Source organism: Massilimicrobiota sp. An105, from assembly GCF_002161155.1.
Classification (GTDB): domain Bacteria; phylum Bacillota_I; class Bacilli_A; order Erysipelotrichales; family Coprobacillaceae; genus Allocoprobacillus; species Allocoprobacillus merdigallinarum.
On record NZ_NFLY01000021.1, the window covers coordinates 1 to 41,916 of the forward strand.

Sequence of the window (41,916 nt, forward strand, 5' to 3'; positions counted from 1 at the left end):
TGAGGGTTCAAGTCCTTTAGCCGGCACCATATACGGGGAGGTAGCGAAGTGGCTAAACGCGGCTGACTGTAACTCAGTTCCTTTCGGTTCGGTGGTTCGAATCCGCCCCTCCCCACCATCTTTTGACCCGCTAGCTCAGTAGGTAGAGCATCTGACTTTTAATCAGAGGGTCAGGCGTTCGAGTCGCCTGCGGGTCACCATTAAAAGCACATATGCCCAGGTGGCGAAATTGGTAGACGCACAGGACTTAAAATCCTGCGGACCTTAAAATCCGTGCCGGTTCGACTCCGGCCCTGGGCACCATTCTTTTGCGGGTGTAGTTCAATGGTAGAACTTCAGCCTTCCAAGCTGACTACGTGGGTTCGATTCCCATCACCCGCTCCATACGCTTGAATAGCTCAGTTGGTAGAGCAATCGGCTGTTAACCGATCGGTCGTAGGTTCGAGTCCTACTTCAAGCGCCATTTTTATGGCCTGTTGGAGAAACGGTTAACTCACATGCCTTTCACGCATGCATTCACGGGTTCGAATCCCGTACAGGTCACCATTTTTCAAGTAAACGATCTTATGATCGTTTTTTTATTTATATAAGCACATAATTTGTGATATATCTGATACATGTTATAATATGAAACAGAAAAGGAGTAAGATATATGATACTTGATACACTTAAACAATTTAAACCCTATTCAATCTCACCAGGATATCATAGTGACATGATTCTATATGGGACTGAAAGCACAGATGAGCTCATCCCTCACACAACATATCCTTATCAACATGATACCGCTAAAGCTATACAAGGTATTGTTCATAGTCACTATCAACATGATTTTGTTTTTGTTTTTATCCATGAGCATTCTCTTTTATTTCAAATCACTCATCAAAATAAAATAGAAGCTTATTTAGAATATTCTTTTCATGAGCATCGTTTTATTATGGCAATTATCAATGAAGAAAGCGATAGTCTATATCGTTTACTTTTAACAGCTATTAATTACTTATATAATCAATATCAGATTGAAGAATTTGCTGATATTTATGAAAATTGGCGTCATATTGATATGTCACAACATGAGCATGGTCAACAATGGGATGCCAATGAATATAAATATGTTTTACATATAGCAAATAGGCTCATTGAACTTGTAAAAGAAATGATGAATCAACCTGACTGTTTCTTATCTTTACATTATGATTCTGTTGAAGAATTTATGCAACATCAACATATTACATTTAATACACAATCATTATGTGAAACCTTTCTGTTTCAAAAAGATCCTCAAAATCTCTTACTTGATTTACAATCTCAAGAAAAAATTTATGAGTCTTTATCCACAGCTTCTTATACTATTTTAGATATCAATCCTCTTTATAGTGATCAGGAAAAACAAAAGCTTCCATTATTTTTACAGGAATCTATTAAAGATAATGAACGTTTATATATGCAAAATCGTCATTTTTTAGATCAAAATGATTTTGATTTAATCAAATCGTTTCAAAGAGGAAAAACTTGGTCTTGTTTATACTATGGTCCTTCAGGAACTGGTAAAACAACCAAATTACTTTGTGTTGCTGGGGCATTAGGTTTACCATCACTGAAAATGGTTGGAAGTCGTTCTATTGATGAATCAACATTATTTGGAAAATATGTTTTAAGAAATGGTGAAACTGTTTTTGAATATGGTCCTTTAAGTTTAATGATGAAATATGGTGGAATGTTTATTTTTGATGAAATTAATATGGTTGATAGTGATATTATTTCTTCATTAAATGATGTTCTCGATGGTACAAAGCAAAAAATATTAGATAATGGTGAAATTATTCATGCACATCCTTTGTTTAGATTTGCTGAAAGTATGAATATTGGTTATGCTGGAACGAATGAAATGAACCTTTCTCATAAATCACGTATTCAAAATAAAATAAAAATCAGTCAATTACCTATTGATAAAATGGCACAAATTATTGTCAAGGAAACAGATATCGACTTAAAAACAGCAACTCAAATGGCATCATTACTCGATGCTTTCAATAATGTTATTATAAACGAAGGAAATGAAACAACACAAAGAATTGACTTGAGAACCTTATTAAACTGGGCTAATAAAACAGTTGACTTAGATGGTGATGTATTACGTGCCAGTCTAGTCACTATTATTTCTGAATTAGCTGAGGAAGATGATGAAATTCTTAATTTGGAAGATGTTCGTCAAATTTTATCAACAAACGGTGCTGCTTCTTCAGTGATGTTATTAATCGTTCATGAATTTGTTGAACAGGAAGCATAAAGGTATAAAATATGTTATCACAAGATGAAAAAAGAAAACTTAAAAAAAATGCTGCTCTCTATGCCAGAATGCCTGTTCAATTACAAATAGATACAAGCAATCAGCATTATTCACAAATCCAAAATCAAAAAGCACTCATTATTTTAGGCGAACAAGCCCCTTATCGTTATCTTGCAAACTTTCATCCTCAAGGTTATGCCATGTTTATGGAGGGTCTGGAATTACACGAACTGGCTTCTTTGTTATATACTGATTTTCAAGTGCTATCCCATGTCTATCAAAAAGCCACTGAAGCTTTAGATATGGCCAATCAAAGTGCCAAAGCATATTTAAATAAAGAAATCAAATATCGTGATTTGAAAGATATTCTTTTCCATTATGTCTATCAAACCAATCTTCCATTAGTCTTAAAAGCCATTGAAGAAGGTGCTGTTGAAAATGCTATGGGAATAGAATATCCTGAAACATGGAATGCTTTAATGTATGCCAGACAAGCCATCATACTGGCTTTTATGAAAGAAAACCATAATCATCATGACACCTCATTTCTTATGGATAAAATCATTAAAGAAATAATGGCTATCTGCACTTATGGTTATCGCTTTAAATTAAATGATAGCATTGTTTATCTGCCACGCTATTTGCATCAGCATTTTACTGAAATAAGAAAACTTGCTATTAAGGGACGTTTACAAACCCATAATACAACTGAGCGTTTAGAAATAGCTCAAATGATTTTACAGCTCTGTTCACCTATTATGGAAGAAACTGTCAAAGAAATCATTGATACTATTCAAAACGGCTCTAAAATATCTGGCATCTCTAACAGTCTTTTTTCTCAAATGTCCAGTGAAATTGCTGTTCAATTTCAAAATAACACTTCTAATGATACTCAGCCACAAGAAACACCAACAAAATACAAAATGAATCTTTCTGATGAAGAATTTCAACGTATTGAATCTCTAGAAAATGAAGCAGAAAAAACAAATAATCATCAAATTTTACAAGATATTCATAGACGTGAAGAAAAACAAAGAAAACAATCAGAAAAAAGGCTTCAAACCCAAACATATCAATCAACTATTGAACAATCTATTGTTTTATCTCCTTTAGAAAGAACAACACCAACTCAATATGGTATTATTGCTTTAAGAAGTCAACATGAAAGTATAGTTCGAAGTAATAAACTGGCAAGACTGTTTAAACGTGAAAGAATGTATGCTTCTAAAAGTCGTACAAAACATAGATTAGAATATGGTAGACATTTAGATCAGCAAAATCTTTACCGTGCTACTTTAGATGGTCGTGTTTTTAAGGAACATAAACAAGGCCAAAAGAAAGATTTATGCGTTTATATTCTTGTCGATACAAGTGAATCAATGAGCGGAGAAAAAATAATCAATACTATGAAAGGCTGTTTTGAACTGGCAAGAGTATTACAAACTTTAAAAATCCCCTTTTGCATCTCATCTCATAAAGCTTTAGGACAAACCAAAGTACAACTCTCTGAAATTATATCTTTTCAAGACTGTCAAAAAAGATATATGTTAGATCGTATCTTTGCAATGCATACATCTGGTGGAACACATGAGGATATAGCTTTAGAATATGTATTAAAAAAACTTGCTGAATATAAAAGACAAAGAAAAGGTTTTGTTTTTGTATTATCTGATGGTGATACTCATGGTGTTGAACATATTCATGAATTAACACATCTTTATAAAAAAGATAAGAATATAGATGTCATTGGAATTGGTATTCAAACTGCCCCATTAATTACAAAAACATATCCTAACAGTTTATTTATAGAAGATATACAAACTTTACCTGATATGCTCATTAATAAATTAAAAGAAATTGCAATATAAAAACATCTCATTTGAGATGTTTTTATATTGTATATCCAATAACGAATAATGACATCATCACAACCAACAGCATTCTGATGGCTAACCAAATTGTTGGATAGCGACGAAATAAACGAAAATAAGTATATTCTACATTTGCAATACGACTTCCTCTTGCCCAAAAAGCATTGCATAATATGGAAAATATCCATATGATAATGACTAAATTCTGATGCGCTCCATGAAGCAATAAAAATATACCTGCTATCAAAATAATAAACCATTGTATCTTTATAAATAATTGATCTATTTTCCTATTCATTTTCCATAAACTCCTACATAAGAAATCTTTCCATTATTTTCCTGCATTCTTAAAATAACTTCTCCCTGTTTTTGGTTTTGATCTTTGAATTTAACTGTCAAAACTTGACTATCACCTTCTTGAATAGAAACAGATTGAATTGTGACAGGTAATGAATACGATGATAACTCATTCATGATAAATGTCACAATTTTTATTTGGACATCTTTAAGTGTATCTTCTTCCATGACATCTTGAAATTCAGCTTCCATATCCTGATAGATTTGTTCTTGCGATGCAATATCACTGGGATCTTCTTCTGCCTTTTGCATGACTTCTTGTGAATAACTGACTCATTTTTCTGCCACCTCTACCATATCAACCTGATTGTCATTGACTTGACATCCACTCATAGCAAAAGCTAAAACTGCACTCAATACAAACATTCCTATTCTTTTCATACCTTTTTCACCTACCTTATCTTTATAATATATTATTTGATATGAAAATAATTTAAATATTTAAAATAATATCTCTTCTCACTATCAGTATAACATATTCATTTTTATAGTAAAGCTATTTTATATTTTCAAAAAAAGTATTTAAAAAACGGAGTCATCACTCCGTTATTTTTGTAAATATGACATCAGTGGCTGTTTAACACCATTAACAACATAATTACTTCCACCACGACCTTTGACATCTTCTACCATTGTTGTAATGACAATTGGTTTTGATGAATCAGTAGAAGCAACAGATAACCATCCAAGCTCTGTTCCTGTTGTATCATCTTGTGAATCCTTAATCTCTGCTGTTCCTGTTTTTGCAGCTAACTGATATTGACTGTTATTTAAAGCATGTGCTGTTCCATTATTGTCTTCAACAACTTGAATCAAATCAGATTTGATTTCATCCGTTGTTTCTTTAGAAAATGGTTCTGCCCAAACTGATGTTTCTGTTGATTTCACAACATGTGGTGTCATCATTTTACCATCATTCATAAAAGAACTATAAATAGATGTCATTTGAACTGGATTCATAAGAATCTGGCCTTGTCCATATCCACTATCTGCAATTAGTATTTCATCATCAAATGAATCACTTGTATATTGTGATTTTGTAAGAGCCAATTCAAAAGGAATATTTTCTCCAATCATTAAAGATTTATATCCTTTTTCAAGATTATCTTTTCCAATTTCTAATGCTGCTTTCGCAAAATAAACATTATCAGAATAAATTAAAGCATTTCTTAAATTATTTGGATTTGGTGCATGTAAAGTTGTGACAAAATAATCTCCCCAACTAGAATCTTTTTGCCATTTCATTTCAGCTCCAAAATCTTTAGATGCATATAAAGAATCAGTTTCCAATCCAATGGCTGCTGTTATAGCCTTCATTGTTGAACCAGGCACCCAAGTCGCTCTAAAACGATTTGTTAATGGTTGATCTTCATCATTGTTTAAATCATCCCATTCTTCCGTTGAAAAACCATAAATAAAATCATTGCTGTCAAAAGATGGTGTGCTGACTAAAGCCAAAACTTCACCATTTGTTGGATTCATCGCAACTGATGCACTTTGATCTTCATCAAATGCATTATATAAATCTCTTTGTAAATCAATATCAATCGTTAATGTAATATCCTGTCCATCCTGTTTTTCCTGCGTAGCAACTGTACTCTTTGTACTTCCATTCTCATCAACAATTGAAATTGTTGCCCCATTCGTTCCTTTTAACTGTTTTTCATATGCTGCTTCAATACCGCTTCTTCCAATCATTGATGTTTCTGTATAACCTTCACCTTGATGTTTTTCTAAATCTTCAGCAGTCACCTGTTGCATATATCCAGTTAAATGTGATGTCACTTCACCATATGGATAAGTACGAACTTCAACTGTATTGAGCTGTACTCCTGGAATTTGTAGTAATTGGTTTTCTAACTGTGTATCTGTTGATGGAATTGTTGTTAATGGAACAAAAGAATCATCTTGAATCCATGATGCACTCATTGTTTTTTGAATGCTTTCTTTTGTTAAACCTAACAACTCAGCCAGTTGGTCGTAATCATTTTCGCCATTCAGTTTACCTCTTACTAAACCAACAGAATAAGCTTCTCCTTGTCCTGCCAACATTTTTCCATTACGATCTAAAATTTGTCCTCTGATTGCTTCATCTTCTGAAACTCTCACTCTATCATTTTGCGTTAAATCTGGAAAAATAAATGAATCATCCCACACAATTTTTCCATCTTTAATCGTTGTTTTATTTTCAAAAGTAACTTCTCCAGCAATCGTATTCATTTTCACATTATATGTTAATTCATTATCAGTTTCATCTGTAACTTCAATTTGAAAATTACTTGCTTCAATACCTTCATAAATATTCTGATTTCTTTCCACAAATGTTTGCTGATCATAAGATTTCTGTGATTCTCTACTTAGACTATTGTACATATCTTCATATTTCTTTTCAGATATTTGTGCATAAAAATTCTTTAATGTGGATTCATTATTATTCCCTGATAATAAAAAGAATAACACTACTGCCACAATCAAAACAATCGCTACAAGACCTCCAATAGCAATATATTTCTTTCGATTACGATTCGTATATACGACTCCCATATCTTCTCCTCCTTTGTAAGCTTAGTATATCACTTTTCAAAAACAAAGAAAATATTTAGTCGATATTTCTAAAAGAATACAAAAATGACTAACAAAACTGTTAGCCATTGGTCTGTGGAGTATTCAAATTCGTAATAATTGCTAAAACTGTTAAAATATGTCCAAGCTTTGTATCAGAAATAGCTCTCACTGTTTCTCTAAACTCATTGTTACTTTGATTGTATGTGAGTTTACGATATTCAAGATAAGAACTGATTTCAAGTTTCAATATTTCATTTAATACTGCCCTGTATCCTCCCTGTAAATTAATCTCTGGGACCATTGGATCAAAGTTAACACCATATTCTAACTTATAAAAATAATTCAAGTAATTGGCATTTGTTTCAGCATTTTGAGCAAAAGCCAATAATGCATTTTTTTCTTCCTGTGATGAAGCTAAAGCTGCTGCTCGACGATAAAGTTGAGCTAAAAATTTTTCTGTATAAATATAAGATTGAAGTTGTTCACGCATGTTTTACACCTCAATTTAACATATGTCAATAATCCATAAATGTGAAAAAAGATTTGTTTATTTCAACAAATCTTTAACAACTTCACTGGCAATTAAAAGTCCCGCACTAGAAGGTACAAAAGCTGTACTTCCTGGAATAGTTCTTTTATGGGTTATTTCATCTGATGCAAAAGGTTTCATTGGTAATTCTTGAGAATAAACAACTTTTAAGTGTTTGACACGACGTTTCTTCAATTCTCTACGCATCACCTTAGCAAGTGGGCAAACAGATGTTTTATAAATATCACTGACTTGTAATAATGCTGGATTCATTTTATTTCCTGTTCCCATTGAACTGATCAAAGGTATCTTTTGGTCACAACGAACAGCTAATTCTATTTTAGAAGTGATTGTATCTATGGCATCAACCACATAATCATATTGTGATAAATCAATTTGATTAGCTGTTTCAGGCAAATAAAACATATCTAATGTTGTCACATCACACTCAGGATGAATTGATAATATTCTTTTTTTCATCACATCAACTTTCTTTTGACCAATGGTTTCCTGTGTTGCGATAATTTGACGATTTAAATTCGACAAAGAGATAACATCATTATCTACAATCGTGATATGTCCAATACCACTTCTCACTAACGCTTCAACAACATATCCACCAACACCACCAACGCCAAATACAATGACATGAGCCTGATTTAACTTTTGGATATTATCTTCTCCTACTAATAATTCAAATCTTGAAAACATTTTATTCTCCTTTATCATAATCATCTAAAAAATGATGTCTTCCTGATTCATCGCTATATGAAATAATGGTTGCCAAATTCACATTTTCTACACTTTTAAAAACATTCTTTTTCACATTAGGATTCATTGTTTCTAAATATTTTAATAAGTTTTTCATTTCTTCTCGTTTAGAAGTATGATGCACTTCTCCTAATTCTTCCATTTCTTCAGTAAAACGACAGGCACATTGAATAAAAGACAAATCATTATATTTACACCAATTGATAATATCTTTTTCTTCTATTAAATACATCGGTCTAATTAATTCCATTCCTTCAAAGTTTGTACTATGTAGTTTAGGCATCATTGTTTGTATTTGTGAACCATAAAACATTCCCATAAGAATTGTTTCAATGACATCATCAAAATGATGTCCTAATGCGATTTTATTGCATCCTAACTCTTTAGCTTTCGCATATAAAAAACCACGTCGCATTCTCGCACATAAATAACAAGGAGATTTCTCAATATTTGTGACAACCTTGAAAATATCTGATTCAAAAAACTGAACAGGTATTCCCATAATTTTTGCGTTCTCTTCAATTTTTTTACGATTTTTTTCATTATATCCTGGATCCATTGATAAGAAAACCAATCCAAAATCAAACTGTCCATGACGCTTAATTTCCTGTAATAACTTAGCCATTAACATAGAATCTTTTCCCCCAGAAATGCATACTGCAATATTATCACCTGGTTGAATAAGATCATATGTCTGAATAGCCTTCACAAATTTTCTCCATATTGGTTTTCGATATTTCTTTATAATACTTTGTTCAATCTGTTTTGTTCTATCCATGTATTTCTCCTTTAATTTCACACATCCAAACTATATCAAACATCTTATCATTTGACAATTTTTATTTATTTTTATTGTCACAAACTGGTAACGTTCCTTCTGGAAGCCAATCTTTATAAGAAGATTCATAAAGTGCATCAGATTTTTCCTTAGCCAAACGTTGTTCACTAGCAAAATCCAAGTCCATTGTATCACCAAAGAATTGAAGTGTCATAGCATAAAAATCATCAGGAGATATACGCGTTATAATCGCACCTATGCATCTTACATTTTGATATCCTGCATCTCTATATTTTTCTCTTGCGTCTTCTACATTCTTTTTATATATTGGTTGAATTTCACCAATCAACTGATGATCAACAGTTCAATCTTCTAATCCAAGTGTTTTAAATGGAATGTCTGCCTTTTTTAAATAGGGCGTTATCAGAGGAATTAATAAAATGGGTAAAAAATGTGTATAAACTGATTTTGTTTGTGTTATATTCTCAAATGTAATCATCGTTTCACCTCTTTATTCTTTATATATTATATTTTGAAAATAATCAAATAAAAATGATTAAAGCATACGCTCTAATCACTTTTATTCTTTTCCATCCCAACAATAAGTACATAACTTACAAGGTTCAATACCAATAGATTCAATCAAATCATCTAAACGATGATATCTTAAAGATGTGAATTTTAATCTCTTGCAGATTTCATCTAACATTTGTTGATATTTTTCACTATCAGGATTTGCATATTCAGCTAATATTTCATCAGTGACATCACCTTGTTCTAAATCTTTAATCACACGACGTGTAATTAAATCTAATTCTGAATTAGAACGTGAGAAATTCAAATATTTACATCCGTATAAGATAGGTGGACAGGCTGGTCTCACATGAACTTCTTTAGCTCCAGATTGATATAAAAACTCTGTTGTTTCTCTTAATTGTGTTCCTCTGACAATAGAGTCATCAATCAATAATAAACTTTTATTTTTAATTAATTCTTTTACAGGAATGAGTTTCATTTTTGCGATTAAATTTCTTTGACCTTGACTTTGCGGCATGAATGAACGTGGCCAAGTTGGTGTATATTTAATAAATGGTCTTGCAAATGGGATACCAGATTCATTAGCGTAACCAATCGCATGTGCCAATCCTGAATCAGGAACTCCAGCGACACTATCAGGCTCAACTGTTCCTTGATCACGTTTCGCTAACATACTTCCACAATCATAGCGCATCTTTTCAACATTGACTCCTTCATATGTTGAAGTTGGATATCCATAATAAACCCATAAGAATGAACAAATTTTCATTTGATCGTTTGGTTTGACTTTTTGTGTAAATCCATGAGGATAAATAAAACCAATTTCTCCTGATCCTAAATCTTTATAATGATGATAACCAAGATTTAAGAAAGCAGAACTTTCAAAAGTGACACAATAAGCATCATCTTTTCTTCCAATAATCACAGGTGTTCTTCCTAATTTATCTCTTGCACAATAAATCCCTTCATTCGTCATTACCAATATACTCATTGATCCTTTGACTAATTTTTGAGCATGTTGAATTCCTTCCACAATTGACTCTTTTTGATTAATTAATGCAGCCACCATTTCTGTTGGATTGATTTCTCCCCCGCTCATTTCCAAGAAATGTGTCTTTCCCTGTTCAAAGCATAACGTTCTTAATTCATCTAAATTATTAATTCTTCCAACTGTTGTAATCGCAAATGACCCTAAATGCGAATTCACCAACAATGGCTGTGCTTCACTATCAGAAATACATCCAATTCCAATATTTCCAGCAAATTCTTCAACATCTTTTTCAAACTTTGTTCTAAAAGGTGAATTTTCTATATTATGTATAGAACGTTGAAAACCATCCTTTCCATAAACGGCCATACCACCTCTTCTTGTTCCTAAATGTGAATGATAATCTACTCCAAAAAACAAATCCATGACACAATCATTTTGTGACGCTACCCCAAAAAAACCACTCATACTGTTCCTATCTCCTTTGTCTTCTAATTTACATCCCTATTCTAATCAATTTCATAAAAAAAGTCTACAAACTTTTTATTATTTTACGACTTTTTTATCGCAACTAAAAAATAGTCATTTTTTCATGACTATTTTGATAAAAAGATTCGACTACGTTTTTCTAATTCTTGAATAAACTCTTGCTTTTTAACTGGTGAAATCAAGACTTCACTATTTCCATTTCTCCCCTTTTGCGCTTTATATATGATATCAAGACGATCAAGTGATAAACCACAGGAACTCAGTGGATTATGCGTTTCTTTAAAAGAACGAATATCATGATATGGGATATCTTCATGAAAGAAATAACCACATCTCACTTCCAAATAATCATCATGAAACTCATAATATGTCCAAAAAGTACATATCACAAATAAAACATCAATAGGAATGAAAATGAGTAATGTTAACCACATACCCCAATCATCTAATCGCCATGTGACTGGCTTTAGTAACATATAATTGCACCAAACAATAACAGCGATAGCTATCATCCATATAACTCCAATCTTTGAATAATAACGCATATGTTATCCTCCTAGAAATAAGCATCTATTCCATCAGCAATACCTTGTGCACATTTTGTTTGAAAAGCATCATCATTTAAAAGTTGATCTTCTGTTGGATTCGTAATAAATCCCATTTCAATATAAATAGCTGGGACTTCACTCCAATTTAATCCAGACAAATCATTACGATAAGATACTCCACGACTTTTAATTCCTGTCTTGGCACAATAAGAGCTAATCACATTTTGAGCTAGTCTTGATGAAGCACTATAAATAGATGAACAATAAGGATTATCACTTGCAGGTGCAATCGTATGTGCTCCTCTAGCACTTGATCCAGCTCCATCACAATGTAAATGGATAACTGCTGCAGCATTATTGTTGTTACCAATCATAGCACGCTCTTTATTAGAAATATTAACACCTTGACTTGTTCTTGTCATAATGACAGTATAGCCTCTACTTTGTAATTCATTTCTTAATTTGAGACCAATTTCCAATGTTGTCTGTGATTCAGGAATACCTGTTGATGTTCCTGTTGCTCCACCAGCAACTTTTGCTTTCTTTGTTGATGCTCCTGGACCAATAGGTTCTAAAGAGCTGTTCCCCTGTCCCTGATGTCCCGGATCAATCACAATCACTTTATTATTGGGTGAAGCGACATATTGTTTTGATGAAGATGAAGAAGATGAGGTTGTTGATGATGAACTTTGAGGTTTTATTACTTCTTCTTTAACTTCCTCTTTTACTGTCACTTTCAATGTTTTTTCAGCTTTGTTTTGATTTTTATCGACTGCTTTCAAAACAACTTTATATGTTCCAGCCTTCTTTGTATTGACATTACTTTCATATGTATAGTAGTTATTTTGATCATCTTTAACTTTATCTTGGCTGACATATGTTAAATCGCCATCTACTTTATCCCTCACCGATTCAATATATTTTTTCATATCAAATTGATCACCATAATCAAGTGTTACAGACTCTTTTGTCAATTTAATTTCTGGCAACTGTGTATCCTTCACTTCTATTTCATGTGAAAATGTTTTACTTAATTCACCTTTAGAAACTTTATATTCTAAAGTCTGCTTTCCTATTGTCATTGTATCTATTTGAGGAGCTGATAATTGTCCACTTTGTTTAGCAACCAATTCCTCTGCCTGACAGTTAGTCCCATATTCTATAACTGTCTGATCTGTAAAAGTCAGTTGAATAGAATCTAATATTTTTTGTTTTTGATCATTTTGATACCAGATATATCCACCAATTCCTCCTGCAACGACAATCACAATGGATAAAATCAATATGATCCATTTCTTTTTCGTCATAATACCTTCTCCCTTCAGTATATTCATTTTATCATCTTTCCGATATAAAAAAAAGAGAGATGGATTATCTCTCAAAATCTTGTACAACACGTTTTAAATCCTCTCGAATTGGTAATTGTTGTGGACACATTCTTTCACATGCTCCACATTGCTGACAATGACTGGCCTTAGCCTGATCTTCCATTTTCTCATATTTTCCTTTAAATAATTTTTCATCATCATAAACAAAACAATTATTCCAATATCTAAAGTTAGCAGGTATATCAACACCAAAAGGACAAGGCATACAGTATCCACAACCTGTACATCCATTTCTTGTACGAGCATGTAATGTATCTGCAACTTTTTGAACGATATTCATTTCTTCATCATTTAAATTCTGATAATCTTCAAAAGTTTTTAAATTATCTTCAACCTGTGATAATGTTGACATCCCACTTAAGATGACTTTTACACCAGGCAAAGTTCCTACATATCTTAATGCCCAAGATGCTAAAGTTCTGTTTGCATCATAATCCTTAAACATTTGTGTCACATCTTGTGGTAAAGTAGCCAAACTTCCACCCTTAATAGGCTCCATAACAACAATAGGTACTCCTAATTGGTTGGCTAAATCAACACCCTTTTGTCCAGCTTGAATATTCATATCCATATAATTTAACTGTAACTGACAAAAATCCCAATCATGAGCTTTTAATATTTTTTCAAAAACAGGATATTCATCATGGAAACTAAATCCTAAATATTTAATTTTTCCTTCCTGTCTTAATTGTTCACATAATTCAATAATATGATATTCTAATACTTTTTCCCATTTCTTTTCATCTAAAGCGTGCAACAAATAAAAATCTACATATTCCACATCTAATCTTTGTAGTTGTGATTCAAAGATTTCTCTGGCTTCCTGTTGACTATTGACATTCCAGATTGGCAATTTTGTCGCTAATGTATATTGATGTCTATCATATTTTTTCAAGACTTTCCCAACAAATGGTTCACTATCTCCATTATGATATGGATATGCTGTATCAATATAAGTGACTCCATTTGCAATCGCTATGTCTAACATCTGTTCAGCTTCTTTTTCTTCAATATTCCCATTTTCATCTAAAGGAAAACGCATGCATCCAAAACCTAGTAACGATGATTCAATCCCTAGTTTTTCAAACTTCCTTTTTTCCATCCTATTTCACCTCTATGATTATCATACTACTTTTTTATCAAAACATATAGCTTTAGATTTTATTTTTTTATATGCCATATATATTTTCAAAATAAAGTTAACACTTTATAATCAATATCAATCTATTAAATATGAGGAGAAACTTTATGATGATACGTCATGCTCGTCTAGAAGATTTATCTATGCTTGTGCAAATATGTAATGAGTGTTATCCGCCTGAAGAAAGAATATCAGAAATTGAATACAAACACAGATGAGAAACATATCCTCAACACTTTTGGATCATGGAAGAGCAAAAAGAAATCCTTGCTTTTATCAATGGTCCTGTGACTGATCATTCTCGCATTCAGGATGTTATGTTTCATGATCCTCGTATTCATAATGAAAATGGAAAGTGGCAAGCTATTTTAGGTGTCAATACATCATTAAAGCACCAAAATCATGATTATGCTTCAAAGCTGATGTATCAGCTGATTGAGGATGCAAGAAAACAAAATCGCAAAGGTTGTATTTTAACTTGTAAAGAGGAACTCATTCATTATTATGAAAAGTTTGGATTTATGAATCTTGGTCTATCTCAATCAACACTTGCGAATGAAACTTGGTATGATATGGTTTTATATTTTGAATAAAAAAGATTCTAGATGAGATACTAGAATCCTTTTTCATAAATACCTGCATTTTGACTGTATATAACAACTGATAAGCCATAACATACAACAAAGAATATAGCAATGACGCCTACACTCAATATATTGACCGATAACAAATCAGTCTGCATCATATTAGCCAATGCATGCACTGAAAAATAAGAAGAAAGACTCATAAGTAAAAATGGGACAATATATGTCAATAACAATTCTTTTTGCACACCTGCTTTTAATGTTTTTGTACTAATCCCTATTTTTCTTAGAACACGATAACGTTCTTTTTCTTCAAAAGCATCATTATAAAGTTTCATAAAAATGATACTTCCACTCGCAAAAATAAAGACCATAAACATAAAGATACAAACAGGATAAAGCATTTGAATCCATTGCGTAGAATCATTTTGAGGATCAATTTTAATGAGACCTACACAATCCTGATGTTGTTGAATATCATCAACAGATGCATTTAACATTTTGGTATTCTCAATCTTATAATTATAGACATATAAAGATGCTCCTGCAGATTTTAATCTTTCATATTCTTCATCACTGACACAATAGAAAGAAACCTGTTCCTGTAAATACCCTAAATATGGTACTGTTGTTCTTTGAATTGTATCATAGACTTGATTTTGTATCTGAATATCTTCTAATTCATCCGTTGTAATTAATGAAAGGATATATTGATGAGCTAAATCAATCACTTCATCATTTTGTGGCTGTTTAAGTTCAAATGCCTGATGAGAATCCTGGGCTAATTTTTTGAGTTGAGAATAAGGAATCAAAGCAAATGTATTCTTTTGATGTGTTGTACTGCCATAACTCCCTTCAATCTGCAACATTTCAATATAGGAACTATACTGCACATCATTATGTTCTTCTATCACTTGCATAAATTCATTTTGGAGATTAGCCTGTTGAGAAAAAATCTGATACGTATAGACATTTTCAAAATCATGTATCATCTGACAACGTTCATGCATAGCCACACCTGTAGCTAATGCTGTGAGGGCACATATCATTAATACTGTCACAATCGCATAAGTACGATAATTTTTCTTCATACGAAAGATAATCTGATTGATCCATAAAGTTCTTTGTTTCTTGTATAGAAATCTTTTATTGGAAGCCAATGTCTGATAAATCAATGGAATGAAACCACCAAAGAGCAAATAGACACCAATGATGACCAAAATAACTGCTAATAAGGCATTAGCCATTGTTTCCATGCCACCTTCTTTAATGGCATAATAATATCCTAAAACCAGAATGATGATTCCAAGTATGGCTTTTAAAAAGAGAATCACTTTATTTTGTTTCAAATATTCATTTTGACGATTGGCACTGACCATATCTAAAACACTGCTTCTTACTAAATTGATATATCCTTTGAAAACAAAAATCATATAAACAATAAAGTAAATCAAACTGCTCCATAAAACGGCTGACAATGAAATTTCAAAAGAAAGATTGACTTCGATATCAGAAATCGTTACTAAAGTCATTGTAAACAACTGAGATATTAAAATGCCAAAACCGATTCCCATAACCAAAGCAACAAGACCAATCAGCATTGTTTCCAACATATAAAGTTTTCCAATTCTTTGATTTGTGAGTCCCATAAACACATAGACACCAATTTCTTTTTTACGTTTGGTTAAAAAAACGTTTGTAGCATACCAGATAAAGAAAAACATAAAACAGCTTAAAACAACAATCACACATTGAATGACAATCTTTATATTTTGACTATTTATTTTTCCTAATGATTCCATAATAGAAGAATCCATAAGATTAAAGAAATTAAAAATAATAAGAACTGTAAAAGCTAATGATATAATCAGTGAAACATAGTTTTTAAAACTTGCTTTGAAGTTCATGATGGATAATTTGGCTAAACTCATGAAAAATCACTTCCCATAGACACTTGCATATCAATGATACGATCATAAAATTCTTTACGAGAATCTCCTCGCGTTAAACGACATTTCATCATACCATCACTTAAAATATAGACATCTTTAGCATACGAAGCACTTAAAGCATCATGTGTCACCATTAAGATAGTCGCTTTTCCTTCATCATTGACCATTTTAAGACGTTCCAGTAAATCACGACTTGATTTTGAATCGAGAGCGCCCGTTGGTTCATCTGCAAATATGATTTCAGGTTCACTGATTAATGCACGACAAGTGGCTCCTCTTTGTTTTTGTCCGCCTGATAATTGGTAAGGATATTTCTTTAAATGCTCCTTTAATCCAAAAACCTGTGCTAAAGCCTGGCATTTTGATATACATTCCTGAGAAGAAACACCATTTAATGATAATGGCAAGGAAATATTATCTTGTAAAGTCATTGTATCCAATAAATTATAATCTTGAAAAATAAAACCAATCTTATCTCTTCGTATCTGAGATAATTCTTTATTTTTTAACTTTGTAACATCTTTACCATCCAATAGAACTGTTCCTTGTGTCGGTTTATCAATCGTTGATAAAATATTCAACAACGTTGTCTTTCCACTTCCACTCGGTCCCATAATCGCAATAAAATCATTTTCATAAATGGTTAAATCAATACCTTTTAAGACTCTTGTTTGAAAACCTCTTGTTCCATAGTTTTTGACTAATCCTTTGATTTCAACAACTTTTTTCTTATCCATAAATCATTCCTCCTAACACTTTCCATTTTAAGATATCATTGATGAGAAATCCTTACATCTTGATAACAATATCTATTTATATCTTACATTGACTGAAAGGTTAGCGATAAAAATAATCTCTTTGATCCCGAAATGTTATATGAACACGGGTAAACTTTTGAAAAACACTATCTACTTCAATAGAATGACCTAATTGAGAAATCACTTTTTCCACCATATATAATCCCATTCCAGTAGATTTATATTGTCCATTATGATGATTTTGACCAGTAAATCCTTTTTCAAAAATTCTAGGCAAATCTTGTGATTGAATACCTTCTCCATTGTCTTCAATATATAAATCTATCTGCTCTTCATGATGTTCACTCCAGATTTTTAATTGAGGTGACTCTTTGGCATATTTAATGGCATTGTTGATAATCTGATCTAAGACATAGATGAGCCATGTTTTATCACTATATATCTGTAAATCTTCTACATTTACATCCATTTCAAAATGCTTATTAATCAAAAAGAATTGATTATTCTTGATGGATTGATAAACACTGTCTTTTAATGAAACAGGTTTAATGTATATATCATGAATCTGACTTTGAATACGACTCACCACCATGATTTGATTAAGATACTGGTTCATTTTTTCTAACTGTTCCTGCATATTTTGTTTTTGTTGATAATCTGTATTTTTCTGATTGATCAATAAACTAGCTGATAATGGAATTTTAATTTCATGGCACCATTTTGTCATATAATCCTGTAAATCATTATTGACTTGATATATTTCATCTAGCTGCTTTTGAAGAACATGAACATCGTGATAGGCAATATCAATATTATCAAAATGATCAAACTCAAAACAAATGACTTCTTTTGATTGTAAATAATCCTTTTTCTTATCTAAACGTTTTTTTTCATGCATAAAGTCTAAAAAAATGAAAAAAAGAAGACATACCCCTACAACAACATCAAAATAAATCAGATATTGTGTATTAGCTCCAGGAACAAGATAAATAAAATAGAGATTATACGCCAATATAATCAAGGTTATGACAATGATATAGCGACTATATTTTCGTAAATAAATCATGATATATAATATCCCTGTCCTTTCTTTGTACAAATAATATCCTGATGACATTCATCTTTTAATTTTGTACGCAATCTGGAAATAAGCACTGTTAAAGAATTATCTGAAATAAATTCATCGGTATTCCACAACGCTTCCATTAATGCCTGTCTTGTGACTATGGCTCCTTGAGATTCTAATAAAAGACAAACTATCTGACTTTCTGATTTTGTTAGATGAATCTCATGTTCATGATAAAACAAGCTGCCCTTTGTTTTATCATAATAAATATCGGCATTGATTCTCATTTGATCTTTAACTTTATATTGATATGTTCTTCTTAAAATCGCTTCAATCTTAGCCTTCAACAATTCCAAATGAAATGGCTTATCGACATAATCATCACCACCTTGAAGAATGGCTCTGATTTTATCATGATCATCATTACGACTGCTTATAAAAATCAAAGGAACTTGTGATGTATTTCTAATTTGTGTACACCAGTAAAAACCATCATAATACGGTAAATTAATATCCATTAAAATAAGATGAGGTTTATAATTATAAAAATCTTCAACAATATTTTCAAAATGTGTTGCGATAACAGCATAATATCCCCATCTCATCAAAAAATCTTTTATTTCTCTAGCAAGTGTTTCATCATCTTCTACAATCATGATGTGCATTTTTTCCATTTCCATCACCTCTTAAAAATATTATATATATTTCAAATCTTCACGAAAAGAAAAAAGCACAACATTACAGAAATGTAACATTATGCTAAGTCTATTCATAGATTTTCTTGGCTATCAATATTGAAAATATAATAAGTTTCCTTTATCATGAATTTTCATTATATTTCAATAAAACATTAATATTTAATGCCACAAGATATGTGTGATGATTCTCGTCTTTAAATGTTATATATTGGTCAGTGTCATAGCCACTTAAAGCTGTTGTTTTTTGTAACTTGACATCTTGATTCAAGAAAACTTTCGCAAAAGTCTTTGCTGTTTCTTTGGCTTGGTGTTCGCTTGTCATACGTGTTGGTAATGTATCTAAAAAACCATATTCCTTATTAACAAATTGAACCAATTGACCATCCTGATAAGCAAAATCCAAGCGTAAAGTAGGGTTATTTTGATCATTGCCAATTGTGATGATATCATCTATTTCATAAACCACTTTTTTATTTGTTAACTCCTGATATATCTCTTCAGGCATTGTCTGTTTTATCCCATCCATAACCTGTTGTACTTTTTTACTTTTTACACCTTTTTGTTTGTCATCTTGTTTTATGGATTGACTATTTTTTAACGGATCATTTTGAATTGTTTGTGTACACCCACTTAAACAAACAACAAGTAATACTAACAATAATTTTTTCATTTTTTTATCCCCCATCTTTTATACACTATGATTATAAGTCTTTGATGTGGATAATATATGAAAAAACTGTTAATCAGTTTAGAAATTAACAGTTTCTTTTTCTAATAATTACCAATTGTGGCTACCATGACAGCTTTAATTGTATGCATTCTATTTTCAGCTTCATCAAAAACAACAGATTGTGATGATCTGAAAACTTCATCTTCAACTTCTCTAATATCAATTCCCTGTTCATACTTAGCCTTAGCGACTTCTGTTTCAAAGTCGTGAAATGATGGTAAACAATGCATAAAAAGTGTTGACTCTTTTCCCGTTTTTTTCATCATTTCTGTTGTCACTTTATAAGGTGATAACATTTTGACTCTTGGTTCATATAAAGATTCATCTTCTCCCATGCTAACCCAAATATCTGTATAAATGACATCAGCATCTTTCACCGCTTCATCAACATTATCTAAAACCTCAATTTTTCCACCTGATTTTTGTGCTTCCTGTTGACAATATGCTAAAACTTCAGGATCAATTTGTAAATCTTTGGGTCCTAAACATACAAAATGCATTCCCATTTTCATTGCACCATACATCAGCCCATAACAAACATTATTTCTAATATCTCCTGTAAAAACAAATTTGACTTCTTCTAATGGTTTATTTAAATGTTCTTCAATAGTCATAAAATCAGCCAATGTCTGAGTTGGATGATCAACATCCGTTAATCCATTCCATACAGGGACACCTGAGTATTTGGCTAAATCTTCAACAGTCTTTTGTTCAAATCCTCTAAATTCTATACCATCATACATTCTTCCTAAAACTTTCGCTGTGTCTTCTAAAGATTCTTTTTTCCCCATTTGTGAATTGCTTAAAAAAGTCACATGTCCACCTTCATCTAAAGTGGCAACTTCAAAGGCACAACGTGTACGTGTTGATGTTTTTTCAAATAATAAGACTACATTTTTTCCTTTTAATGCTGTTCCAACTCTTCCATTTTTCTTTGCTTTTTTTAAACGATGTGCCATATCTAATAAATAACGAATTTCTTCTTTAGAATAATCTTTTAATGTTAAAAAGCTTCTATTTTTTAAATTGACCATATAATCCTCCTATCTTGTAAACATTGTTCCAATACCATCTTTAGATAACATTTCAATTAAAATAGAATGAGGAATACGACCATCAATAATCACTGCTTTTTTCACATTTTCACGAATGGCCCTCACACAACATTCTACTTTAGGAATCATACCGCCACTAATAATCCCTTTATCTGTTAATCCTTTCACTTCATAGACATGAACCAAAGGAATCAATGTTGATTCATCATCTTTATCCATTAATAATCCTGGTATATCACTCACCAAAATCATATTCTCTGCTTGGATTTGGGCTGCAATTTCAGCAGCTGCCGTATCAGCATTAATATTATAAGTTTGCCCTGTTTCATCAGTCCCCACACTTGAAACAACTGGAATATAGCCTTTATCCAATAAATCTATAATGATATGAGCATTAATTTTGACAATATCCCCTACATATCCCAAATCATCTTGAGATTCATGTTTTTTCGCAACTATCAGCTGGTTATCAATACCACTGATTCCTACTGCATTGCCACCTTTTTGCATAATTAATTTTACAAGATCTTTATTTGTTTTACCAGCTAAAACCATCTGCACAACATTCATTGTTTCATCATCCGTATATCTTAAACCATGAATAAACTGAGATTCAATATTCATCTTCTTTAATGTCTGATTAATTTCTGGTCCACCCCCATGTACCAGAATGACTTTAATCCCAATTTCTGATAATAACACGACATCCTGAATCACATTCATCTTTAATTCTTCATTAATCATGGCATTGCCACCATATTTAATCACAACAACTTTATCATGATATTTTTGAATATATGGTAATGCCTGAGATAAAATTTCTGCTTTAATCACTGCGTTTTGATTCATAATTATTCCCCTTTATGTGCGATAATCGCCGTTAATTTTGACATAGTCATAAGTTAAATCACATCCCCAGGCAGTTGCCTGATCATCTCCATCATGTAAATCTATGATTATTTCTATCTCATCTTCACTTAAGATCTGAGCAGCTTCTTCCTCACTAAAAGGATATCCACCACCATTTTGACAAACACAAATTTTCCCCTTTTTACTTTTAAAATCAACATCAATTTTTTGAATATCATAATCAGCATCACTATAACCAATAGCACATAAGATACGTCCCCAATTTGCATCTTCACCAAACATAGCAGCTTTCAAAAGTGAACTTGTAATAACAGATTTAGCAACAATCTTTGCATCCTTTTTTGTCTTTGCATGTAAAACGTTACAAGTTAAAAGTTTTGTTGCTCCTTCACCATCTTTCGCAATCGCTTGAGATAAACATGTACAAATATACATCAATGCTTTTTTAAAGCACTGATAGTTTTCATCTTTTTGTGTAATCTCTTGATTTTGAGCCAATCCATTACACATCAATGTTAACATATCATTTGTTGATGTATCACCATCCACACTCACCATATTAAATGTATCATCAACAACTTCATGAATGACTTCATTTAGCATCTCTTTAGAAATCGCAACATCACTTGTCACAAAGGCTAACATTGTAGCCATGTTAGGGTGAATCATCCCACTACCCTTTGCGATTGCTCCAATATGACAAGTCTTGCCATCAAGTTCAAATTCAACCGCATATTCTTTTTTGACAGTATCTGTTGTCATGATTCCCTCACAGGCATCACTGCTGCCTTGTGTAGATAAAGATTGAACCAATTGTTCCATATGATTTTCAAACGGTTCAATACTTAAAGGTTGTCCAATCACACCTGTAGAAGCAACTACAATATCATCGCTATCAATGCCTAATGCCTGTCCACATAATTGACAAATTTGATCTGCTATTTCAATGCCATTAGGATTACATGTATTGGCATTACCACTATTACAAATAATAGCTTTGGCTTCAAGATTCTTTAAATGCTGTTGTGTGACATAGATGGGTGCCCCTTTCACCTTGTTTTGAGTATAGGTACTCGCACAATGACACATAACATCACTGACAATTAAAGACAAATCTTTTTTACTTTTATTTTTTCTAATACCACAATGGATTCCAGAGGCTTGAAATCCTAGAGGGGCACACACCCCTCCATCAATATCTTTAAACATATATTTTCCCCCTTAAAATGATGCTGGTATCATCATCAAACCTTCTTTTTCATCTAAATCATACATCAAATTCATATTTTGAATAGCCTGTCCAGCTGCACCTTTTACCATATTATCAATAGTTGATACAATAATAAGTTGATGATATCTTGCATCATAGTGTAAAGATATATCACAGAAGTTAGAATATTGGACAAACTTTAAATCAGCCACTTGCCCTTTTGGTAAAACTCTTATAAAATACTCATCCTGATAAGTCTTTTGATAGATATCATAAACATCATCAAAATCAACATTATCTTTTAATGGAACATATATTGTTGAAATAATCCCACGATTAACAGGTAATAGATGTGGTGTAAACATGACATGAACAGCCTGATGAGCCATCTTTGATAATTCCTGTTCAATTTCAGGTGTATGACGATGACTTGCTATTTTATATGGATGAAATGATTCATTACATTTTGGAAAATGCGTGTCTTCCGTTAACGATTTCCCTGCTCCTGTTGTTCCAGACTTCGAATCAATAATAATCTTTTCATCTTTTTGCATATGATGTTTTAAAAGTGGATAAAGTCCTAAAGTAATAGAAGTTGGATAACATCCCGGATTTCCAATAATTGTTGCTTTCTTAATTTGTTCTCGATTAACTTCACTTAAACCATAAACCTGTTTTTCATGTAATTGTGGATATTGATAATCATGTTGATACCATTGTTGATAATCTTTTTCTTGATCCAAACGAAAATCTGCACCTAAATCTATAAACTTCTTTCCTTGTTCATCACATTGTTTAGCATATTTTTCACTGAGACCATGAGGCAATGATGCAAAAATCATATCAGCTTTTTCAATGACTTCCTGATCATTCGTGAATGTCATATCAAAGACTCCATAAAATGATGGATATAAATGTGAAATCATCTTTCCTTCATAACTTTGAGAGCTGATTGCAACAATTTCAACATGTGGATGATTCAACAACAAACGATATAACTCTGCCCCAGCATATCCACTGGCACCGATAATTCCTACTTTAACCATGATTCAACGCCTCCAATTGTTTTTCCATTCTTGCGATGGCTTTTTGACAAGTCTGTGGGGCTGGCCCACCATCTACCACACGATTTTCTACACATGTTAATAATGAAATAGCCTGATAAACATCTTTTTCAAAAACTTCATCAAAAGACTTATAGATATCAAGTGGAAGAGTTTCAAGAACTTCATCATGATCAATGCAATAAGCAACAAGCTCTCCTGTTGTTTTGTAAGCATCTCTAAAAGCTTTTCCTTTTTTCACAAGATAATCTGCACAATCCGTTGCATTAATAAATCCTTTGGCTGCACATTCTTGCATACGTTGTTTATTCACTTTCATTGTGTTGATCATATCACTAAAGACTGGTAAACATAATTTCACCTGATCAATCGCATCAAATAAAGTTTCCTTATCTTCCTGCATGTCCTTATTATAAGCAAGCGGTAACCCTTTCATCATTGTCAGTAATGTAGAAACATCATTGATGACTCTGGCACTTTTTCCTCTGACTAGTTCAGCAATATCTGGATTTTTCTTTTGTGGCATGATGCTTGATCCTGTCGCATAAGCATCATCCAGTTCAATATATTTGAATTCCCATGAACACCATAAAATGATTTCTTCACTTAAACGTGATAAATGCATCATAATCATAGCCAAATCATTGGCCAGTTCAATTGCATAATCACGATCACTGACACCATCTAATGAGTTATACATAATATCATTCATATGAAGTTCCTGTGCTACAAAATGACGATCAATAGGATATGTTGTCGTCGCTAATGCCCCACTACCTAATGGTGAAACATTGAGTCGTTTCATGCAGTCATCCAATCTTGTATAATCACGATAAAACATTTCAACATAAGCCATTAAATGATGGGCAAATGTTATGGGTTGAGCACGTTGCAAATGTGTATAGCCACACATAATGGTATGTGTATGCCCTTTAGCCTGATTGATAAGCACTTGCATCAATTCCATTAACATACCCTGAATATCTTTGATTTCATCACGTGTATATAACCTTAAATCTAAAGCCACCTGATCATTACGTGATCTGGCAGTATGAAGTTTTTTACCACTTTCTGGATATCGCTTTGTAAGTTCTGCTTCAATAAACATATGAATGTCTTCAGCATGAGGATCAAATAACAAATCGCCATTTTCTAATTCACATAATATGTCATCCAATCCTTTTAATATTTCAGTTAAATTCTGCCTAGAAATAATGCCTTGTTTCGCTAACATTTTAGCATGTGCCTGACTCCCCATAATATCATGTTTATACATTCTTGCATCAAATGATATAGATGAATTAAAAGCATTCACATTAGCATTGATTTCTTTTTTAAATCTCCCTGCCCATAACGCCATATTTTCAACTCCTATTTCTTTCTTTGTTGGTCTAATAAAGCTTTCACTTTAATAGGTAAACCATATAAATTAATAAATCCTTGAGAATCCATTTGATTATAATCTTCATCTTCTCCAAATGAAGCTGTCTGTTCACTATATAAAGTATCTGGTGAAGTCATACCAGCTCCCATAATATTGCCTTTATATAACTTTAATTTCACCTCTCCATTGACTGTCTTTTGTGTTTCATCAATAAAAGCAAGTAATGCTTTTGTTAGTGGTGTATACCATTGACCGTTATATAAAATATCTGCTAGCTTTTGAGAAACCTGATATTTGAAATGTTGTGTTTCTTTATCAATTGTGATTTCTTCCAAATCAGCATGTGCTTTATAAAGAATTGTTCCACCTGGTGTTTCATAAACACCTCTTGATTTCATACCAACTAATCTGTTTTCAACCATATCAATGATGCCAATACCATTTTCTCCACCAATTTTGTTTAAAGCAGTGATCAAATCAATACCATTCATTTTTTCACCATTTAAAGCAACAGGTACTCCTTTTTCAAAAGTTAAAGTAATATATGTTGGCTTGTCTGGTGCTTTTTCTGGTGTGACACCTAATTCAAGAATCTTATCATACATTGGTTCATTTGCAGGATTTTCTAAATCCAATCCTTCATGTGATAAATGCCATAAGTTTTTATCTTTAGAATAGTTTGTTTCTTTATTGATTTTTAAAGGAATATTTCTCGCTTGGGCATACTCAATTTCATCTTCTCTACTCTTTAATTCCCATACTCTCCATGGTGCAATAATATCTAATTCCGGTGCAAAGGCTTTGATTGTCAGTTCAAATCTGACTTGATCATTTCCTTTACCTGTACAACCATGACAAATGGCATCTGCCCCTTCTTTTTTAGCAATCTCTACTAATTTTTTCGCAATGATCGGTCTTGCTAGAGAAGTTCCTAAAAGATATTTTCCTTCATAAACAGCATTGGCTTTGATAGCTGGGAAGATAAACTCATTTACAAACTCTTCCTTGCAATCAGCACAATAATATTTAGATGCTCCGGTTGCTAAAGCTTTTTCTTCTAATCCTTCAAGTTCATCTCCTTGACCAACATCCCCTGCTACAGCAATCACTTCACAACCATAATTTTCTTTTAACCATGCAATAATAATTGATGTATCTAATCCCCCTGAGTAAGCTAATACGACTTTTTTATATTGTTTCTTTTCCATTGTTCATTCTCCTTTTCATTATTTTGTATTTCTCTTTTATTATATTTATTCATTCTTTCTATCAATCGCCGCAATTCAATCACCCTCTCTATAAACAAAAAACCTCTGGATTTCTCCAGAGGTGCATATACACGGTACCACTCTAGTTGTTAGAAAAACTAACCACTCTATCCCTTAACGCAGGTTACGTTCCATTATACTCTCATTTCCAATGGACTCTCACAGGTGCGTTTCATTCCTTTCCACTTAGTAGCCTTCCACTCTGTACTACCTCGCTTGAAGCGTTCAAGAAATTACTCTTCCTGATCAACGATTTTTTAAATATGCGTTTATGATACATGGATAGCTTTCTTTTGTCAATATATTTTTTTATTTTTTCCAAATATAACAAGTTTTTTTATGAAAATGCAAATTATATAATAATTTTTCTTTTAAACAATCCTTGAGAATCTTGCGTTTCCATCTCACAACACTCTTGATCATAATAATAACATTGAAAACTTGATAAAGATACCAATCGATCAATATTTTTTCTTGATGGTCGGTAATTAGGAGATAATGACCAAGCTGCACGATAATGTTTCATTGCTAGGGCTAAATCTCCTTGTTTTTCTGCTAAAATGCCTAGTAAATTCTGTGGTTGAGGTGCATGTGGATAATTCACTAATGCCTGAACAACTAACTCCTGACATTCAGAACGATCCTTTTCAATAAGACTTTTAACCTTTTCTCCTAATTTTTCTAAAACTATATATTCATTTCTATTTTGTTTCATATAACTCACTCCTTATCTTCACTATTATTATAAGAAATATATTGTGAAGTGAGTGTGAGAAAACAAAAGCTTGTGTGAGAATGCTGTGAGAATTTAATCACTCTTTTCAATCTTCATCATACGATAACCTATCCCTACATGTGTCTGAATATAACTCACACCACTTTTTTCTGGTTCAATCTTTTTACGCAAATTAGCCATAAAAACACGTAACGAAGCGACATCACTATCAAAAGCACTTCCCCATATTTCTCGTGTTAAATAAGTATGCGTTAAAATTTTTCCGATATTTTTTGATAACAAATTTAATATCTTATATTCAATAGGTGTTAAATGAATTTCTTCTCCCTTAAGAGTCACACAACTTGAAGCATAATCAATTTTTAAATCTCCATTTTCAAATATATGGTTGTTTTTTGCATCACTATTCCATATATATTCTGTTCTTCTTAATGCGACACGCAATCGAGCCAATAATTCTTCTACCGAGAATGGTTTTGTCAAATAATCATCTGCTCCAGCATCAAGAGCTGCCACTTTGTCACTTTCTTCTCCTCTGGCACTAAGAATAATGATTGGAATTTGTGATTTTTCACGAATTTTTTGAATCACTTCCATTCCATCTATATCAGGTAATCCCAAATCTAGAAGGATAACATCAGGATGTTCAGAGGCAAACTCTAGAAGAGCTGATTCTCCACTATCAGATAATATATATTTATAATTTCTTATCTGTAATGTAATAGCAATCAAATTACGAACGGCTTTATCATCTTCCACAACTAATATTTTTGGACTATTCATGTATTTCTACCTCCTGTGCCGGTAAAGATATCTGAAAAACTGTTCCATGAGGCGAATTATCATAAACTTTAATTTCCCCATGATGTGCCTGTATAATGGACTGACAAAGAGATAATCCCAATCCTAAACTTCTGCGACTATCTGCGACTTGACGATTAACAGTATAAAACATATCAAAAATATGCTTCTTATCCTTATCATTAATGCCATTTCCTTCATCAGCAATATCAATATAGATGTTTTTATCTTTAAGATAACTCTGTATAGTTATTGTTGTATGATCAGGTGTATATTTGATAGCATTATCTAAGATATTCATAATGACTTGAACAATCAGTCTGGCATCTATTTTAGCAAGTAATATATTTTCATCTTGAATAACTTGAATATGATGTTGTATTCTGCGTGTATTGATATGCTTAAGTGCTTCATTAATCACATCTTCTATTAATTCTACTTTTAGATTCAAATTCATTGATCCATTTTCTATACGAGTTACAGACAATAAATTTTCTACAAGATTAATAAGCCATAAAGAATCATCATAAATATCGCTGTATAACTGCTTTTTTTTATTTTCATCTAAGATTGTACCCGTACTTAATAAAATTCCTGCATTACCAGAGATAGAAGTCAGAGGAGTTCTCAAATCATGAGATATAGAACGTAAAAGATTAGCTCTGAGTTGTTCATTTTTGGCTTTTAAATCTGCGGTTGCTTTTTCCTTAATAACACTTTCATTTTCTAAAGAAAGAGCTAATTCTCCTAAGATAGAAAGCATAATATTATTTTCATATGAATCTAAGGGTTTGTCATCTATATATATACCGATAATACCATAAATTTTATCTCCAATACGTACTGCTAAATAAAGGCATAATGCATTGGATAATGTTTTCGTTGTCGCTCCAGCATGTTTATTATTTTTGAGAACCCATTTTGCAACAGCTTCTTCATTTTGAAATATGGATGTATCCTTTGGCGATTGGCAAAAAATAAGTGGTTTTTCTAAATTATTCTTTGAAACAGGATAGAAAATAATATCCCTTTGTAATAATTTCATAAGTGAATGACATGTTACAGAAATAATTCCTTCTTTATTTTTTTCCTTCTGTAGTTTCTGATTTGTTTCTAATAATATTTTCATACGATAAGCATTTTGTGCTGAATCTTTTGCACTTGTTTGTAACTTATTTGTCATACTGCTTGTAATAAAAGCAACAATAAACATGATTATAAATGTCACGATATACCTTGAATCATAAGCTCTCAATGTTAATCTTGGACTTGTAAAAAGAAAATTAAAAATCAAGACACTAATGAATGAAGATGCTAAACTATAAATTCTTCTTGTCGTAATCAATGCAGTCATTAAAACACCTAAAATATAAATCAGTATAATATTAGATTCTTTAAAATCAAGATAGTAAAAGATTCCACCAATCAATGTGGACAAAATCAACATACCTGCTGTTCGCATGAAATCTTGACGATTAAGTGTTAATTGTGGTCTTACTAACTTAAAAATAGACCTTTCATCAATATAAGGTATAACATATATTTCTAGTTGTGGTGCTAATCGAACTAATTGCTCAGATAATGAAGAACGTTGAAAAAAATGCGTTGGACTTTGACCTAGCACAATTTTGGTAACCCCAGAGATTCTAGCATATTCAGCTATTTCAAATACAACCTTATTATCATTAAGCACTTCAATTTGTGCTTGTAAGTCTTTTGCTAGAGATATATTTTCTTGTAGATACTGATATTCTTTTTTAGAAAGCTTTTTATCCAATGGTGCAATATATAAAGCTGTTAATCTTGCTTGATATGTATTTGCAAGTTTTGCTGCTGTTCTTATGACTTTCGCATTTGAAGGTGATGGTGACAAGCAGACTAAGATATGCTCAGAATTTATAAAATGAGATTTAGAAGGTAAGGAAGTTAACTTTTTTATTCTTTGTGCACAACATTTGATTGCTAACTCTCTTAATGCTTTTAAAGTTTCTACTGAATAATGATGCTCATATTGTGGCTCATTATCAATAAACTTAACTTGATGTGCTTGTTCAAAAAGATAATCAGGTATTGTTTCACTTGAATGCTCTCCTGTTATCTTATTAATATCATCTTGTAAACTCACTATATCTTGTACATTGGCAGTTGTATAAACATCAATTCCTGCTTCAAGTATTTCAAGAATATCTTGATAACGTTTTAAATGCCTAGAGCCATTTCTATTTGTATGAGCCATATGATCAATCAATACTATATGTGGATGTCTCGCTAAAATAGCATCTATATCTACCTCTGGTGAAGATAGCATTAACTGACGATTGGGAACACATTCCAACCCCTTTAAAATCGTCTCTAACCCTTCTACATTTTCTATATACCCCACAACCACATCATTAGACATATCTGTCAATTCCTTAGCTTCTTGTAACATTGCATATGTTTTTCCAGTATGCATTGCATAGCCAAAAAATATTTTTAAACGCCCTTGATGTTTTTTTTCTTCATTCATGAATATTATTCACCACTCTTTTTTTGTCTAACCATACGATAACCAATACCTATATGCGTTTGAATATATTTTTGATCATCCGCATACTGTTTATCAATCTTTTTTCTTAATGTTGTCATATAAACACGCAATGAGGACAAATCTGATTCCAATGCATTTTTCCATATTTTATCTAAAATAAACTGATAAGTTAAGACTTTACCAACATTTTTTGCTAAAAGGCAAAGCAAATTATATTCTATTGGCATTAAATGTATTTCTTTTCCTTTTAAAGATACTGTCGCTGATAAATAATTAATTTTTAAATCACCATTTTCAAAAACCGTTTCTTCTTGAGTCGTCATATTTTGTAAATATTCAGCTCTACGTAAAGTTGAACGAACTCTTGCTAAAAGTTCATCAATATTAAATGGTTTTGTTAAATAATCATCTGCTCCTGCATCCAATGCAGCTATCTTATCTTCATTACTACTTCTTGCACTTAAAACAATGATGGGAATAACCGAAAACGTACGAACTGTTTTGATAATATCTATACCATCTTGATCAGGTAATCCTAAATCTAATAAAATAATATCGTAATGATGTGATGTCATAGCCAATAAAGCACTCTCACCATTAATCATAGCATCAAATTGATATCCATGTGTCTGCAAAGTTGTAGACACAAGATTTCTAACTGAATGATCATCTTCTACAACCAATATATTCGCCTGCATATTTTCTTCCTTTTCCCCTTTAAATATATTTATATTTTACTATATAGCTATTACGAAAAAAAGTCTTTTCTATATAAACAAGACCAAAAAACTCCACTTGGATAAAGTGGAGTTTTTCATTAAATCATATCTATTTCTTGTGCAACCATTAAGTTTAATTTTAAAACATTGACAGTTTCTTCTCCAAAAATACCTAAGAATTTTCCTGAAGTATTTTCTTCAATCATTTTTTCTAATTGTTCTTGAGATAAACCTGTATTTTTAGCAACTCTATCCATTTGTACTTTAGCAGCTTCTACTGAAATATGTGGATCTAATCCTGATCCTGATGCAGTAATAATGTCAGAAGGAATATCTTCTTTGCTTACTGTAGGATTTTCTTCTAAGAATTTTTCAATATCTTCATCTAATCTTTCTTTCAAAGCAGGATTACTTGGTGCATAGTTGTTACTTCCAGATGATAAACCTGCATATTCTCCACTATCTTTTTGTTCTTGTGTATAAGTATTGTAGTTGTAAGCTGAAGGTCTGCAATGGAACAATCTTTCATCAGTAAAATCTTGTCCAACAATTTCAGAACCCACTGCTTTTCCATCTACTTCAACAAGACTTCCATTTGATTGACTTGGAAATACAACTTGTGAAACTCCTGTTAATACCATGGGATAAATAAATCCACATATCACAAACATTGCTATTGCAAATAGAAACGCCAATCTAAAGTGTCTTAAAAACTTTTTCATAGTTTACCTCCTATAATCCTAATAAAACTAATAATGGTGCAATAATCATATCAATAATCTTAATTCCTAAAAATGGACAAATCACTCCACCTAATCCATAGATTAGCATATTTCTTCCAAGCATTTTAGATGCACTCATAGGTTTATACTTAACACCTTTCATTGCTAGTGGAATCAAACATGGAATAATCACTGCGTTAAAAATCAATGCAGATAAAATAGCACTTTCAGATGTTTGTAATCCCATGATGTTAAGAACACTTAATTGTGGTATAACAGCTTGGAACATGGCTGGTATAATTGCAAAGTATTTTGCAATATCATTAGCAATTGAGAAAGTCGTTAATGATCCTCGAGTAATTAACAACTGTTTACCAATTTCTACAACTTCCAAGATCTTTGTAGGGTCAGAATCTAAATCAACCATGTTTGCAGCTTCTTTGGCAGCAGATGTCCCACTATTCATAGCAATACCAACATTAGCTTGGGCAAGTGCTGGTGCGTCATTTGTTCCATCACCAGTCATGGCTACAATCTTTCCTTCAGATTGTTCTTTTTTAATTGCTTCAATTTTATCTTCTGGTTTACATTCCGCAATATAACCATCAACACCTGCTTCAGCAGCAATAGTCGCAGCAGTTAATGGATTATCTCCAGTACACATAATAGTTTTAATACCAATTTTACGCAAACGTTCAAAACGTTCTACTAAACCAGGTTTTACAGTATCTTTTAAATAAATAACACCTAAAATTCTATAATCTGCACATACAATCAAAGGTGTTCCACCAAGTTTTGAAACTTCATCTACTTTTAATGTTAAATCATCTGGTACCTTACCACCATTTTCTTTAACATATTGAATCATAGCGTCACCGGCACCTTTACGAACAACATGTCCATCAGTCGTATTCACACCACTCATTTTACTAGCAGCAGTAAATTCAATAAATTCAGCATTTTCATAATTTTTTCTTTGTAATTGACAACCGAATTTTTCTGCCAATTCAACAGTAGATTTTCCTTCAGGTGTGTCATCACCTATAGATGCAATCCAAGCGTATTCAGTGAGTTCTTCTTTTTTAATACCTGATACAGGGATAAAATCACTAGCCAAACGATTTCCAAAAGTAATAGTTCCTGTTTTATCAAGAATCATTGTATCAACATCACCACATGCTTCAACTGCTTTTCCTGACATAGCAATAACATTAAAACGTGTTACTCTATCCATTCCCGCAATTCCAATAGCACTTAATAAAGCTCCTATTGTTGTAGGAATCAAACATACAGTTAATGCGATTAATGTTGAAATTGGTATTTGTACTTCTGAATAATTAGCCATTGGATAAAGTGTTACAATAACGATTAAGAAAATAATTGTTAATGAAACTAATAATGTGTTTAGAGCTATTTCATTAGGTGTTTTTTGACGTGAAGCCCCTTCAACTAAAGCAATCATTTTATCCAAGAATGAATGCCCTGGTTCAGAAGTAATTTCCACTTTAATCCAGTCTGAAACAACCGTTGTTCCTCCAGTGACTGAAGCAAAATCTCCCCCACTTTCCTTAGTGACTGGTGCCGATTCACCTGTAATCGCAGATTCATCAATACTCGCAATTCCTTCGATGATTTCACCATCATTTGGAATTAATTCTCCAGCTTTTACGAGAACAACATCACCTTTTTGTAATTCACTAGCTGAAATCATTTCTTCTGATCCATCCCCGTGGATAAGACGAGCTTTTGTATCTTTCTTTGTTTTCTTTAATGTTTCAGCCTGTGCTTTTCCTCGTCCTTCTGCAACAGATTCAGCAAAGTTAGCAAACAATAAAGTAATAAACAAAATAATCGCAACAATCGCATTATATAAACTTAAATTATCTCCCTTATCATTAAATAAATGTGGGAAAAAGACAAGAATAGTACAAATGACAAATCCAACTTCAACAACAAACATAACTGGATTTTTCATCATATACATAGGATTTAATTTTACAAAAGCCCCTTTGATAGAAGAACCAAGAATATCTTTTGTAATAAATTTTGTTTTTTTTTGACGACTCATATATTAAACTAAACCCCTTTCTATAGACCTAAGGTCAATCCCTCTGAAATTGGTCCAAGAGCTAAAGCTGGTAAGAATGTTAATGCTGCAAAAATATAAACAACAAAAACTAAGATAATAGCGAAAGTCCAAGTATTTGTTTTTAATGTACCAATTGACTCGTTCACATCAATTTTATTAAATAAACTTCCAGCAATAGCTAATTGAATAATAATTGATAGATAACGTCCTAAAAACATAACTAAACCACAAGTAACATTCCAAAATACTGTATTATCCGCTAATCCTTCAAATCCAGAACCATTGTTAGCTGCAGATGATGTAAATTCATACAATACCTGTGTTAATCCATGAAAACCAGGATTTGTAATTCCATCTAATCCTGCTTGAACTGAAACAGCTAAAGCACTAAATCCTAATATTAATAAAGGATGAATAATAATACATAGTGCTGCTAATTTCATTTCTTTTCCTTCTATTTTTTTACCTAGATACTCTGGTGTACGTCCAATCATTAAACCACAAATAAATACACCAATAATTGCATAAATCAGCATATTCATAAGACCTACACCAACACCACCAAAGACAACATTTAACATCATATGCAATAATGGAACTAATCCACCTAATGGTGTTAATGTATCATGCATATTGTTAACTGTTCCTGTTGTAAATGATGTCGTTACAGTTGTAAAGAGCGAAGACTGGGCAACTCCAAATCTTACTTCTTTACCTTCCATATTTCCAATTGTTTGAGTAATTCCAGCTGATGCAACTGCACTATTTCCTTGACTTTCACTAAAGAAACATAGTGCTAAACCAATAACAAACAAAATTGACATTGCCGCAAAAATTGTACGTCCTTCTTTACCTAACCAAACTTTAGAACTTGGTTTATCAAATTCTTTTGAAGCTGTTGTATCCAATTTTTTAGCTTTTCTTTCTTGATATTTATCATAAACCATATGACCAAATGTGAATACACAAGCTGCTGGTAAGAACATCATTGAATATAATTCAGCAATATTTGATAAAACTGTTGGATTTTCAAGTGGTGTTGATGAGTTTGCCCCTAAGAAACCTCCACCATTTGTTCCTAAGTGTTTAATTGATTCCAGTGCCGCTATTGGTCCAGAAGCAATATCTTGCAATTTTCCTTCAATTGTTGTTAGTGTTATATTTGGACTCAAATTTTGAGGTACTCCTTGAGATACAAGGAACAATCCAACAATGAAAGCCATTGGAATCAAGAAACGTGTTGTAATTCGTGTCACATCACAATAGAAGTTACCCATTCGTTTACCTAAGATTCCTCGAACCATTGCAACACATGCAGCATATCCAGTTGCTGCAGATGTAAACATCATCATAATGATGACAAACATTTGTGATAAATAAGATAAACCTGATTCACCAGAATAATGTTGTAAATTTGTGTTTGTCATAAACGAAATAATTGTATTGTAAGATAATGTTGCTTCCATCCCTTCAATACCATTAGGATTGAATATACCTATTGATTGAATTCTTAAAATAAGATAACCAACAAAAACTAAACATGCATTAAATAACAATAAAGATAATGCATACTTTTTCCACCCCATATTTGATGTATCAATTTTTAATATCTTATATATTCCATTATCAATACGATCAAAAAGTGGATCTGCAAATGTCTTCTTGTGAGTTGTTATATGATAAACATACTTTCCAATAGGAAAAATAATCACCATGAAGACAAGTAATGTACATACTATTTGTAACATAAACTCTCCTCCAAATTAAAATTTCTCAGGATTGATCAACGCATAAACCAAATAACTTGCTAATGCTACAATCACAATCGCTAATAACCACATATTCTTCCCTCCGTTACTTTTTATTGATCTGTTTATCATTCCAATCTACAAAAAGTTTCATAAGCAGAAAACCTATAGCTAATACAGCTCCCATAATTATGTCCATCATCATAGCGTTTCCCCCTTTTGTCTTTTTTAGACGTATATATCTTAGCATAGATAAAATAAAGAAAGTGTTAAAACACCAAGCCCCCATATTAAAATCATATTAAAATTTTTATTAAAACTTTTTTATTTATAAAATTTATGTACAATAAAAAAATAAGGAAGTGGTAGATATGGAAACAATAAAAAAAGGACGTCTAAAAATATTTTTCGGTTATTGTGCTGGTGTCGGTAAAACATTTGCGATGCTTGAAGCTGCTCATCAAAAATCTGTACAAGGTGTTGATGTTGTTATAGGGTATATAGAGCCGCATGATCGTAAAGAGACTACCGATCTTATTTATGGTCTAGAACAGATTCCTAAAAAGAAAATTATTTATCGCGATCGTCTTTTCTATGAATTTGATTTAGATGGTGCTTTAAAAAGACATCCTCAACTTATTCTAGTCGATGAATTAGCTCATACCAATGTTCATGGTTCAAGACATCAAAAACGTTATAGTGATATTGAAGAATTATTAAGAGCGGGTATTGATGTTTATACAACAGTGAATGTACAACATTTAGAAAGTCTACATGATATTGTTGAAAGTATTACAAGAATCAAGGTTAATGAAAGAATACCTGATCATGTTTTTGATGATGCTGATGATGTCAAATTAGTAGATATTGAAATTGATGATTTAATTGAGAGATTAAAAGAAGGGAAAATCTATCATAAACAACAAGCCAAAAGAGCTTTGGAACATTTCTTTATTAGAGATAATCTGACAGCTTTAAGAGAGATTACATTAAGACGTTGTGCTGATCGTGTTAATATCGTAACAGCCAAACAAAATCAACCTTTTGCTAAAGAGCATATTCTTGTTTGCATTGGAAGTTCTCCAACTAATCAAAAAGTTATTCGTACAGCTTCGCGTATGGCTCAGGCTTTTCATGCAGATTTTACAGCTTTATATGTTGAAACTTCAAAAAGTAATAATCTCTCTAAGAAAGCATTAGCTCAACTTCAGTCGAATTTAAATTTAGCCAAACATCTCAAAGCAGATATTGTTTCTACATATGGGGATGATGTTGCATTTCAAATAGGTCAATATGCCAAAACAAGTGGTGTCTCTAAATTAGTGTTAGGTCGCTCTTATCAAAAACCAACTTTAATCAAAAGAAGTACCATTGTCGATCAATTAACGATGAATGCTCCAAACCTAGAAATTTATATTATTCCAGATCATCGTTCAACGGCACAAAAGAAATCTGTAGATTTATCAAAATTTATCAAATTTTCATTAAAAGAAACAATTTTAGCTCTATCTATTTTTCTTATTACTACATTACTAGGTTTTATTTTCTATGAAATACATGTCAATACAACAAATATTATTTTACTCTATGTTTTAGCTTCATGTTTCATTGGTATTGTCACATATTATCCAATATACAATCTCATCTCAACCTTTTTAAGCATTATTGCTATTAACTACTTCTTCATAGATCCAAGATTTACCTTTAATATGTCCTCATCTGATTATCCATTCATTTTTATTGTCATGTTCATTGTATCAATATCCATTAGTACAATGGCTCACAAATTAAAGAAAGAAAACCTTTTAGCCTCTATTCATGCACATAGTATGGATATTCTATTAGAAACAAGTCAAAATTTACAAACGAGCAATTCTTATCAAGATATTATGAATATTACATGTTTTCAACTATATAAAATGTTAAATCGTATAATTATTTTTTATCCCGTTAAGAACAACACACTCCAAAAACCTATGATTTATGGTCCACATATCACTTCAGATATTAAAAGAGAATACATTAATCATAAAGAGTTAGCTGTAGCCCAGTGGGTTCTTGTCAACAATAAAAATGCCGGTGTTTCAACCAGCACTCTTCCCGCTGCTAAAGGATTATATCTTGCTGTTAGAAAAAAGGACAATATTTTTGCAGTGATTGGTATTGCTATGGAACAAGGTGAGGATTTAGCACCTTATGAAAAAGCTTTATTGAAAGCTATTTTAAATGAAATCGCTTTAGCTATTGATGCAATTTATAAACAAGAATCTCATAATGAAATGATTTTAAAACAACAATTAAATGAATCTTTGGAACATGAAGATATGTAACATCATAACCATATTCTTAAATATTCTTCTCAAGATAATTCTATTATAAAATCATTAAGCCAATAGACACTATAAAAACGTCAATAACAATCTTTTATGATATTTACTGACGTTTTTATAATACCTTCATTGTTTTATTGTAAATAATCATTATAAACTTAGCCAAATATACTTTCATTTATACATACAGTTATTCATCAACCATTCTATATCCAACACCTATTTCTGTAAGTATATATTGTGGTGTTGCAGGATTTTTTTCAATTTTTCTTCTTAATCCTGCCATAAGAGCTCTCAGTGCCTGTGTATCATGTCCATACCCTTTTCCATATATTTCTTCAATAATCATATCTGTTGTTAAAACTTTTCCTGCATTCTTAAAAAATAAAACAAGTAATTGATATTCTAATGGTGTTACATGAATAGGTTGATCATTTAAATAGACTTGCCTTTTATCTAAGTCAATAGATAAATCCTTGACTTTATAATATGTTTGAATTTGAACTTGATTATAACGATAAAAATGTCTAAAAGCCACTTTAATCCTTGCCACTAATTCCGTTGCTGAAAAGGGTTTGGTTAAATAATCATCTGCCCCTAATTCTAATGCATCTGCTTTGTCTTTGTCTTTATCTCTAGCAGAAACAACAATAATAGGAATTTCTGAGAATTCTCGTAATCTTTGAATAATATCTACTCCATCCATATCTGGCAATCCCAAATCAAGTAATATTAAGTCTATATTTTCGTAAAAAATTTTTCGTAACGCATCTTGTCCGTTGCTGGCAGTAATGTATTGATAATTGTTATTTTCTAAACAATAACAAATAAATTTTCTAATTTGTACATCATCTTCAACAACTAATATTGTTTGATTCATATTCATCCTCCATTGGTAATGTTATTATAAATTGTGCTCCTTGATGATTCAGACACTCTTTGGCTTCAATAGTTCCTTGATGTGCCTCTATAATAGCTTTGCATATTGTTAAACCAAGTCCTACTCCCTTAAAGGAATCAGAATAAGACTGATGTTGTGTATAGAACATTCCAAAAAGTTTTTGAGGATCCTCACCAAGAAAACCATCCCCGTAGTCCTCTACAACAAGATAACATTGATGATCTTGTTTGTAAGCATTAATGACTATTTTTTCATTATTTGAAGTATGTTTAAAGGCATTATCCAGTAAATTAATAATGACTTGCTGAATCAGTTGTGCATCCATTGCAACCATCATGACTTCGTCAGGAACATGAACCTCAATCTGCCTCTCAGACATATTTTTTTGCACATGGGAAATAGCACTTCCTATAACTTCTTCTATCGCTTCATATTCTTTATGAATCACAAGTTTTCCTTCTTGTACTTTAGTTAAACTCAAAATATTTTGTACCATAAGATACAACCAATCAGCCTCTTGATAAATATCCTGTGCTAAATGATATGAGGAACTTGTTGGTTGGTTGATTCCCATAATCATTTCTGACGTTCCCATAATACCAGATAACGGTGTTCTTAAATCATGAGAAATGGAGCGTAAAAGATTGCTGCGATAATGTTCTTTAATACTTGCTTCATTTAATTTTAACTGTTCCTCTATTGAATAAATACGATCTAAGGCTAATGAAATATTATCTATCATAAGATAAAAGATATGTTTTTGGGTTTCATCCATATGTTGAAAATTATCATCTTTAAAAAAGAGAATTCCCAATAATCGTGAAACACCATATAAAGGAAAGAAAATATACATATCTTTGATAATATATTTTTGATTTTCATTACGAAAACAGTCAATAATATCTTGATGTTTATGTTCATTATGATAATCTAAAAAGATGAAATCTATTGGATAATGAAAATATTGATTTAATATATGATAGACTTCATCATAAAGTCTCTGTTTGTCTGTAATCTTTGAAAGATGATTTGTCAATTCATAAAGCATTTTCATATTTTGAGCATTTTTATATGCCTGATTCTGGGAAAGTTGGATACGTGAGGTTAATGTACTGACAATAATAGAGGTCAATGTCATAGATATAAAAGTTATAAAATATCTGGAATCATAAAATAATAATGTATAATAAGGTACTGTAAAGAAATAATTAAATAAAAATGTTGCAATAATAGAACTAATTATTCCATAGATATATCCTTTTGTTAATAAGGAGATGATCAGTATAGAAATAATATAAATTAAAACAATCGTTATTTCAGACCAGTCTAAATATTGAAAGAACAAGCCTACACAGGATGCTATAACTAATAATATAACTGTAATCAACAATGAGTGAATATAAGACTTGAATTTCATTTTCATTTTCACCTCTTGCTTTTATTAAATAACATATATCCATAGAAAGCAATCTTTTTATGATTATCTTTCCACGCAAAAAAGAATCACAATATTTTATAAGTGATTCTTTTTTTAGTAATAGATTGTTATGTATCATTTCATAATAATTGTAATAAATCTATTGGTTTATCAAAAATATAAGTATAATAATCAATTCCTATATCTGATGTACTCCCTCCTCCACTTCGCATATTCAAAATCAATGTGAGCATTCTTTGAAGCTAATTATATAAATGACTTCATCTGGCTATAATTTTAATTTCTTTAAACATTCCAATAATGGTGCAGGATTTGGTTTATGTTTATCTGTATCTTCTGCTAATACCTTTGCTTTCATATATTTATCTTCATCAATCATCGATCCAATATTTGATTCAATATCGTTGAAGTCAGACAAAAAATGTTACAATATTCAGATTTTTCCACTGATGAAATAAATGGAAAAATGTGATTTTCAAACATCAAGTTACTTTAGAAAAATATTTCATCAAAACACAGGTATGACTCCCTCACAATATAGATCAACTCGATAAATTCATTTTCAAGATAAAAGAAGCTGTTACAAAAACAGCTTCTATCATTTTTGATATGCTCATTTTTAATATAATAAAACGAGCACATATATAAAGATCCTATTCTTCTAATTCATATCCTATATCTGTTAAAGTCATCTGTAATTTTTTTCTTTTGTTGTATTGATTATAGTGAAGATAATGTGCATAGAGTATATCTACCATAATCAATGCTGGTATTTGTGGCGATATCTTATCTGAAACTGCCAAATTCTTTAGACCACTCATCAAAATAAATTCATCATAATAATCACGATACTTATGTCTATTATAAGCTGACAACATGACTGTTTTCGCTCCAATGTCATTAAGTTAAGATGACAATATTTAACCAGGAATTGTATGGAAATATATTTTTCCTGGTTTTTAATATTTACTCAAGCTCAAAAAGTGTAGTCTTGAAACTACATCTGTCAAG

The 41,916-nt window shown here is 31.6% G+C and carries 38 protein-coding genes, 6 tRNA genes, 1 pseudogene and 1 other annotated feature; of the genes and pseudogenes, 11 read left to right on the forward strand and 34 right to left on the reverse strand.

The window, feature by feature from the left end; genetic code table 11:
• Positions 1 to 34: 34 nt before the first annotated feature.
• The 8 genes from B5E48_RS07130 (at position 35) to B5E48_RS07165 (ending at position 4,158) form a co-directional block, all read left to right on the forward strand.
• Positions 35 to 118, forward strand: a tRNA-Tyr gene (locus B5E48_RS07130).
• A gap of 6 nt (positions 119 to 124) precedes the next feature.
• Positions 125 to 200 (forward strand) — tRNA-Lys (locus B5E48_RS07135).
• Between the two features lie 14 nt (positions 201 to 214).
• A tRNA-Leu gene (locus B5E48_RS07140) sits at positions 215 to 303 on the forward strand.
• 7 nt (positions 304 to 310) lie between these two features.
• A tRNA-Gly gene (locus B5E48_RS07145) sits at positions 311 to 384 on the forward strand.
• Positions 385 to 387: 3 nt separating this feature from the next.
• A tRNA-Asn gene (locus B5E48_RS07150) sits at positions 388 to 463 on the forward strand.
• 7 nt (positions 464 to 470) lie between these two features.
• A tRNA-Glu gene (locus B5E48_RS07155) sits at positions 471 to 546 on the forward strand.
• Positions 547 to 652: 106 nt separating this feature from the next.
• A complete protein-coding gene (locus B5E48_RS07160; protein WP_087304591.1) occupies positions 653 to 2,290 on the forward strand; it encodes an AAA family ATPase in 1,638 nt (545 codons plus the stop codon).
• A gap of 11 nt (positions 2,291 to 2,301) precedes the next feature.
• A complete protein-coding gene (locus tag B5E48_RS07165) occupies positions 2,302 to 4,158 on the forward strand; it encodes a VWA domain-containing protein (protein ID WP_087304592.1) in 1,857 nt (618 codons plus the stop codon).
• A 22-nt stretch (positions 4,159 to 4,180) separates the two neighbouring features.
• Here the strand turns inward: B5E48_RS07165 and B5E48_RS07170 are convergent, their stop codons facing one another.
• The 12 genes from B5E48_RS07170 to B5E48_RS07220 all read right to left on the reverse strand — a co-directional run bounded on the left by B5E48_RS07170 (position 4,181) and on the right by B5E48_RS07220 (position 14,213).
• On the reverse strand, positions 4,181 to 4,459 hold the full coding sequence (locus B5E48_RS07170) for a hypothetical protein (RefSeq protein ID WP_087304593.1): 279 nt from the start codon (positions 4,457 to 4,459) through the stop codon (positions 4,181 to 4,183).
• On the reverse strand, positions 4,456 to 4,770 hold the full coding sequence (locus B5E48_RS07175) for a hypothetical protein (RefSeq protein WP_087304594.1): 315 nt from the start codon (positions 4,768 to 4,770) through the stop codon (positions 4,456 to 4,458). Before B5E48_RS07175 ends, B5E48_RS07170 begins: the two co-directional genes overlap by 4 nt.
• Positions 4,771 to 5,064: 294 nt before the next feature.
• Positions 5,065 to 7,062 (reverse strand): penicillin-binding transpeptidase domain-containing protein, encoded by a 1,998-nt coding sequence (locus tag B5E48_RS07180; protein ID WP_087304595.1) that lies wholly within the window; start codon positions 7,060 to 7,062, stop codon positions 5,065 to 5,067.
• A gap of 100 nt (positions 7,063 to 7,162) precedes the next feature.
• Positions 7,163 to 7,573: a hypothetical protein gene (locus B5E48_RS07185; RefSeq protein ID WP_087243703.1), complete on the reverse strand. Its 411-nt coding sequence runs from the start codon at positions 7,571 to 7,573 to the stop codon at positions 7,163 to 7,165.
• Positions 7,574 to 7,630: 57 nt separating this feature from the next.
• Positions 7,631 to 8,323 (reverse strand): tRNA threonylcarbamoyladenosine dehydratase, encoded by a 693-nt coding sequence (locus B5E48_RS07190; protein ID WP_087304596.1) that lies wholly within the window; start codon positions 8,321 to 8,323, stop codon positions 7,631 to 7,633.
• Between the two features lies 1 nt (position 8,324).
• Positions 8,325 to 9,161, reverse strand: a complete 837-nt coding sequence (locus tag B5E48_RS07195; protein ID WP_087243701.1) for a tRNA 2-thiocytidine biosynthesis TtcA family protein — start codon at positions 9,159 to 9,161, stop codon at positions 8,325 to 8,327.
• Positions 9,162 to 9,222: 61 nt separating this feature from the next.
• Positions 9,223 to 9,510, reverse strand: a complete 288-nt coding sequence (locus tag B5E48_RS07200; RefSeq protein ID WP_087304597.1) for a hypothetical protein — start codon at positions 9,508 to 9,510, stop codon at positions 9,223 to 9,225.
• Between the two features lie 15 nt (positions 9,511 to 9,525).
• Entirely contained in the window at positions 9,526 to 9,660 is a 135-nt protein-coding gene (locus B5E48_RS13955; protein ID WP_255376268.1) for a hypothetical protein, read from the reverse strand.
• 81 nt (positions 9,661 to 9,741) lie between these two features.
• The gene (locus B5E48_RS07205; protein WP_087297756.1) at positions 9,742 to 11,154 is read right to left on the reverse strand and encodes an amidophosphoribosyltransferase; all 1,413 of its coding nucleotides are present in this window, start codon (positions 11,152 to 11,154) and stop codon (positions 9,742 to 9,744) included.
• 128 nt (positions 11,155 to 11,282) lie between these two features.
• On the reverse strand, positions 11,283 to 11,720 hold the full coding sequence (locus B5E48_RS07210; RefSeq protein ID WP_087304598.1) for a PH domain-containing protein: 438 nt from the start codon (positions 11,718 to 11,720) through the stop codon (positions 11,283 to 11,285).
• An 11-nt stretch (positions 11,721 to 11,731) separates the two neighbouring features.
• A complete protein-coding gene (locus tag B5E48_RS07215) occupies positions 11,732 to 13,030 on the reverse strand; it encodes an N-acetylmuramoyl-L-alanine amidase (RefSeq protein ID WP_087304599.1) in 1,299 nt (432 codons plus the stop codon).
• A 64-nt stretch (positions 13,031 to 13,094) separates the two neighbouring features.
• Entirely contained in the window at positions 13,095 to 14,213 is a 1,119-nt protein-coding gene (locus B5E48_RS07220) for an aldo/keto reductase (protein WP_087304600.1), read from the reverse strand.
• A 278-nt stretch (positions 14,214 to 14,491) separates the two neighbouring features.
• Here B5E48_RS07220 and B5E48_RS07225 point away from each other — a divergent pair.
• Positions 14,492 to 14,845, forward strand: a pseudogene (locus tag B5E48_RS07225) (GNAT family N-acetyltransferase); the annotation flags it as partial.
• Between the two features lie 20 nt (positions 14,846 to 14,865).
• Here B5E48_RS07225 and B5E48_RS07230 read toward each other — a convergent pair.
• The 19 genes from B5E48_RS07230 to kdpF all read right to left on the reverse strand — a co-directional run bounded on the left by B5E48_RS07230 (position 14,866) and on the right by kdpF (position 36,368).
• Complete coding sequence (locus tag B5E48_RS07230; RefSeq protein ID WP_087304601.1) at positions 14,866 to 16,767, reverse strand: FtsX-like permease family protein; 1,902 nt, start codon at positions 16,765 to 16,767, stop codon at positions 14,866 to 14,868.
• A complete protein-coding gene (locus B5E48_RS07235) occupies positions 16,764 to 17,525 on the reverse strand; it encodes an ABC transporter ATP-binding protein (RefSeq protein WP_087243694.1) in 762 nt (253 codons plus the stop codon). The genes B5E48_RS07230 and B5E48_RS07235 overlap by 4 nt, the downstream gene beginning before the upstream one ends.
• Before the next feature lie 100 nt (positions 17,526 to 17,625).
• Positions 17,626 to 18,612 carry a sensor histidine kinase gene (locus B5E48_RS07240; RefSeq protein WP_158097266.1) on the reverse strand — a complete coding sequence of 329 codons (987 nt, stop codon included), beginning with the start codon at positions 18,610 to 18,612 and terminating at the stop codon, positions 17,626 to 17,628.
• Positions 18,609 to 19,286, reverse strand: coding sequence for a response regulator transcription factor (locus B5E48_RS07245; protein WP_224762493.1), 678 nt, complete (start codon positions 19,284 to 19,286; stop codon positions 18,609 to 18,611). Before B5E48_RS07245 ends, B5E48_RS07240 begins: the two co-directional genes overlap by 4 nt.
• Positions 19,287 to 19,431: 145 nt before the next feature.
• Positions 19,432 to 19,980, reverse strand: coding sequence for a hypothetical protein (locus B5E48_RS07250; RefSeq protein WP_087304603.1), 549 nt, complete (start codon positions 19,978 to 19,980; stop codon positions 19,432 to 19,434).
• A gap of 101 nt (positions 19,981 to 20,081) precedes the next feature.
• Positions 20,082 to 21,074 carry an ornithine carbamoyltransferase gene (gene argF / locus B5E48_RS07255; protein ID WP_087243691.1) on the reverse strand — a complete coding sequence of 331 codons (993 nt, stop codon included), beginning with the start codon at positions 21,072 to 21,074 and terminating at the stop codon, positions 20,082 to 20,084.
• A gap of 9 nt (positions 21,075 to 21,083) precedes the next feature.
• Entirely contained in the window at positions 21,084 to 21,944 is an 861-nt protein-coding gene (gene argB, locus B5E48_RS07260; protein WP_087243690.1) for an acetylglutamate kinase, read from the reverse strand.
• Positions 21,945 to 21,956: 12 nt separating this feature from the next.
• Positions 21,957 to 23,174, reverse strand: coding sequence for a bifunctional glutamate N-acetyltransferase/amino-acid acetyltransferase ArgJ (argJ, locus tag B5E48_RS07265; protein WP_087304604.1), 1,218 nt, complete (start codon positions 23,172 to 23,174; stop codon positions 21,957 to 21,959).
• Between the two features lie 12 nt (positions 23,175 to 23,186).
• Positions 23,187 to 24,221, reverse strand: a complete 1,035-nt coding sequence (argC, locus tag B5E48_RS07270; protein WP_087304605.1) for an N-acetyl-gamma-glutamyl-phosphate reductase — start codon at positions 24,219 to 24,221, stop codon at positions 23,187 to 23,189.
• On the reverse strand, positions 24,214 to 25,599 hold the full coding sequence (gene argH / locus B5E48_RS07275) for an argininosuccinate lyase (RefSeq protein WP_087304606.1): 1,386 nt from the start codon (positions 25,597 to 25,599) through the stop codon (positions 24,214 to 24,216). The genes argC and argH overlap by 8 nt, the downstream gene beginning before the upstream one ends.
• Positions 25,600 to 25,610: 11 nt before the next feature.
• Entirely contained in the window at positions 25,611 to 26,831 is a 1,221-nt protein-coding gene (locus B5E48_RS07280; protein WP_087304607.1) for an argininosuccinate synthase, read from the reverse strand.
• A gap of 114 nt (positions 26,832 to 26,945) precedes the next feature.
• Positions 26,946 to 27,150 (reverse strand) — a binding site (T-box leader).
• Between the two features lie 93 nt (positions 27,151 to 27,243).
• On the reverse strand, positions 27,244 to 27,606 hold the full coding sequence (locus B5E48_RS07285) for a tetratricopeptide repeat protein (protein ID WP_087243685.1): 363 nt from the start codon (positions 27,604 to 27,606) through the stop codon (positions 27,244 to 27,246).
• Between the two features lie 93 nt (positions 27,607 to 27,699).
• The gene (locus B5E48_RS07290) at positions 27,700 to 28,410 is read right to left on the reverse strand and encodes a response regulator transcription factor (protein ID WP_087304608.1); all 711 of its coding nucleotides are present in this window, start codon (positions 28,408 to 28,410) and stop codon (positions 27,700 to 27,702) included.
• Entirely contained in the window at positions 28,403 to 30,937 is a 2,535-nt protein-coding gene (locus B5E48_RS07295) for a sensor histidine kinase (protein ID WP_087304609.1), read from the reverse strand. Before B5E48_RS07295 ends, B5E48_RS07290 begins: the two co-directional genes overlap by 8 nt.
• A gap of 5 nt (positions 30,938 to 30,942) precedes the next feature.
• Positions 30,943 to 31,656 (reverse strand): response regulator transcription factor, encoded by a 714-nt coding sequence (locus B5E48_RS07300; protein WP_087243682.1) that lies wholly within the window; start codon positions 31,654 to 31,656, stop codon positions 30,943 to 30,945.
• A gap of 119 nt (positions 31,657 to 31,775) precedes the next feature.
• Positions 31,776 to 32,399, reverse strand: a complete 624-nt coding sequence (gene kdpC, locus B5E48_RS07305; RefSeq protein ID WP_087243681.1) for a potassium-transporting ATPase subunit KdpC — start codon at positions 32,397 to 32,399, stop codon at positions 31,776 to 31,778.
• A gap of 10 nt (positions 32,400 to 32,409) precedes the next feature.
• Positions 32,410 to 34,467, reverse strand: a complete 2,058-nt coding sequence (gene kdpB / locus B5E48_RS07310) for a potassium-transporting ATPase subunit KdpB (protein WP_087243680.1) — start codon at positions 34,465 to 34,467, stop codon at positions 32,410 to 32,412.
• 20 nt (positions 34,468 to 34,487) lie between these two features.
• The gene (locus B5E48_RS07315) at positions 34,488 to 36,236 is read right to left on the reverse strand and encodes a potassium-transporting ATPase subunit KdpA (RefSeq protein ID WP_087304610.1); all 1,749 of its coding nucleotides are present in this window, start codon (positions 36,234 to 36,236) and stop codon (positions 34,488 to 34,490) included.
• A gap of 15 nt (positions 36,237 to 36,251) precedes the next feature.
• Entirely contained in the window at positions 36,252 to 36,368 is a 117-nt protein-coding gene (kdpF, locus tag B5E48_RS14095) for a K(+)-transporting ATPase subunit F (protein ID WP_087243678.1), read from the reverse strand.
• Between the two features lie 239 nt (positions 36,369 to 36,607).
• Here kdpF and B5E48_RS07325 point away from each other — a divergent pair, with 239 nt between their 5' ends.
• The gene (locus B5E48_RS07325) at positions 36,608 to 38,566 is read left to right on the forward strand and encodes a DUF4118 domain-containing protein (protein ID WP_191492496.1); all 1,959 of its coding nucleotides are present in this window, start codon (positions 36,608 to 36,610) and stop codon (positions 38,564 to 38,566) included.
• A 190-nt stretch (positions 38,567 to 38,756) separates the two neighbouring features.
• Here B5E48_RS07325 and B5E48_RS07330 read toward each other — a convergent pair whose 3' ends face one another.
• Complete coding sequence (locus B5E48_RS07330; protein ID WP_087243677.1) at positions 38,757 to 39,446, reverse strand: response regulator; 690 nt, start codon at positions 39,444 to 39,446, stop codon at positions 38,757 to 38,759.
• The gene (locus B5E48_RS07335; protein WP_158097267.1) at positions 39,421 to 40,884 is read right to left on the reverse strand and encodes a sensor histidine kinase; all 1,464 of its coding nucleotides are present in this window, start codon (positions 40,882 to 40,884) and stop codon (positions 39,421 to 39,423) included. The genes B5E48_RS07330 and B5E48_RS07335 overlap by 26 nt, the downstream gene beginning before the upstream one ends.
• Before the next feature lie 479 nt (positions 40,885 to 41,363).
• Between B5E48_RS07335 and B5E48_RS14100 the strand changes: the two genes are divergently transcribed.
• Positions 41,364 to 41,459, forward strand: a complete 96-nt coding sequence (locus B5E48_RS14100) for an AraC family transcriptional regulator (protein WP_087297738.1) — start codon at positions 41,364 to 41,366, stop codon at positions 41,457 to 41,459.
• Positions 41,460 to 41,558: 99 nt separating this feature from the next.
• Here B5E48_RS14100 and B5E48_RS07345 read toward each other — a convergent pair whose 3' ends face one another.
• Positions 41,559 to 41,783: a hypothetical protein gene (locus B5E48_RS07345; RefSeq protein ID WP_241146945.1), complete on the reverse strand. Its 225-nt coding sequence runs from the start codon at positions 41,781 to 41,783 to the stop codon at positions 41,559 to 41,561.
• Between the last annotated feature and the right edge of the window lie 133 nt (positions 41,784 to 41,916).

Excerpts from the sequence above, each read along its gene's own strand:
- B5E48_RS07250 (WP_087304603.1), bottom strand. The coding sequence starts at position 19,980 with ATGAAAAAATTATTGTTAGTATTACTTGTTGTTTGTTTAAGTGGGTGT.
- B5E48_RS07220 (WP_087304600.1), bottom strand. The coding sequence starts at position 14,213 with ATGGAAAAAAGGAAGTTTGAAAAACTAGGGATTGAATCATCGTTACTA.
- B5E48_RS07190 (WP_087304596.1), bottom strand. The coding sequence starts at position 8,323 with ATGTTTTCAAGATTTGAATTATTAGTAGGAGAAGATAATATCCAAAAG.
- kdpF (WP_087243678.1), bottom strand. The coding sequence starts at position 36,368 with ATGATAAACAGATCAATAAAAAGTAACGGAGGGAAGAATATGTGGTTA.
- B5E48_RS07295 (WP_087304609.1), bottom strand. The coding sequence starts at position 30,937 with ATGAATGAAGAAAAAAAACATCAAGGGCGTTTAAAAATATTTTTTGGC.
- B5E48_RS07210 (WP_087304598.1), bottom strand. The coding sequence starts at position 11,720 with ATGCGTTATTATTCAAAGATTGGAGTTATATGGATGATAGCTATCGCT.
- B5E48_RS07230 (WP_087304601.1), bottom strand. The coding sequence starts at position 16,767 with ATGAGTTTAGCCAAATTATCCATCATGAACTTCAAAGCAAGTTTTAAA.
- B5E48_RS07205 (WP_087297756.1), bottom strand. The coding sequence starts at position 11,154 with ATGAGTGGTTTTTTTGGGGTAGCGTCACAAAATGATTGTGTCATGGAT.
- B5E48_RS07300 (WP_087243682.1), bottom strand. The coding sequence starts at position 31,656 with ATGCAGGCGAATATATTGGTTGTAGAAGATGATCATTCAGTTAGAAAT.
- argB (WP_087243690.1), bottom strand. The coding sequence starts at position 21,944 with ATGAATCAAAACGCAGTGATTAAAGCAGAAATTTTATCTCAGGCATTA.
- B5E48_RS07195 (WP_087243701.1), bottom strand. The coding sequence starts at position 9,161 with ATGGATAGAACAAAACAGATTGAACAAAGTATTATAAAGAAATATCGA.
- argF (WP_087243691.1), bottom strand. The coding sequence starts at position 21,074 with ATGGTCAATTTAAAAAATAGAAGCTTTTTAACATTAAAAGATTATTCT.
- B5E48_RS07215 (WP_087304599.1), bottom strand. The coding sequence starts at position 13,030 with ATGACGAAAAAGAAATGGATCATATTGATTTTATCCATTGTGATTGTC.
- B5E48_RS07290 (WP_087304608.1), bottom strand. The coding sequence starts at position 28,410 with ATGAATAGTCCAAAAATATTAGTTGTGGAAGATGATAAAGCCGTTCGT.
- argJ (WP_087304604.1), bottom strand. The coding sequence starts at position 23,174 with ATGTTTAAAGATATTGATGGAGGGGTGTGTGCCCCTCTAGGATTTCAA.
- B5E48_RS07240 (WP_158097266.1), bottom strand. The coding sequence starts at position 18,612 with ATGATTTATTTACGAAAATATAGTCGCTATATCATTGTCATAACCTTG.
- B5E48_RS07185 (WP_087243703.1), bottom strand. The coding sequence starts at position 7,573 with ATGCGTGAACAACTTCAATCTTATATTTATACAGAAAAATTTTTAGCT.
- argH (WP_087304606.1), bottom strand. The coding sequence starts at position 25,599 with ATGGCGTTATGGGCAGGGAGATTTAAAAAAGAAATCAATGCTAATGTG.
- kdpC (WP_087243681.1), bottom strand. The coding sequence starts at position 32,399 with ATGAAAAAGTTTTTAAGACACTTTAGATTGGCGTTTCTATTTGCAATA.
- B5E48_RS07180 (WP_087304595.1), bottom strand. The coding sequence starts at position 7,062 with ATGGGAGTCGTATATACGAATCGTAATCGAAAGAAATATATTGCTATT.
- B5E48_RS07170 (WP_087304593.1), bottom strand. The coding sequence starts at position 4,459 with ATGAATAGGAAAATAGATCAATTATTTATAAAGATACAATGGTTTATT.
- B5E48_RS07315 (WP_087304610.1), bottom strand. The coding sequence starts at position 36,236 with ATGTTACAAATAGTATGTACATTACTTGTCTTCATGGTGATTATTTTT.
- B5E48_RS14100 (WP_087297738.1), top strand. The coding sequence starts at position 41,364 with ATGGAAAAATGTGATTTTCAAACATCAAGTTACTTTAGAAAAATATTT.
- B5E48_RS07245 (WP_224762493.1), bottom strand. The coding sequence starts at position 19,286 with ATGGAAAAAATGCACATCATGATTGTAGAAGATGATGAAACACTTGCT.
- B5E48_RS07330 (WP_087243677.1), bottom strand. The coding sequence starts at position 39,446 with ATGAATCAAACAATATTAGTTGTTGAAGATGATGTACAAATTAGAAAA.
- B5E48_RS13955 (WP_255376268.1), bottom strand. The coding sequence starts at position 9,660 with ATGATTACATTTGAGAATATAACACAAACAAAATCAGTTTATACACAT.
- B5E48_RS07165 (WP_087304592.1), top strand. The coding sequence starts at position 2,302 with ATGTTATCACAAGATGAAAAAAGAAAACTTAAAAAAAATGCTGCTCTC.
- B5E48_RS07325 (WP_191492496.1), top strand. The coding sequence starts at position 36,608 with ATGGAAACAATAAAAAAAGGACGTCTAAAAATATTTTTCGGTTATTGT.
- kdpB (WP_087243680.1), bottom strand. The coding sequence starts at position 34,467 with ATGAGTCGTCAAAAAAAAACAAAATTTATTACAAAAGATATTCTTGGT.
- B5E48_RS07235 (WP_087243694.1), bottom strand. The coding sequence starts at position 17,525 with ATGGATAAGAAAAAAGTTGTTGAAATCAAAGGATTAGTCAAAAACTAT.
- B5E48_RS07345 (WP_241146945.1), bottom strand. The coding sequence starts at position 41,783 with ATGTTGTCAGCTTATAATAGACATAAGTATCGTGATTATTATGATGAA.
- B5E48_RS07280 (WP_087304607.1), bottom strand. The coding sequence starts at position 26,831 with ATGGAAAAGAAACAATATAAAAAAGTCGTATTAGCTTACTCAGGGGGA.
- argC (WP_087304605.1), bottom strand. The coding sequence starts at position 24,221 with ATGGTTAAAGTAGGAATTATCGGTGCCAGTGGATATGCTGGGGCAGAG.
- B5E48_RS07335 (WP_158097267.1), bottom strand. The coding sequence starts at position 40,884 with ATGAAATTCAAGTCTTATATTCACTCATTGTTGATTACAGTTATATTA.
- B5E48_RS07160 (WP_087304591.1), top strand. The coding sequence starts at position 653 with ATGATACTTGATACACTTAAACAATTTAAACCCTATTCAATCTCACCA.
- B5E48_RS07285 (WP_087243685.1), bottom strand. The coding sequence starts at position 27,606 with ATGAAACAAAATAGAAATGAATATATAGTTTTAGAAAAATTAGGAGAA.
- B5E48_RS07175 (WP_087304594.1), bottom strand. The coding sequence starts at position 4,770 with ATGCAAAAGGCAGAAGAAGATCCCAGTGATATTGCATCGCAAGAACAA.